The 57,671-nt window shown below is 69.7% G+C and carries 41 protein-coding genes and 4 pseudogenes (1 of these 45 only partly in view); 21 read left to right on the forward strand and 24 right to left on the reverse strand.

Translation table 11 applies throughout. From position 1 onward, the window contains the following. Positions 1–941, reverse strand: a pseudogene (locus ABZ898_RS11845) (IS701 family transposase); its annotated part reaches 102 nt to the left of the window's first position; the annotation flags it as partial. A gap of 604 nt (positions 942–1,545) precedes the next feature. Here ABZ898_RS11845 and ABZ898_RS11850 point away from each other — a divergent pair. The 6 genes and pseudogenes from ABZ898_RS11850 to ABZ898_RS11875 form a co-directional block, all read left to right on the forward strand. Beyond that, positions 1,546–2,340 (forward strand): nucleotidyltransferase, encoded by a 795-nt coding sequence (locus ABZ898_RS11850; RefSeq protein ID WP_361656085.1) that lies wholly within the window; start codon positions 1,546–1,548, stop codon positions 2,338–2,340. 54 nt (positions 2,341–2,394) lie between these two features. After that, on the forward strand, positions 2,395–2,562 hold the full coding sequence (locus tag ABZ898_RS11855; protein ID WP_361656088.1) for a hypothetical protein: 168 nt from the start codon (positions 2,395–2,397) through the stop codon (positions 2,560–2,562). Further along, entirely contained in the window at positions 2,559–4,124 is a 1,566-nt protein-coding gene (locus ABZ898_RS11860) for a ThiF family adenylyltransferase (protein WP_361656091.1), read from the forward strand. Before ABZ898_RS11855 ends, ABZ898_RS11860 begins: the two co-directional genes overlap by 4 nt. Continuing rightward, positions 4,121–4,576 (forward strand): Mov34/MPN/PAD-1 family protein, encoded by a 456-nt coding sequence (locus ABZ898_RS11865; protein ID WP_361656094.1) that lies wholly within the window; start codon positions 4,121–4,123, stop codon positions 4,574–4,576. Before ABZ898_RS11860 ends, ABZ898_RS11865 begins: the two co-directional genes overlap by 4 nt. Positions 4,577–4,772: 196 nt before the next feature. After that, entirely contained in the window at positions 4,773–5,807 is a 1,035-nt protein-coding gene (locus ABZ898_RS11870; protein ID WP_361656097.1) for a hypothetical protein, read from the forward strand. A 147-nt stretch (positions 5,808–5,954) separates the two neighbouring features. Further along, positions 5,955–6,536, forward strand: a pseudogene (locus ABZ898_RS11875) (transcriptional regulator); the annotation flags it as partial. A 74-nt stretch (positions 6,537–6,610) separates the two neighbouring features. Here ABZ898_RS11875 and cutA read toward each other — a convergent pair. From cutA to ABZ898_RS11920, 9 genes are all read right to left on the reverse strand, one after another. Beyond that, positions 6,611–6,931 carry a divalent-cation tolerance protein CutA gene (gene cutA, locus ABZ898_RS11880; RefSeq protein ID WP_361656100.1) on the reverse strand — a complete coding sequence of 107 codons (321 nt, stop codon included), beginning with the start codon at positions 6,929–6,931 and terminating at the stop codon, positions 6,611–6,613. 422 nt (positions 6,932–7,353) lie between these two features. Beyond that, the gene (locus ABZ898_RS11885) at positions 7,354–8,040 is read right to left on the reverse strand and encodes a hypothetical protein (RefSeq protein ID WP_361656103.1); all 687 of its coding nucleotides are present in this window, start codon (positions 8,038–8,040) and stop codon (positions 7,354–7,356) included. Further along, a complete protein-coding gene (locus ABZ898_RS11890; protein ID WP_361656106.1) occupies positions 8,037–8,612 on the reverse strand; it encodes a hypothetical protein in 576 nt (191 codons plus the stop codon). Before ABZ898_RS11890 ends, ABZ898_RS11885 begins: the two co-directional genes overlap by 4 nt. Before the next feature lie 954 nt (positions 8,613–9,566). Then, on the reverse strand, positions 9,567–11,873 hold the full coding sequence (locus ABZ898_RS11895; protein ID WP_361656109.1) for a UvrD-helicase domain-containing protein: 2,307 nt from the start codon (positions 11,871–11,873) through the stop codon (positions 9,567–9,569). 4 nt (positions 11,874–11,877) lie between these two features. Beyond that, a complete protein-coding gene (locus ABZ898_RS11900; RefSeq protein ID WP_361656112.1) occupies positions 11,878–18,732 on the reverse strand; it encodes a DEAD/DEAH box helicase in 6,855 nt (2,284 codons plus the stop codon). Further along, positions 18,729–24,281 (reverse strand): hypothetical protein, encoded by a 5,553-nt coding sequence (locus ABZ898_RS11905; protein WP_361656115.1) that lies wholly within the window; start codon positions 24,279–24,281, stop codon positions 18,729–18,731. The genes ABZ898_RS11900 and ABZ898_RS11905 overlap by 4 nt, the downstream gene beginning before the upstream one ends. Beyond that, entirely contained in the window at positions 24,278–27,433 is a 3,156-nt protein-coding gene (locus tag ABZ898_RS11910) for a DEAD/DEAH box helicase (RefSeq protein WP_361656117.1), read from the reverse strand. Before ABZ898_RS11910 ends, ABZ898_RS11905 begins: the two co-directional genes overlap by 4 nt. A gap of 115 nt (positions 27,434–27,548) precedes the next feature. After that, complete coding sequence (locus ABZ898_RS11915) at positions 27,549–28,775, reverse strand: protein kinase (RefSeq protein ID WP_361656119.1); 1,227 nt, start codon at positions 28,773–28,775, stop codon at positions 27,549–27,551. A gap of 472 nt (positions 28,776–29,247) precedes the next feature. Continuing rightward, positions 29,248–31,827, reverse strand: coding sequence for a DUF262 domain-containing protein (locus tag ABZ898_RS11920; protein ID WP_361656122.1), 2,580 nt, complete (start codon positions 31,825–31,827; stop codon positions 29,248–29,250). Between the two features lie 215 nt (positions 31,828–32,042). Between ABZ898_RS11920 and ABZ898_RS11925 the strand changes: the two genes are divergently transcribed. After that, positions 32,043–32,330: a hypothetical protein gene (locus tag ABZ898_RS11925; RefSeq protein ID WP_361656125.1), complete on the forward strand. Its 288-nt coding sequence runs from the start codon at positions 32,043–32,045 to the stop codon at positions 32,328–32,330. Between the two features lie 114 nt (positions 32,331–32,444). After that, a complete protein-coding gene (locus tag ABZ898_RS11930) occupies positions 32,445–32,819 on the forward strand; it encodes a hypothetical protein (RefSeq protein WP_361656127.1) in 375 nt (124 codons plus the stop codon). A gap of 5 nt (positions 32,820–32,824) precedes the next feature. Here ABZ898_RS11930 and ABZ898_RS11935 read toward each other — a convergent pair. Further along, positions 32,825–33,633 (reverse strand): IS5 family transposase gene (locus ABZ898_RS11935; protein WP_361656130.1). Its coding sequence is split into 2 segments (ribosomal slippage): positions 32,825–33,294 and positions 33,294–33,633, totalling 810 coding nucleotides; the frame shifts between segments, so codons are not numbered across the junction. A gap of 895 nt (positions 33,634–34,528) precedes the next feature. Between ABZ898_RS11935 and ABZ898_RS11940 the strand changes: the two are divergent. Next, positions 34,529–35,278 (forward strand): annotated as a pseudogene (locus tag ABZ898_RS11940) (transposase family protein). 101 nt (positions 35,279–35,379) lie between these two features. Continuing rightward, positions 35,380–36,561, forward strand: a complete 1,182-nt coding sequence (locus ABZ898_RS11945; RefSeq protein ID WP_361656133.1) for a Shedu anti-phage system protein SduA domain-containing protein — start codon at positions 35,380–35,382, stop codon at positions 36,559–36,561. A 26-nt stretch (positions 36,562–36,587) separates the two neighbouring features. Here the strand turns inward: ABZ898_RS11945 and ABZ898_RS11950 are convergent. The 8 genes and pseudogenes from ABZ898_RS11950 to ABZ898_RS11985 form a co-directional block, all read right to left on the reverse strand. Then, positions 36,588–37,009, reverse strand: a pseudogene (locus ABZ898_RS11950) (KUP/HAK/KT family potassium transporter). Positions 37,010–37,593: 584 nt separating this feature from the next. Then, positions 37,594–39,072: a glutamate-cysteine ligase family protein gene (locus tag ABZ898_RS11955; protein WP_361656136.1), complete on the reverse strand. Its 1,479-nt coding sequence runs from the start codon at positions 39,070–39,072 to the stop codon at positions 37,594–37,596. A gap of 78 nt (positions 39,073–39,150) precedes the next feature. Further along, entirely contained in the window at positions 39,151–41,223 is a 2,073-nt protein-coding gene (locus ABZ898_RS11960; protein WP_361656139.1) for a SpoIIE family protein phosphatase, read from the reverse strand. A 101-nt stretch (positions 41,224–41,324) separates the two neighbouring features. Beyond that, a complete protein-coding gene (locus tag ABZ898_RS11965) occupies positions 41,325–42,131 on the reverse strand; it encodes a ribonuclease BN (RefSeq protein WP_361656142.1) in 807 nt (268 codons plus the stop codon). Next, positions 42,128–42,667 (reverse strand): DUF488 domain-containing protein, encoded by a 540-nt coding sequence (locus tag ABZ898_RS11970; protein WP_361656145.1) that lies wholly within the window; start codon positions 42,665–42,667, stop codon positions 42,128–42,130. The genes ABZ898_RS11965 and ABZ898_RS11970 overlap by 4 nt, the downstream gene beginning before the upstream one ends. Before the next feature lie 38 nt (positions 42,668–42,705). Then, positions 42,706–43,566 (reverse strand): Rieske 2Fe-2S domain-containing protein, encoded by an 861-nt coding sequence (locus ABZ898_RS11975; protein WP_361656148.1) that lies wholly within the window; start codon positions 43,564–43,566, stop codon positions 42,706–42,708. 149 nt (positions 43,567–43,715) lie between these two features. Next, positions 43,716–43,940, reverse strand: coding sequence for a hypothetical protein (locus tag ABZ898_RS11980; protein ID WP_361656151.1), 225 nt, complete (start codon positions 43,938–43,940; stop codon positions 43,716–43,718). Positions 43,941–44,005: 65 nt separating this feature from the next. Continuing rightward, positions 44,006–44,248 carry a hypothetical protein gene (locus tag ABZ898_RS11985; protein WP_361656154.1) on the reverse strand — a complete coding sequence of 81 codons (243 nt, stop codon included), beginning with the start codon at positions 44,246–44,248 and terminating at the stop codon, positions 44,006–44,008. 415 nt (positions 44,249–44,663) lie between these two features. Here ABZ898_RS11985 and ABZ898_RS11990 point away from each other — a divergent pair, with 415 nt between their 5' ends. From ABZ898_RS11990 to ABZ898_RS12015, 6 genes are all read left to right on the forward strand, one after another. Then, the gene (locus tag ABZ898_RS11990; protein ID WP_361656157.1) at positions 44,664–45,311 is read left to right on the forward strand and encodes a fasciclin domain-containing protein; all 648 of its coding nucleotides are present in this window, start codon (positions 44,664–44,666) and stop codon (positions 45,309–45,311) included. Between the two features lie 122 nt (positions 45,312–45,433). Continuing rightward, on the forward strand, positions 45,434–46,690 hold the full coding sequence (locus ABZ898_RS11995) for an FAD-dependent oxidoreductase (protein WP_361656159.1): 1,257 nt from the start codon (positions 45,434–45,436) through the stop codon (positions 46,688–46,690). Then, complete coding sequence (locus ABZ898_RS12000) at positions 46,687–47,418, forward strand: DUF1365 domain-containing protein (protein ID WP_361656162.1); 732 nt, start codon at positions 46,687–46,689, stop codon at positions 47,416–47,418. Before ABZ898_RS11995 ends, ABZ898_RS12000 begins: the two co-directional genes overlap by 4 nt. Further along, positions 47,415–48,695, forward strand: coding sequence for a cyclopropane-fatty-acyl-phospholipid synthase family protein (locus ABZ898_RS12005; RefSeq protein ID WP_361656164.1), 1,281 nt, complete (start codon positions 47,415–47,417; stop codon positions 48,693–48,695). The genes ABZ898_RS12000 and ABZ898_RS12005 overlap by 4 nt, the downstream gene beginning before the upstream one ends. After that, positions 48,692–50,011: a cyclopropane-fatty-acyl-phospholipid synthase family protein gene (locus ABZ898_RS12010; RefSeq protein WP_361656167.1), complete on the forward strand. Its 1,320-nt coding sequence runs from the start codon at positions 48,692–48,694 to the stop codon at positions 50,009–50,011. The genes ABZ898_RS12005 and ABZ898_RS12010 overlap by 4 nt, the downstream gene beginning before the upstream one ends. Beyond that, the gene (locus ABZ898_RS12015) at positions 50,008–50,811 is read left to right on the forward strand and encodes a DUF1295 domain-containing protein (protein ID WP_361656169.1); all 804 of its coding nucleotides are present in this window, start codon (positions 50,008–50,010) and stop codon (positions 50,809–50,811) included. Before ABZ898_RS12010 ends, ABZ898_RS12015 begins: the two co-directional genes overlap by 4 nt. A 96-nt stretch (positions 50,812–50,907) precedes the next feature. Here ABZ898_RS12015 and ABZ898_RS12020 read toward each other — a convergent pair whose 3' ends face one another. The 5 genes from ABZ898_RS12020 to ABZ898_RS12040 all read right to left on the reverse strand — a co-directional run bounded on the left by ABZ898_RS12020 (position 50,908) and on the right by ABZ898_RS12040 (position 53,848). Beyond that, positions 50,908–51,657, reverse strand: coding sequence for an anti-sigma factor (locus ABZ898_RS12020; RefSeq protein ID WP_361656172.1), 750 nt, complete (start codon positions 51,655–51,657; stop codon positions 50,908–50,910). Then, positions 51,654–52,238 (reverse strand): sigma-70 family RNA polymerase sigma factor, encoded by a 585-nt coding sequence (locus ABZ898_RS12025; RefSeq protein WP_361656174.1) that lies wholly within the window; start codon positions 52,236–52,238, stop codon positions 51,654–51,656. Before ABZ898_RS12025 ends, ABZ898_RS12020 begins: the two co-directional genes overlap by 4 nt. Before the next feature lie 122 nt (positions 52,239–52,360). Then, positions 52,361–52,708 (reverse strand): hypothetical protein, encoded by a 348-nt coding sequence (locus ABZ898_RS12030; protein WP_361656177.1) that lies wholly within the window; start codon positions 52,706–52,708, stop codon positions 52,361–52,363. Further along, complete coding sequence (locus tag ABZ898_RS12035; protein ID WP_361656180.1) at positions 52,701–53,330, reverse strand: Asp23/Gls24 family envelope stress response protein; 630 nt, start codon at positions 53,328–53,330, stop codon at positions 52,701–52,703. The genes ABZ898_RS12030 and ABZ898_RS12035 overlap by 8 nt, the downstream gene beginning before the upstream one ends. Then, complete coding sequence (locus ABZ898_RS12040) at positions 53,327–53,848, reverse strand: sigma-70 family RNA polymerase sigma factor (RefSeq protein ID WP_361656308.1); 522 nt, start codon at positions 53,846–53,848, stop codon at positions 53,327–53,329. The genes ABZ898_RS12035 and ABZ898_RS12040 overlap by 4 nt, the downstream gene beginning before the upstream one ends. 361 nt (positions 53,849–54,209) lie before the next feature. On the opposite strand from ABZ898_RS12040, the gene ABZ898_RS12045 reads away from it, so the two are divergent. Genes ABZ898_RS12045 through ABZ898_RS12065 form a run of 5 tightly spaced genes read left to right on the forward strand, consistent with a single transcriptional unit; the run spans position 54,210 to position 57,364 of the window. Continuing rightward, positions 54,210–54,713 carry an Asp23/Gls24 family envelope stress response protein gene (locus ABZ898_RS12045; RefSeq protein WP_361656183.1) on the forward strand — a complete coding sequence of 168 codons (504 nt, stop codon included), beginning with the start codon at positions 54,210–54,212 and terminating at the stop codon, positions 54,711–54,713. A 57-nt stretch (positions 54,714–54,770) separates the two neighbouring features. Continuing rightward, positions 54,771–54,956 (forward strand): hypothetical protein, encoded by a 186-nt coding sequence (locus tag ABZ898_RS12050; protein ID WP_361656186.1) that lies wholly within the window; start codon positions 54,771–54,773, stop codon positions 54,954–54,956. Beyond that, positions 54,953–55,903, forward strand: coding sequence for a DUF6286 domain-containing protein (locus tag ABZ898_RS12055; RefSeq protein ID WP_361656189.1), 951 nt, complete (start codon positions 54,953–54,955; stop codon positions 55,901–55,903). Before ABZ898_RS12050 ends, ABZ898_RS12055 begins: the two co-directional genes overlap by 4 nt. After that, entirely contained in the window at positions 55,903–56,484 is a 582-nt protein-coding gene (locus tag ABZ898_RS12060) for a hypothetical protein (protein WP_361656191.1), read from the forward strand. The genes ABZ898_RS12055 and ABZ898_RS12060 overlap by 1 nt, the downstream gene beginning before the upstream one ends. Further along, positions 56,474–57,364, forward strand: a complete 891-nt coding sequence (locus tag ABZ898_RS12065; RefSeq protein WP_361656194.1) for a YihY/virulence factor BrkB family protein — start codon at positions 56,474–56,476, stop codon at positions 57,362–57,364. Before ABZ898_RS12060 ends, ABZ898_RS12065 begins: the two co-directional genes overlap by 11 nt. The last annotated feature ends 307 nt before the right edge of the window (positions 57,365–57,671 follow it).

Genomic DNA, 57,671 nt, shown 5'->3' on the forward strand with positions numbered 1-57,671 from the left:
CTCGATGCCGACGGGTGCGTAGGCGAGGTAATAGGCCAGGTCAGCAGGGTCGGACAGGCTGCGGCGGGCCATCACCCAGCGGTGATGGGTCGGCGGATCGGGGTCGAAGATCAGGTTGGCGGGTAGCTTGGCTGCGGCCCAGTCGTAGACCCGTGGACCCTTGGCACCGTCACCGCAGGACAGCCGCTGCCAGGCCTCACCGGGTGCCTCGCCGATCAGCTGGTCGATGCGCCAGATGCCGGCCAGGGACTTGATCTGCTGCGACTTGGGCACCGCCACCACATAGCCGATGTCGAGCTGCTCGAGCAGGCGGCGAAAGTGCCGGTCCTGCCCATATGCCTCGTCGGCGGTGACCCCCTTGGCGGGCAGGCCAGCGGCCCGGCAGCGGCGGACGATGCCCCGGGCCAGCTCTCCCTTGGTAGCGAAGCCACGTTCGTCGGGGATCTTCGCCGCCCGGCAGCGGTCACGATCGGACGTCCAGGCTTTGGGCAGATAGAGCTCCCGGTCCACCAGAGCCCGGCCCGAGCCGGTGGCATAGGCGGCGAACACCCCGATCTGGCAGTTGTCGATCTTTCCGGAGTTCCGGTGTACTGCCGGCCCACTCCGGCCGACGTGGTGCCCTTCTTGATGAACCCGGTGTCGTCGATGATCAGTACTCCGTCCGGCCCGAGCCGTTCGGCGATATAGGCGCGAACGTCGTCACGCAGCGCATCCGCGTCCCAGACACTGCTGTTCAGTAGCCTCTGAAAGCCGTCGGGGGTGCGGTGACCTGCCCATTCCGCGAGCTGCCAGCCGTTCTTGCGTGTCGCCCGCCACAGCAGACCGCGGACGTAGTCGCGCATTCGCCACCGCAGATCCGCCCGAGCAAACCGGCCCGCCACCCAGGCGAACGCCGACTCTAACTCACCCGCCCAGTGCGCGACTTCAGTCATCCCCTCCATACCTAGGACAACGACAACCACCAGCCCAGGACACGAACCGCTGCTGGAGTACTAAGCAGCCGATATGGCGGCCACGGAGAGGGCGGGAAGGAGGCCGGCACCCACATACGTCGGCGCGAAGGATTGGGCGCCGATGGGCGATCCATGGCTGGGGCTCGGTTGGATAGTCGCATCCTGCAGTGGCGGGTTGGCTGCCGGAACGGTCACGTTCCCCAGCGATCTCAACCGGAGTGTAAAGGTGGCCGGCGGACGATGTGGCTCGCATCGCGGTGGAAGCGGTGCGGTCCGCTGCGACGAGCGTCGCATAGGGGGAAGTCCCTTCGACGACCGAGCTTACGAGGTGTCCATCATGCAACTCGGCTGCCGACGCACGCATCTTTAGCCTGTTGCGTCCTCCAACCTAGAGGGGCGCTTCCGAAGGCGGGAGGACGGGCCAAGGGTGGGCTGGTGACCGTCACGGGGTGGCGTTGTCAGTGGTGAGTCGTAGCCTCTGGGGCAAGATGTGGTGTGTGTTCGGCGTGAAGCTGAGTGAGAGGCACAGCGGACGGGATCGCGGCTGATCCGTCTTCCGAGAACGGCGCATCGCTGGAAGAGAGGATCAGGCATGGCCACGCTTCCCACCCAGTTCGACAAGGCTCTTAGCGCGGTGGAGCCAGATCACGACGCCACGCACGCGCGAGACGTACACGCGCAGGTATCGGACGTGCTGGAGGGCGACGAGCGCCTCCGTGGCCTTGGGGTCGTTCCCCTGCTCATCGGGTCGTACAAGCGGCACGTCTCCATCAAGCGGGTCAAGGACGTTGACGTCTTCGCCCGGTTGACGAAGGCCGACGGGTCTCTCAGACCAGGGGCCATTCTTGATCACGTTGCGGAGACTCTTGACACCGCGTTCCCGGGCAACGTGGAGCGCCAGCATCGCTCGGTCAAGGTCGACTTCCCCGACTACGACCTGTCGGTGGATGTGGTGATCGCACGTCCGTGCGGCAACCACTGGGAAATTCCTCAACGGATCGAGGAAGACGGTCGCGCGCGGTGGATAGAGACCAACCCGACCAGGATGACGGAGTTGACGACCGAAGCGAACAAGTCGTTCCTTCTGTATGACGACGATGAGGAGAGTGGTGTCTATGTACCGATCGTGAAGCTCGTCCGGCAGGTGCGTCGTACGTGGGTCGATGACCTACCGGGTGGCTACTACTTCGAAGTCTTGACCTACCACGCTTTTCAGATGCTGCAGCCGGCCGAGAGGACGGTCGCCGCATATCTCACCTGCATCTTGCGATGGATCGCCGACACGTTGCCCGAGTATGTCTATGAAGGGCCGGTCGATCCAACGCTGCCCACCAAGACGATCAAGACGAAGGCCACGGCCGAGCAGATCGAGGCGGCCGCGGAGTAGATGGCGAGGGCCGCGGACCTTGCTCAGGAGGCACTTGGTGAAGAAGATCGGTGCGTGGCAGCTGTGAAGTGGCGCCGGCTACTGGGCACAACCCAGAACACGGAGATCGCGGAGGATGTCTTCCCGCTACCCGACTACTGCAACTGGGACGGCACGACGAAGAACAGGAGCGTCATCAAGGGCGCGCCAACAGTCCCGGCAGGGCAGGACCGCTACGCGTGAGCAGTAACGATGGCTGGGAAGCTGACCGGCTGCGCGAGGACTTGGTGGTGCGTGGTTTCACCGACGACGGGGTACGCCTGCGCGGCCCCGTCCTCTGGTGCCCTCCGGCTCATGCCGAGGTTCTAGCGCGCGTGGAGATCAAAGTCGACGAGCGTTTCCCCTTCCATCCACCGCAGGTCCGGCTCCTTGACCCTGGTGCACTGGTGGAGGTCACCTTTCATGTCGACCGTTCAGCACGTCGCGGCGTCTCCGGCAACTTGTGTCTGTGGGACGACATATGGCCGGCCGACAGAGCACCGTGGACGGAGGCCGACGAGCTGCTCTCCCGAATCGCCGGCTGGCTCGAGCTCACAGCAGCCGGATGGCCAGGTGACAGCGTTTGCGATCTAGAGCGCTACCTAGAACCAGACCCGACGACGTTCGTGCTGTACAATGCCGAGCAGTTGGCTGGACTCGAAGGTCACGCCGTTCACATCCGCGCAGGCTCCACGACCGGGACTAAGGAGATCGGGGAAACCCCGCACCGGTTGAAGAGGCGTTCAGGGCGCCCTGGTTTCCGCCGGGCGGACAGACAGCTGGCGTGGGTGGAGAACCTTGGACAAATCCACAGACCTGTCCGACGCTGGTGTGATATTCACGAGGTACTTGGAGAACGTGCGACGCCAGTAGAACGACTCGTTGCGGCAGGTGTGGTGAATCTGGTGTTGCTTCGCTACCAACGCGGCAACCAGCAATCCGTCCTTGCCCTGACGGTGAAGTACACCACCGCTGGCATCGAGGTCCAGGCGTGTGAGAGCGCCGACACAAGCAGTTACACACGCCAGATGCGGGCTGGCGCGACGGCGGCGCTCCTGGCAGACGTACCTATCGCCATCGTTGGATGCGGCGCCATCGGATCACTCACGGCCGACTTGCTCTACCGTGCGGGAGCCCGGCGCCTCACCCTTATTGATCACGAACGCTTGCGCCCGGGAAACGTGGTCAGACACCTCGCTGGTCTCGAACAGGTCGGCGCCTGGAAGTCTGTCGCCGTTCGAAACTGCCTCTCGACTATCGACCCGGCGGTGGACGCAGTGCAGGCCATGCCAACGGCGATCTCTTCGCCTGACCAGGCCATACGGCTACTTGAAGATCACCGCATCGTGGTGGACGCCACCGGCAGTGCTCGCGCTACGAGCATGCTTGCGTTCGCCGCGAACACCACCGGCGCCGACGCGGGTAAAGCGGTCTTCACTGTGTGCTCTCAGCGTGACGGAGATGTCGTACGAGTCGATCGACTTCCGGCGCGGAGCGCAGAAACTTACCTCCCTCCACTGCCTGGTCGCGATAAACCTAACGAGTTGCGAGAGCAGGGCTGTGGGAGTGCTGTGTCGCGTACCTCGCCGATAGCTGTCGCAGGTGCCGCCGGCTTGGCTTGCCGGGTGGTGCTGGACGAGTTGTCGGAGGCCTCCATGCTCCCTGACTCCGTCGCGTTCGTGGGCCACCCGCAGCCGGAGGAGCCGTTTACCCACGTTGGGCTGGTGACTCCGAAATGCGCGTCGCGGAACGCGGTGGGGAAATGAGACATCGTCATCTGAATGCTGTCCTCCACCCCAACGTGCTTGACGTCATCCGAGCAGCCGCAGTTGCTTCTGGACGCACCGAGACAGGAGGTTTGTTGCTCGGTTGGTGGGAGCGCGACGCCCTCGTGGCCCGGTACGCTATCGAGGTACCAGACCCCGATGCGACGACGTCCTCTTGGACGCGGGCGCGTCACCGAGCCCAGAACGCCTTGGACCGAGCGCTCGCGGACTTGGACCATCCTTGGCTCGGCTATGTCGGTGACTGGCACACCCATCCTGCGCTGTGCGGCCCAAGTAGCCAGGATGAGCAATCGATTTGCAACGCCTCCCTTGGCTACAGCCAGCCACTGTTGCTGCTGGTGCACTGCGCCGACGAAGCGATCAAAGCACGTTCTGCGGCCCGGGGGCAGCTCTGCCCGCTTACAATCCACTGTCGGCCTGACAGCTTCTGAAGCGGCAACGTTCTCGCATCGGATTGGCACCGCGCATCTGGGCGTACGCCTCTCCAAGCCTCCAGGCCGGGTAGAAGGCGTACGCAGGGGCCTTGTTCCCTCCAGTGCGCATCAGGGGATCGGGGAGTTTGTGGCGTCTCAGAGAGTTACTTGGTTGCTGCGGTTCTTGTCTTCCGCGCAGGGACTGTTGACGGTCGTGGCATCCGCAGCAGCCGGTCTCGCGGTGGGATTGCTGCCCAATCTCGTACAAGCTGTGCCAGGGGTGGGAGGAAAGCTGTGGTGGCTCGCGGCTGTTGCCGTTGCCTCCGTGTTGCTCTTCGCGGTGTGTGCCACCTTGCTTCATGGAAAAGAGGGGGTGGGCATCGTCGTCGTCGTGAGCGAGCGAGGGTGGGACGTCACGCGGCTGCGCGCACTGCGGTCCGACGCCCTGGAGCGGCACCCCAGCTGTTTTACCGTTAATGTCTCCGAGCTGCTCGGCCGCGACAACGGAAGCGAACAACAGGATTCCGGCCACTCCCACGACCGTGTTCGCTTCGCGCACCGGGTCATCCAGGCCCGGATTCTGGAGGCTGAGCAGCCATACGAAAACGTCTCTCTGTACGTGACGGCGCGCCATCACGATGCCTACCGGCTGGGTGACCTCCTCCGAGACCAGCGGCACACCTCGCTCCGCCTGATCAGGCAGTCGCATGAGGACGGTGTTGGCATCTTCGAGGCTCTCCGCCTACACAGTGGTCTGACACGCCAGCCCGATGCCAAGGACATGCAGACCCTGCGCGACGTGCTCGTACGAGATCCGGAGACCGAAGGACCGGAATGGCATGCGTTTGCGAGACCAGACGGAGATGCAGTGCGGCGGATGGCTCTCATCCTGCCGATGGCCGGACATCTGGCCGGTACGCGGGAGAAGGCGTTGGCCGCGGCACGTGACGGTCGGCATGACGAGTATCTTCTGCCGCAAGCTTCGGGTGTCCGAGAACACTGCGCGGGCGCACTGATCTTTGCCACTCGATCGGGGAACGTTCCCGATCGGCGGGACGTGTACGAGTCTCTTATTCGATATGTCCATCACCACTGGAATCTCAAGATGACCGAGATGCTCGCAGCGCAAGGCACCCCGTTGCGTGGCTGGGCCTTCACCGACGGCCCTACCGAGATCGCCCTCGCTCTTGGTCACCTACTGGGACGTCAAGCTGATCTTGTTCCGTGGCGGAGACCCACCGGAGGATAGAAAGACAAGCGCGGGTCCGTATGGGCGCGGCTCTGTGCACCGAGGAACGAAGCGCTAACCAGGCGGGGGAGTCGACGACGATCGTGCCGTTCGAGATTGGTCGACCCGGCTCTGGAGGAGAAGGCGGTGCAGCGGCGGCTGCGTGACCCTCCGCTCCGAGCCCTGGCCCTGGCCTACAGCAGCTACGGCACCTCGACGCCGAAGACGAAGTTGGAGTTACTTTCCCAAGCGGCCAGCGACGTGCGAGGCCACGGCAACGCTACTGCTGCCGCCTGGGTCCTCGGCAGGCACGCGGAGGAGGCTGCGGCGGCCGGCGACGCCATGGGGGCGCTCCGAGCCTTGGACCGAGCGCGCTTCGCCTACGACTTCGCGGATCACACCAGCGAGCAGGCGTGGGTCCGGTTCGTGACCCCCTACCGCATGGACTCGCTGGCCCTCTCGGTGTACGGGCAGTTGGGGCGTCCCGAACTCACCGCTACAGCGGAGACCGCAGTCGACCGCCTCGGAGACGAACTCCCGGACGGAGGCGTCGTGGTCCTCGGTGATCTCGCTTTGGCTCTGCTGCGTGGAGGTGATGTCGACCAAGCGGTCTACGTGTCAGGCCAGTTCGCCGCAGCGGCACAGACGAAGCCCAACACGATGGGCAAGGAGCGTGCATTGACAATCGCAGCGTTGCTTCCCGACAGCGAGCAGGAACTCAGCCGCCATCTCCGGCAGTTCGCAGTCTAAGTCCCCACGCGCGGTAAGCGGGTAAGCCCAGGACGCGAACGCTGTCGTACGGTCGGCCCGGCGCTCCGCAGAACCTATGCCGTCTCCTCGGCAACCCAGGACAGGTACGCCTCCGACCCACCGGTCACGGGTAGCGTGATCCACTGGGGGACGTCGTACGGGTGCTTCTCGTGGACCCATGCCTCCAGTGCTGGGAGACGGTCGGTTGTAGTCATATACGGGATCCGCCACTCCTGCGCCGTCTCGACCTTCCCCTTCCACCAGTAGAAGGCTGTGATCGGCGCATCAATGTGAACACTCGCTGACAGCTTGCTCTCAACCGCACCACGGGCCAGCGCCTTCGCCTGATCCTCGTTGTCGCTGGTCGTCTGCGCGATCACAATCTCGTTGACCATGCAACTACCTCTCCAGCTTGGGTACCGCGACCCTACCTAGCCGCTGGAGGGCCGACATCAATACGATCTGGGCGGCAGTCCGGACGTTGCTTACGCGGAAGGGATAGCCGGTCGGCCGTCGCCCGTCAGTCGAGTAGGCGCAAGAAGCGCGACGGGCACAGGTCAACGCTCGCAGTATCCCCTCGGCTGGTTTCTCGACAAGGACGACGAGGCCCTCGTCGTCCTTGTCGAACGCCTCTGGGCTTGGTATCGCGCACAGTTCAGACTCGCCTCCCCGGCCTACTCGGCGATCGACCCGATGACCTGACCCCCGCCAGGCTCCTGACAGGCAGCCTGACAATGCCTACGGTTGGAGTACTAGCCTCCATTCCTCCCCCTGTACTGGCCTGGGCACCGTTCAGAGGGTCAGGTGCACCGCCGAATCAAATCATCACTGATGGCGCGTGCTTGCTGAAGTAGTCCTTGAACGCGCCCCGTATCTGGGCCTGCACGTACCCCACTCGTGCGGTGTCCGCAGGGACGACTCCTGGCTCGAACTTCCTTCGCGAGCCGAAGTATTTCACCACGCTGGATGCCGTTGTGCCGATGTTCGAGACGAACAGCTCGGCGAGTGTGCTGACGTCCACGCGCAGACCCTCGAAGTTCCGTGCCTGCGCAAGCCGGAGGCCCGAGGTGTAGTACTTGCACTCGATGACCAGGACGCACTGACTGCCCCGCGGTGCGTATCGGAGTGCTCGGCTGGTTGCGGCCTCCTCGGCCGGAAGTACGAGAACGTCACATTCATGCAGGACGCCTGACTTGCCCATCACCTTTACCCCTACGTGTACCTCGAGTGCGGGAGCGCCGGCGAACTCGACAAGGGCGTAGGTGTAGCGGGCGGCTCTGCTGTAGATGTCTCCCGGACTGGTCCGGAACACCAGATCGCTAACAAGGTTGTTGTCGATGTCTCGATAGGTGACAGTGGCCCCGTGGCGGCTTGCCGTCGCGACTACGAGGGAGAAGAGGTAACCCTCGTAGACATCCCATGGGTCGGAGGCCGCATGGTAGGAAACCTTGCTCGTCGACAGTAGCCGCCGCAACTCGACCAGCAGTTCGTCGGCCGCCTTCATGAACGGGTCTCTTCCAGCGCTTGATCGATCAAAGATACAAGCCGTTCTCGTTCGGCGGTCGCCAGTCGGTGACTGGTCATCTCCTTCACCCGTTCACCGCGCCGCCGTGTCTCGTCGTCGGGCACGAAGCGAACCGTGTTCACAGGTCGCCTTTGTCCCTCGTCACCGCTCTGGGGTGGAGCCAACAGCGCTTTAAGCGCGGTTTGTTCAATCTCTGGCACTTCGAGGAGTGCTCGGCGAAGGGCTGAGTAGAAGAGCTGAACTCTCTCTGCGGCAGTCATGGGACGCGTGGTGATGACGAGGGAACCGGTCCTGCGCCATGACTCACGCTGGCCCGTTTCGAGCGAGTGAATGGAAACGGTTTCGTAGGGGACCCCCGTTTCGCGTACCACTGCTCCGTGGCCGAGCCCGTGGGTCCCAGCGGCCCCACGCGTTCGTCGTCTGAGCAGACGTTCCTCCGGGACTCCCGCCGAGATGGCCTCGTCTACTTCATCGACTATCCACTGCAACGGGCTGTTGGTGAGTAGCTCCCTGATCGCATTCTCCACTGCTTGGAGTTCGTCCTCGGTCATTCTTCTCCAGGTGCTCGGCTCATGACTGCGTTAGGAGATGGGGCGGTGGATTACCACACACGTGAGGGTCTTCGCCGTGGGACGGGACCGGGGGTGTCACGCATAGATGAGGCGGTACCGCTCGGGAGCAGAGTGCGATGAGTCTACGACGGCGTACCTGTGCGGCGCACCGCGCGCTTCGGCCGCTTCTACGGCAAGCAAGTCCCAAGACCAAGAGCGCCGAACCGTGTTGATGGCCGACAGCGGTACGCACCCCTGTTGCTGTGCCGACTGCCGGGACGACCGACTCGAGTGATGCAGGCGGGCAAGAGGGGAAGGCCCCCACGACCTGGGGGCATCCGACGGCTCTGTCATTTGCCGCGTTGGCAGAGGCCCTGGAGAACCGCGCTACGCCGCGACCGCGGCGGCTTTTGAATGCGCGAGCCCCCCAGTACCGAGGCGCGGGTCCCAGCGCAGTCGTCCTCGTTGTGCGGCGCGTTGAAAACCAAGCCTCGCCATCCGTCGCGCGTGGCCGTGAAACTGACGAGGATTCACCCAAACGAGTGAGCCGAGGCCACACGCTCGTCCGTGATGCCGTGGATCTGCGAGGCGCCCTCAGGGATCGACCGCCCGGCTTCACAAGGACGTCCCCCGAGCCGGAAACGTTCCGCGAGTTCCACCACGCATGCCTCCGAGTGGAGCCCTGTCGTGTCCGCGTCGAGCACCATCAGGGCCTCGTCCCCGAGCGCCGCCGCCCACTCCTTAATTCGAGCAAGCCGACGTCGGGTCTTCTGCGCCGCCTCCGCCCGGTCCCCGCTCGGGCTGTTCGACCTCTGCGGGTGGAGGAAGACCCGAAGGCCGCCGGGGCTGAGGGGAGCGGGCGTCGACGAAGCCGGCTGACACCGTCCCAGATCGTGGGCCGCGTTCGTTCGCTGCGCCGTCGAACGCGGACCCCTAGCGAGGCCGTGACCCGGCTCAGATCGGCAGGTACGGGCTCGGCTTGTCGTGCCAGCTGATGCGGAGGGCGTCGCGGGCGCGGGTCGCGGCCACGAAGAGCATTGAGCGGGCCCTGAGTTCTTCGCGGGCGCAGCGCTGGCGGTCGGTGGCGCGGTAGCGCTCGATGACCGCCGTTCGGGGGATGACACCGTCACGGGCTCCGACGATGGCCAGCTTCTGGTACTCGAGGCCCTTGAAGCGGTGCATCGTGCCGACGTGTACCTCCCCGTCTCCCTTGGGGCCGTCCTTGGTGAGTTCGGCGACGGTGATTCCCGCCTTGGTGGCTAGGTGGAACATCACCTGGCTGACCATGTCCCGTTCCGCGACGCACACGGCGATGCTGCCGCGTGGGTCGCGGCGCGGGCCGGTGCCGCCGTTGCCCGTGGTGATCTCCTCGCGCCAGGCGGTCAGTGTGGCGGCGAGTTGGGCGAGTTCGTCGTCCCAGGAGGTGCAGGGCACCAGGTCGGGCACGGGGCCGCGGAGGACGGAGCGGTATCCGTCGAGGGTGTCGGTGCTGTCGTCGAGGTCGTCGTAGGCGAGGTTCTGGCCGGTGAGGTTCACCACCTGCATGGCCCGGGAGAGGATCTCCTTGGTGGTGCGGTAGCTGAGGGTGAGTCTGGACGAGCGGCCCCGGATGTTGACGCCTACGGTGCCGAGGGTGACCTGCTGGTCGTAGATGCGCTGATGGGTGTCGCCGGCGATGAACAGGTCGTCGGGGCCGGGAGCGACCATGGCGCGCAGCATCTTCCAGTGGGCTGCACGCAGGTCCTGGGCCTCGTCGACGACGATGTGGCGGTAGCGGTGGTGGAGGAAGCGCATGCCGGAGCCGTCGTCGCGGTGGATGAGGTCCTTGCCGCCGACGGCTTCCTTGTGCTCCTGCCGGGCCCTGATCTTGGCGTCGCGCTCTGTTTCGAGGCGGGCCGCGCGCTCAGCGGCCTGTCCCCAGGTCTCCAGCCCGTCCTTGTCCAGGCGGGCGGTGAACTGCTCCAGGATCTTCCAGATCTGGGCGCGCTCCGGGCGGGTGACGGAACGGCCGCGGCCGGCGCGGCGGGCGTCGAAGTACGCCTTACGGTTGCCGATGGACTGGCCGAGGATCACCTGGTCCCACTCCTCGTAGAGGAACTCGGCGTCCCAGCGGCGCTCGTCGAGTTCGAGCAGGAGCTGACGCAACACGTTGAGCGCGACGCTGTCGTAGACGCGCTGTTTGGCCGCGCCCTTGACGGCGTTCTCGCTGAGGACGCGTGCGGCGAGCTGGTCGATGTGGGCGATCTCGACGCGGGCCAGCAGTTCGGGCTCGAGCAGTGAGGCGAGCCGGGCGCGCAGGTCGGTGGTGAGGTTCTTGGTGAACGTCGTCAGCAAGATGGGCTTGTTGTGTCCGGGCGGCAGCTGCTGTGCGAGGTGCTTGACCCGGTGCAGGGCGACGATCGTCTTGCCGGTGCCGGGACCGCCCGAGACGCGGGCCGGACCGTTGTAGGTGCGGGTGACGAGCTTGGCCTGGGTGGGGTGCAGGAAGACTTTCCAGGCGCGGAAGTCGCCCTCTTCCAGGACCGCCTGGATGTCGGCGTCGACGGTGGTGACGGTGGTGCGGGCGAGTGCGGCGCCGAGGTCCTGCTCGTAGTCGTGGCCGAGGTCGACCTTGACCGGGGCGGTGATCTCCTTGCGGACCTCGTCGACGGACATGCCGGCGGCGAGCCCGTACAGGATGTCCTTGGACAGCAGGGGCGCGCCGGCGACCAGCTGGTCGAGCTCGTCGCTGTCGGTGACGGCGAGCGCGAGGTCGATGAGCTGGTCGGTGACACCCAGATCACGCAGGTCGTCGGCGGTGACGCCGGTGAGCAGGGGCTCGGCGGCGGCCGGGGCGGGCTCGGGCGCGGGCTCCTGGGCGGGCCGGGGTTCGGGTTCGGTGGGGGTGAGGGTGACGCCCGCGCGCTGCAGCACGCTCTCGCCCACAACGGAGAGGTCCACGAACTCGATCTCCCCGGTGATCCGGTTGATCGCGACCGAGAGTTCCTCGTAGACGTGCTTGCGGTGCCGTACCGCGATGACGAGCCAGTTCTCCTGGCCCTTATCGTCGACGCCGGCCTTGGCCAGCAGCGCGCGGTACGACGGGTCGATCTTCGCGCGGAAGACCCGGCCGTCGCCCTTGAGGGGTTTGAGATCCAGGCTGGGATGGTCCGGGTCTTCCCGGAAGCGGTGGCAGAAGTCGTAGAACTTGCCCTTGACCGAGCGGTCGAGCTTGTACAGCTCCTGTTCGGCCTTCTGGTACAGGCTGAGCCGGGCGGTCATGTGATCAGTGCTTCCTTCCGTCGCCGTGGGACTCGCAGGAGTCATGGGATTCGTGAGAGTCGTTCATGCCGCAGGCTTCCAAGGCGTCGGGCAGCCTCTCGGCGAGCGAGTCGAGGTGGTCGAGCCAGTCGACCGCTGTACGGACCGCCCACCCCGCGTCGGCGTAGGCCTTGTCGCGTCGGTGGGCTTCCTCGTCGTCCTCGCCATGCGGTGCGGCGACAACGGCGATGCGGACGCCGGAGTCCTGCCAGGCGAAGTCGGCTGGCCAGCGGCGTTCACCGAGCTCGAAGCCGAAGACGGGGGACCGCTTGCCGAGTTCGGCGAGTGCGTGGGCGAGCCGGGTGAGCGCCGAGTCCGGCTCGTCTTCTTCGAGCAGGGGAAGGATGTCCTCGTCCCAGGCGGCGTCGCGCAGCAGCCGGGCAACGGCCTGCTCGGCCACGGAGCCGCTGGCTTCCACCCCGGGGGTGGTGTCGGACTTGTCCTGCGCCAGCGCCGTCGGCGCCTGCTGCGGCCGGTGCGCGGCGATGAGAGAGTCGAGCTCGCCGATGCCGCCGGTGACGGCCAGTACGTCGACCGGGAAGGCGGACGCACGGCTGCCGGCCAGCTGGACGCCGTCGCCTCCGGCGAACGCGAGGAACTGCAGCAGGTTCGACCAGTAGAGCCAGGCCCGCCAGCACCGCTTGTGCTCGTCGGTGCCCAGGACCTCGTCGCGGTCGTCCAGTAGGGCCAGAGCGCTCCACCGCACCGCCTGCGCGTCCTCGCCGTCACTCGTGTCGACGGTGAAGACCAGGGGCAGGCCGCAGCTGTCGGTCGCCTGGAGCACCACGACGGGCCCCTCGCCCGTGACCGGCTCCGCGGCCGGCTCGCGGCCGGCGCCGTACGCGTCGAGCGCGGACCTCAGCACCTGACGTGCCTGGCCACGGTCCACCTGCATCGCTAGCGCGGTTGGCTCGGACATGAGGCCGCCCACCAGGGCCCTCGCGCGGCGCGCCCACCGCTCCTTGACCGGCTCGCGCAGGTACGCGAGGAGCGTGTCGACGGGGTTGGCGAACACGGCCCCAGCGAGGTCGGCACGCTCGCCGTCCATCTCCTCGTACCAGTCCCTCGCCGTGTCCTGCGCGCTGGGCGGGTACGGCGGCCAAACCGGCCGCGCCTTCGCGGCCTCGCCCTTCTCAAACAGCTCCAGGTCGTCCCAGGTGATCTGGAAGACGACATGGTTCCTGTCCCGCAGCAGGTTGCGCTTGTCACAGTCCGAGGCGATCCGGTTATGCGCGCGGGTGGCGTGGAATCGGTGGCCGTCGAGGTAGACGGTGACGTACTCCTTGGGGCCGTCGGTGGACTCGAAGGTGAAGTCGGTACGGGTGAACTCCATGTCCCGCTGCGCCGTGAGCCGCCAGTTGGTGCCCTGGCTGAAGCGCAGATAGCCGCTGGCCGTGCTGCTCTCCTCCAGCACGGCGTCCTGCTCTCCGCCAGTCCAGGTCCGCAGGGCGGCCAGGAACCGGGCCTCCAGATCGGACTCGACCTGCTTGTCCAGGCCGATCAGGTCCGTGCTGGGCAGCTGAGCGACCTTCCACAAATCGACGGGCCCGTCCTCGCCGAGCACCGGCTCGCCGTCCTGGTCGACCGGGCCCAGTAGGTCGTTGATGATCTGCAGGGCCTCGAGGCGCGAGACGGTGTCTTGGTGCCGCTCCTCGGTGTAGCGGTGCAGGCAGCGGTGGCATGCCAGCCGCCCCTCGTCGCGGCAGGGGCACTTCAGCAGCCCCCTCCGTGCGTCGGCGAGGGCCGCTCGGAAGTGAGCGGGGTCGGTGAGCCGGTGCAGGTAGCCGGTGCCGCCCGGCAGGCGGTCGAAGAGCACCAGGAAGTGCCGCGTCTCGCCGGTGGCCTGGTCGGGCATGCGCGCCAGGGTCGAGTCCAGGTGCTGCGGGTCACCGCCGAAGTGGTGGTCCACGCCCAGCCGCAGAGCCGCCCGGAAGGAGTGGATCTTCTCGTCGACCAGGACCGTGGCGGCCGGCAGCAGTACCCGCAGCGCCTCGGTGCGCAGCTGGTGGGCCAACAGCACGGCTTCCTGCGGTACGACCTGCGGCTTCTTCCCGCGACGCAGCGGGCACCACGGCTGGTGATGCTTGAGCTTGGGATTGCGTGCCGCCGCGGAGTCCAGGGCGTCGGTGTCGTGGTCGAAGACGGGCCGCCCGTCGGCGGTCGCCGCGCCGCATCCCGTGCACACGTGGAACGGCGCCATCCGCACGCTATGCCCGGCGAAGTCGTCCTCCGCCCTGGCGTCGAACCGCATCGGGCCGACGTTGATCCGCCGGATGACCGCCTTGCGGCAGAAGTCGACGCCGAACGTCTGCGTCTCGTGCCGCCACGAGGTCTTCGCCTCGATGTCCTGCGACGCGATGTCGACCGCGTCGATCACTGTGTAGTGGCGCTGCTCCCGGTCGTCCTTGTCGTCGCTGATCCGGGCGTCCTCACGCTTGTCCCGGGAGGTGACGACGGCGGGCTCGACGACCTTGTGCAGGCAGGAGCCGTCGTCCGCGATCCGGGCGCTGCCGCAGCGCGCGCACGGCGATCGGTCCTCCTGAGCATTGTGGGTGCGCACGTATCCGCACTCCTGACAGAACCGCCACAGCCTCCAGTCGGGATCGGTGGCGGTCCCGATCTCCAGACCGGTGACCTGGTGCTTGTAGCCGTTGACGTAGAACGTGTTGCCGGGCGCGAACTCGGACAGGGCGTAGCGGCGGGGCCGCTCGTAGGCCCGTGGCTTGGACTTGTACCGTTCTCTGCCGGTCTCCTCGTCGGTGCCCTCCGGCCAGTACAGCGTGGCGTTCAGCGTGGTCACCGCGTCGATGAGCGCGTAGTTGGGCAGCAGCCCCAGGTCGCACAGGGCCTGCTGGGCCGTGGTGAGTCCGAGTGACAGCAGCCGCTTGCCGACCGACCGGTGCTCGGCGTCCAGCTCGGCCTTCTGCCGCGCCTGCTCCTCGTCACTGTCGTGCAGTTCGTCGCGCGCCTCGCCGATCATCCTCAGCCGACGACGCAGCACCTCCTCACCGCGCCGCCACTGCCGCTCAGCCTCCTCCACCGTGCTGCGCAACCCGTGGGTGGCGTAGGCGCGGAGGTCCTCCTGGGCCTGGTCGCTCACGCCGGTGGGGAACAGCTCCAGGAACCCGTCGACCAGCTGGCCGCCACGGGCGAGGGCGGCGTCGACCAGGTCGGCGAGGTAGCCCGAGGGCCCGAACAGTTCCGGCGCCCGGGGCGGGACAGCTGGCAGGGGCTTGCCGTCGGGGCGCGGCAGGCGCCCGCGCGCGGCCAGGTCCAACAGATGGGCCAGATACTGGCGCCGCAGGATCTCGATCGCCGACAGGTGGCTACCCGGCGGCACGATCCGGCCGGCGATCATCTCGCGCGGCTGGTCCAGGAAGTACAGGTCGCGGCGGCTGCGGTCTGGGATGGTCAGCAGGAACGCGTTGCCCGTGCGTCGTCCGGCCCGGCCCACCTGCTGGGCGTAGTTCGCGGGCCGGCGCGGCAGCGCGGCCAGCACGACGGCAGACAGGTCGCCGATGTCGATGCCCATCTCCAGCGTGGGCGTGCACGACAGCACGTTGGGGTCCTTGAACCCGGTTCCGTGCTTGAACGCCGCCTCGACCCGCTCGCGCTCCGGACGGGTGAGCATGCCGGTGTGCTCGGCGGTGACCACCTGATAGGTGCCCGCCTTGCGGTACAACCGCCGGTAGTAGTCCTCCTGATAGTTCCGGTCCCGATGGTGCACACCCAGCCCCTCGGAGCGGCTCCCGGCGACCAGCCGGCCACGACGGCAGCGGTACGACGGGCACGGCTGCCCGTGCCACTGCTCCAACAGGTCCGGGTGGACCGTCTGCTCCCAGAAGCAGACCGGGCAGCGCACGAACGCCTCGTTGACCACATCGTCGGCCAGGAGCCGCACGTCGATCGCACCCGGCAGTAAACCGTAGATCCGCACGCTGCTGTCGGCCGGAGTACGCACCGACAGCAGCCCGGCCGCGACCAGCTCCGGCAGCAGCCGACTCCAAAACCCGGCCGCCTGCTCACGGGGCAGGTCCAGGCAGCGCTGCGCCCAGCGCTCGTACCAGGACAACCGTCCCGTCGCGAAGTCGAACTCGCTCTTGGCCTTCGGCTGGTCGAGCAGGAACACCGGGGCCGCGATCCCCTTGGGGAAGGCGCGCATGCCGACCGGCCGCTTGCCCCAGATGAAGTAGCGGCTGGTCCCGGCCTCCTTCAGATAGCCGTCCAGCCACTTGTGGCCGATAGCGCCCCTGGTGCGCAGCCGCTCGAGGAAGATCCGCAGGAAGGCGAGGTAACGGGCGTCGTCCTGTTCGACGGGCGGCAGCCCGCCGCGTCGGCCCTCCTCGGCCAGGTGCGCCGCCTTCACGACCGCGACCGCCGCCGCCACGTCCGGGATGCGCACCTGGGCCGCCGCCGTACGGGTCAGCTCCAGGGTGCGGCCGTTGCGGGAACGGAACCCGAACTCCATCAAGGCTTCGAACGCGAACCGCTCACCGATCAGGTTCCACGTCTTCCAGTCACCGCCCCGCCCCTTGCCGGACAGCAGCCGCTGGACGCCCTGGATGTCGTGCAGGTCGGCCGGCACCACGGCAGCGAGCGTCGTGCGATCGGTGGTGGCCGCGACGACGTCGGCGATCAGGTCGTTGAGCGCGGTCGGCCGGTCCTCCGACAGGTGCTTCTTGAACAGGGCGCGCAAGGAGAAGGTGTACGAACGGGAGGCGACGAACCCGGCCCGGTGCGCGGCGTCCTGCACCGAGTCGTTGAACATCAGGGTCTTGTCCTCGCCCTGCGTCTGGTCGAGCTCGCCCCCCGTGAACAACTGGGTGATCGAGGCCGCCGCGAGCGCGGCCGAGCCGGTGCCGAGGAAGCGGATCGCATTGCGCGACCCGCACGCCGGGCACCAGTCCTCCTCGGCCGCCGTGTTCGCGGTCTCGCCCAGGTTCACCAGGACAAACGCCGAGTCGCCGGCGGCCGGGCGCGGCTCCCCGGTCGCGGGGTCATAGTCCCGGACCGGATCGGGCAGGCGCAGCGTCCGGTTCGGCCCGTCCAGCACGCGCAGCTGTCCGCTGCGGCCGGCGGCGAGAGCGGACGTGGCCCGTCCGCCGTCCACCCCGCGGCCGGCCGACGACATCGGCGCCGCGCCAGAGCCTTCCCGGGCCTCGGCGTGGGTCGCCGCGATCAGGTTGCGCACCCGCATCTTGTCCTGACTGACCGAGGCCCGCCGGATCTTGTGCGAGTCGACCTGGACATGGGCGTCGTCCGTCTCCGGGGAGAACACCGACCAGCCCGAACGCCCACAGTCACGGCAGTAGACGGCGGGCAGGAACAGGTTCGCGGCCTGGCCCGCCGTCGCCGTGGTGACCGGCGCCGTCCGGGCGTGCTGGTCGCCCTGCCGGTCCGTCGAACCGGCCGCGTCCCACTGGAACTCCGCCTTCGGCCACGGCAGCACTCCGCGTACGAGGCGGGAGACCGAGCGGGCCCACTGGTGCACCTCTATCTGCACCAGGGGCCGTGGGCGCTCCGGCGTCGAGTCCGGGTCACGCGCGACGGCCAGCAGCGCGACGAAGCGGGCGAGGGCGGAGGCGGCGACCTCCGGCCGCTCGGTGACGGTCTTGCCCCAGGACCGCGCGCCCCTGCGCCACATTAGGTCGAGCACTTCGCCGGTGGTGCGGACCTCACCGTCGAGCGCCAGCATGACCGCGGAGGTCAGCGTCTGCCGCTTCAGGTTCCGGCCCAACAGAAACGGGTCCCGATCGCGGGTACCCGTCACCGCTTCGACGAGATCGGCGAACGCCTCCTCCCCAAGGGACGGATCGGGCAGCAGCGCCAGCTCGTCGGGGGAGGGATACGGCAGCGTCGGGTCGAAGTCGTCGGGCGAAAGGAACTCATCGACGCTCTGCCGGTCCTCACCGATGATCGCGTCCTCGGTGAACTCGGTCCCGAAGACCTGGGTGGCGACGGTGAGGAGCTGCCGCACACCGTCCCCGCCCGTGCCGGACGCGAGCGTCGCGGACGTGGCGACCGGGCAGATCCGGCCCAGCGGCCTCCCCGGCTCCGAGGCCCCGACTGAGGCGGCCAGCCGCCGCAGCAGCATCGCCACATCGGTGCCCTGGGCGCCGTCATAGGTGTGGAACTCATCGACGACGACGTACCGGATGTCCGCGCCGTTCCACAGCGCGGAGTCCTGAGAGCGCTGCAGGAGCAGGTCCAGCATCTTGTAGTTCGTGATCAGGATGTCCGGCGGCGACAGCCACATGTCCGAACGGCGGGTGTAGACCCGGTCGTACTTCGTCTCCGCCCGGTCGCCGATGTACAGGCCGGCGCGGAGCTTGCCGAGGTCGGCGTCGTACTCGCACAGCAGATCGTTGATGCGCTGCGCCTGGTCGGTGGCGAGCGCGTTCATCGGGTACAGGAACACGGCCTTGACGCCGTTGTTCCCCGCGTCACGCTCGCGCGCGCAGTGGTCCAGGACCGGGTAGAGGAACGACTCGGTCTTGCCGGAGCCCGTACCGGTGGTGACCAGCGTCGGCCGTGGACTCCGCCCGCCGGCGGACGACAGCCGCTCGAACGCCCGCGCCTGGTGGGCGTACGGGGTCCAGTCGTCCGTCCTCCGCCAGTCCAGCGACTCCTTCCAGGAGTCGTCGGCCTGCGTGAACGGCGTCCGTATGCGCAAGAACGGCCCCCGGAACATCCCGGACGTCTCATCCCCCAGGAACCGGTGCAGCGACTCCCGCGCGCCCTCGTCGGTCAGCGCGTACGTCGTCGAAAGGTACTGGAGCAGGCTCTCCTTGAGCCCCTGCGCCTCGAGCGTCGGCCTCACGGCTTGGGCACCTCCTGCTTCACCGGGTCCCACTCGCCCCCCTCGACGGCCTCGTCCAGCCGCTTCTTGAAGTAGGCGTGCGCCTCGCGCATCTCCTTCTCCCGGTCGGCCTTGTAGAAGGGGGCGGTGTAGCCGTCGGGGACGGGGACGTTCTCGGGGTCCTTCTGGTACTCCTCGAACTGGCTCCAGGTCTCCCTGGCCTGCCGCTGACCGACGGTGCGGGCGTTGCCGGCGAGCTTCCAGCCCTCGGCGTCGAACCAGGTCACGGCCTCGTACTTCTGCAACACGGGGAACCGGCCGCGGTACGCGGCGATGAGCGCGTCGGCGTCCATGCCGAGCCAGACGGCTACGAGGGCGTCGATCTCGACGAGGGCAGCGCGACGGGCGCGCTCGGTACGGAGGGGAGTGTCCCGGTGCCAGTTGGGAGTGACGTCGTGGAGCAGTTGCAGGCCGGGCCACTGCAGCGCCCAGGGTTCGTAAGCGGGCCAGGTCGGGTCGTACAGCTCCCGCCAGAGGTCGGCGTAGGCCGTGGTAAGGCAGTTCAGACGGAGGGTTCGCAACAGCAGCGCCGAAGCCAGCGGATGCGCGCCGTCGCATGGAGCGGGAGTTGCTTTGGCGCTCCGGCCAAGCAGGTCGCTGCGGCCAGTAACTCGCAAGAAGTAATCGAGGGGGAGTGAGGCCCAGAATCCCGCCACGAGCACGGTATGGCGGTTATCAGACATCGCCAGACTGTTCATGGCGTGAATATGAGTAGTGCCCGGAGGGATTATAGCTGCGTACAGTGCGCGCTCGGTGTCAGGTGCGATTTGACGACGCCAAGCCAAGCGGTAGAAAGTTGCATATCGCCGTTTTGCTCGCTTGGTTAGTAGTGCATCAACCTTGGCGGGGTCAGCGTTTTCGAGAGTGGTGCCTTCTCTTCGAGCAACCTCTTCGCGGGCGCGCGCTACCGCCTTGTCGTCTACGCGAAGACGCTTAAGGGTCCGACGGTTTATCCAGCGGTCCTGGTCCGCCAGGAACTGCTGATTTCTACCTCTTGTTCGTACATATTGGGTGTCGGGGACGAAGTCTGATGCAACGCGGACGAGATCCACCCCGTATGGATCGTTACTGTTTGCGTCGTGCCGTTTAAAGAGTGGAGTCGCTACACTGATCTGAGTGCCTTTCAGAATTACTCTATTCCATCGGTTCGGCTGGTACTCTTCGCCGGTCGAGGGGTCTTTTCGGTTGTAGTCGATCAGGCCGTTCTTTCTTGCCTGCGTTTCGTGATATCCGGGAGAGATTGGTGGATTGAGCTCGCTCAATCGTGGTGGGTAGTCGGCCAAAGCTTCAATTGCTGACGCCTCTGCAATGCTCGCGGGGAAAAGTAGTCGTGCTCCATCAACCGGTTGGTCGTACTCACCTAGGAGGCGCTGCCAGACGGCCAGCAGGTCTGCATCAACGTGAATTACCCGCGCCCGGTGTGGCCGCTCATCGAATCCGCCGTTTCGATGACGGATGCCGGGAACCTCGCCGCTTCCGTCGTGGTGGATGGAAAAACGCAGAGTGTCAGTTGAAACCAGCCATGAAAGGTGATCGAAGCCGATTTCCTTCGCTCTTCCGTAGATGTGAACTCCAAAGTGGCTGGACTCGCCTACTGGCTTTTGGAAGAAACGATGCCCTGGGTTGAAGAAATCGCCGTGAATGCGAAGTTGTCGGTAGGCGGCTTCTCTCAGCGCACGTTCCTTTTCGCCGGTGAAGTGACTGTCGGGATGAACCAGGCCTGCCGTTCCCCGCGCGGACGCGTGATGCCACACCTGGCACATAAAGGCGCGATACAGGTCCGGTTGCGTACCGGTAAGCAGAGGGTAGACCTGCGATGCGCCGAAGACGGCGACCTGCCCGCTGACGTTGGTCAGTTCTTGCAGCACGTACTGACGTGCCTTCGGCAGCCGTACAAGCTCGGCCCGCCGATTCTCTTTCTCCGCAGATGAAGCCCGCTCCGTGAGCTCGAACCACGGCTCGTGCTCGGCCAGCACCGAGCCCTCGTTCCATCGGGGTCGCACCCACGGCGGGTTACCCACCTGTAGGTCGAACCCACCGCCCTGTGCGAAGATGAGCGCGAAGTCCAGCTCCCAGTGCAGGAAGCCCTGCTCTTCCGCGATGTTGGTGACCGTGTGCATCCAGGGGAAGCGAGTCTCCGGGTCCGCCAGGTCCATCCCCATCAGGTGAGGGAGATTCCTCTCGAAGTCCTTGAGCGCGTCCAGGTTGTCGAATTCGGTGACCAGGTTCTGCTCGTCGGGGTCGACGGTGCCCAGGAGGGCTTCGAGGAAGTCCAGCCAGTCGTCCAGCTCGACCAGGGGGATGTTGTTCCGCCACGTCCGTCGCTTGGACTGCCTCGGCGCCCTGCGCCTGGACTGACCTGGCACAGACTCCACCGTGTGCAGGGCGATGAGCGGCTCGTCCCCCGCCAAGGCGGACTCCAGGGTGTCCTGCGTCGGTCCGGACGCGAACAGCATGGTCTGCTCAGTGAAGCGCTGACCGGGGAGCTGCACGGACATGTCCTTGGTCGGCGTGGTTTGGTCGGCACGACGCTGACCGGGGATCGTCGCCGCGTCCCCTCCGACCAGCGGCACACCCAGGAGGTCACCGAGCGCGTCGGCGGAGGCCACCGCCGACGGCGTGTCGTCGTACACGCCGTCCGTGCCGTCGAGCAGGGACGCCTTCTCGACCGGCCAGAACCACAGGGCGCACCAGGCGTCCATGACCTTCTTCAAGCGCCAGTACGGCGTCTCGGTCGCTAGGAACAGGTCGGCCATGACCTGCTCCTTCGGCGCCGCGCCCGCCACCCTGCGCAGGAAGTCGTACTCGGGGTCGTCCGGCTTGGCTCCCCACACGTCGATCTTCCGCGCGATCGCCCCCTCGGAGAGCCGCATGCGCTTGATGACGAGCGACCACAGGAACTCCGCGCGCTTGGCCGCGTCCCGCAACCGGGTGAACTGGGAGGGTGCTTCCTTCCTCGGCCTCCCCGTCTTGTCGAGCTTGGGCGTGCCGTCCTTGTTGAGGTGCGCGGTGCTGCGCTTGGGCCGCTGGAGGATGCCTTTTTTCCAGGCGGCCAGCTGCGCCACCTGGTCCTTGGCTAGTTCCTTGGCCTCCTTCGAGCCGGTCACCGCCGCCCACCCGGGGCTCGGCAGTAGGAACTGGTGAACCCCATCCTCGGGCAACGGCTGCGGCTCGTCATCCTTGAGGAACGGCAGCGGTGTCGGCGCCAGGGTGTTGCTCGCCGTGAGCCAGGCCTTCGCCGGGGAGACGATGTCCTCGCCCGCGTACACCGCCCGCCGCCCCCCGATCAGCGAGTTGCCCCGCCGCAGGTGCAGCCCGAACCACGGCGCCCGCATACCCGGGTGCATGGTGTTGAGCCACAGGGAGACCTCGGCCAGCTCCACACCCGTGGCGTTCAGGTCGACGCCGTAGGCGTTGTGCAGAGCGACGTACGCCTTGACCTTCTGCTTCTCGGTCAACGCGTCCGCGGCCGGGATGGAGACGCCCAGCTCCTTCTGTCGACGGCGCAAGTACTCCTCGGCGACCTGGTTGATCGCCTCGTTGAGGAACGCGCCGGAGCCCAGTGCCGGCTCGCAGATCTTGTACTGCAGCAGCTTCGCGGCCGGCGTCTCGATGACCTTGCCGTTCTCGTCGCGCTCCTGATCGAGGAGGTGCTTGAGGGCCAGTTCGACGGTGACCTTGGTCAGTGACTCGGGGGTGTAGTACGAGGCGGACGTCTCGCGGTCACGGCCCGCCAGCCGGTAGACGAACTCGCCCACCTGGTACTTCTTCGGCCCACGCAGGCCCTTGACCGCGTCATGCTCGTCGTACAGGACCCAGGTGTTCTCCGGGTACTCCTTCCGGCGATGCGCGGGCACCAGCCAGGAGCCCTTCTCCGGGTCACCGCCCTTGGCGACCTCGCACAGCTCCTCCTCAGCGATGATGCCGGTGTACGACATCAGGCCCTCGTACACGGCGCCGAGCTGGTTGATGCCGAGGTTGCGGTAGGAGATGAAGCCGCCGCGCTCCCCGCGCCGCTTGGCCTTCTTCATCGTCAGCAGCCGCAGCACCTCGTGCAGGGCGCTGTTGCGCAGCCGCAGGTCCAGCCACTTCGGCTCGGTGTCCTCGTCGCTGCGCGGGTCGAGGACACCGCGGCCTATGAGACGGATGGACTTGGGCTCGAAGAGTTCGCTGCGCAGCGGCTCGAAGCGCAGGCCGCGGTCCTCGCTGCGGCGCTTGGCCTTGAGCTTGCGGGTCTCTTCATCGTCGTCCGGCAGCTCGTCGTCGGGTTCGGTGCCGTAGGGGCGGTGACCGTGGTTGACCTTGTTGAACAGCACGTCGAGGGAGGAGAAGAGGTGGAAGCCCCGGCGGGCCTCCTCCTCGACGAGCTGCTCGTCGCGCTCGACCAGCTCGCGCAGGCGCGCCACCGAGTAGCCGACCTCGTAGGTGCCGTCGTCGGCGGGCAGGATGCCCAGTTCAGGGCGGGCCTCGGCATACAGCAGGAACAGGATGCGGTAGAGGTAGCGCAGCGACTCGCGGGTGAGTTCCTTGGCGAACGGCAGCCTCGGGTCCTCGATCTGGCGCGGTTCGACGCCGGCCTCCTCCAGCCGGGCCAGGACCTCGTTGGCGATGATCTCGACCGAGCGCTGCAGTCCCTCGCGCAGTTCCCCGGACACGCCGACCGCGTTGTCGCGGGAGGCCTTGATCAGGGCGTCGATGCCCGGACCCTTGCCGTCCTCGTCGGGGGCGAGCATCTCGTGGCTGAACAGGGCGGCGATGCTGGCCAGCTCGCCGGTCTGCTTGCGGTCGTTGCGTTCCAGCGCGGCGTCGAGGTTGACGGCCAGGAAGCGGCCCTCGCCCCACACCTGACGGTCGGCCAGGACGACGACTCCGCCGCACAGCAGCAGCACGAAACGGGGCGGCTCCCCGCCGGGCTGACCCAGTTCGCTCTGGAACAGCCAGGTGGCGAGTGCCTGGCCGCTCTCGTAGCTCTCGCTGCCGCCCACTCGCAGCGGGTGTAGCAGCCGGCCGGGGCCGTCCGCGTCCAGGGCCGTGTCGTTTCCGGCGGCCCAGCCGCACTCGACGACCACGATGCCGTCGCCGTGCCAGGCGGTGGGCACGGTGTGCTCGCGCCCGGCGCGGTGGACGGTCAGCTGACGCCGCTCGGGGGCGCCCGGAAAGCCGAGGGCCGTCAGCACCCTGTCGTGCCACGCACTGAGCTGCTCGCGCCAGTCGCTGTCGTTGTAGGTGTTGAGGCGGCCTCCGGCGGCGACGCCGTTTTCGTCGGCGTCGTCCTCGGCGTCCAGCTTGGCGCGCTCGGCGAAGAAGTTGCGGAACTCCTCCGACAGATATGTGCCGCGCAGGGCGCGCAGCGTCTCCCTCGGGGTGGGCCGCGGGTCATTCTCGTCGGTCTCCCGGCCGGTCCAGGCGGCGAGGAGGCCCTTCTTCAGGTCCTGGCCCAGCTGTTCGGCGAAGTAGTGCGCCGACAGGTACTCGCCGCGGTTGGAGAAGGAGTCAAAGTCGGTGCTCATCGGTTGGTTTCTCCAGCGGCAGCGGCCAGGGCGTCGGTCGAAGCGGGGCCAGTGGACAGGGGCTGCAGTACGCACAGCAGGCGCAGCATGGGCGCTCCGGAGGTCTTCAGCGACTTGATGAGCGTCTTGCGGCGGCTGGCCGTGAGGTTCACGTTGTTCCGGCTCCTCGCCGAGCGGGCGGAGGCGAACAGGGCGTCCTGCTGCCACTGCGTCACGCGCTTCGCGTACGGGGCGAGCATCTTCTCGATCTGCCGCGCGTACTCGGCTTCCTGCTCCCGCAGATATTGCGCCGCCTCGTCGACGGCCCGGGGGACCAGCCGCCCCAGCGCCTCGCACTCCTCCTGCGGGACGGCGCGGCCGGGCATCTTGGGGCCCACGCCGCACGCCTCGAGGAAGGCCGCGTCCACGCGCACGACGCGGGGTGCGTGGGGCAGCCCGACGACGGCCATCCACTCCACCACGGTGGGTCGGCCTAGCGCGTTTGAGTGGATGCCCTGCACCAGGTAGACCGGGCTGGCCAGCTCGGCCGGCAGGCAGGGGTCCAGCTTGGCCGCGGCGGCGAGGTCGGGACGGTGGGCCAGGACGAACGCCTCGTCGTGGCGAAGGGACGCCAGCGCCTTGTCGGTCACCCAGTCCAGCACGGGGTGTACGTCCGAGACGTAGCCGACGTTGGGCCACTGAGTCTTGGACGACTCACGGGCCGCCTTCAGCCGCTGCTCGCCGAGCCGCTTGTCGAAGGTGATACGCAGCCGGCCGGGAGCCTTACTGGTCGGCAGGATGTTCTGCTCGGTCAGGTACGACTTTGGCAGCGCCTTGAAGCGGTACTGGAGGTCGGCCGGCGGCTCGAAGGCTATGGTCCCGTCGTCCTCGTGGCGCAGCTTCAGCTCGTTCTCCGCCCCGGTAGGGCAGATCTGGCGCAGGGCTTCCTCGAAGTAGGCGGCGGTGGAGCGGAACACACTGGGGACGGCCGCGTACTCCACGTCGTCCTGGGTCGACTTGGCGCCGATGTTGCCCATCAGTTTCCGGAGCATCGACGGTGCGCCGCCGCTGGACCGCTTGATGGACTCCTCCACGGTGCGGCCGGCGAGCAGGTCGCGGGTGAGGCGGTTCTCCTCCTCCTGCGCCCGGTACAGGCCAGTGACCGCCTCGGCCGAGCCGTCGATCTGGTGCGCCTCCTCCTCACGCTTGAGGAGCTTCGCCCCGACCAGCCGGTCGTCGAGCGGCAGCGCCTCGCCGGTTGCCGGATCGCGGCGCCATTCCACGTCGCTGGTGAGAACCAATGCGCGGAACTGCGGCTTGTCCTGCTGGCCGTAGCGGTCGACACGGCCGTTGCGCTGCTCGATGCGTATCAGGGACCAAGGCAGGTCGTAGTGGATGAGCTGGTGACACTCCTGGTGAAGGTTGACGCCCTCGGAGGCGACGTCGCCCGTGAACAGGATGCGCACCGGGTCGTCGCGCAGCCCGAACTTCTCGACGATCCGCTTCTGCTCGTCCTCGTTGGTGGCATCACCGTGCATCACCTGCACCGCTCCGCCGTACGCCAGCCACGGCCGGTTCTTCTTCTCGCCCGCCTCGACAGTGCCGCTCCTGCCGAACCCGAGCCGCGCGGGGACGACCTCGGCCAGCCACGTCAGCGTGGGTATGCGCTCGGAGAAGACGACGACGCGGGAGTCCGAGCCCGGGCCCACGCCCATCTCCCGGAGCTGTTCGACCAGTGCGTCCAGCTTCGCGGAGTCCTCGTCCCCGATCTCGCCGACCAGCCGCTCCAGCTCCACGATCGCCTCGCGCTCGACCCGCAGCGCGGCTTCGCGGGCGGCCAGGTCCTCGTCCTTCTTCACCTTCGCGGGCTTGGCCAGGTAGCGGCGGCGTGCCTCCAGCGACTTTTGGAGCGCTTTGTGCGAGGAGAGGAAGGCCTTGAAGAAGTTGTAGGCGGCCAGCGGATCGGCACAGACAGAGGAAGCGGACGGATCGCGCGGTATCCAGCGGGCGGCCAGCTCCTCGAAGACCGCGCGCTCCTTTTCCGTGGCCTGCGCGGGGACCGGCTCGGACGGGCCGCGGTCGGCCCACACCCCCTTGAGGGAGTCCCGCACCTCCTTGTCCGTCTTGGTGCGCCGGATGTAAAGGTGGTCGAGGTCCTTCACCTCGTAGTCCGAGGGGTTCGCGATCGCGGCTTCGTCCAGCATCCTGATCAGCTCTGCGAATGACTCGGCTTCGCCGTTGTGCGGAGTCGCCGAGGCGAGGATCAGCGCGTCCGTACGGCGAGCCAACAGACGAGCGAGGTCGTTGTTCTTCGTGCCGCGGTTGATCAGATTGTGGGACTCGTCGATCACGACGGCGTCCCAATCCGTGGAGTCCAAGTGGTGGGCGTACACGTCGCTCTTGAGCGTGTCCACGGAGATGATCGCCCGCTTGAAGTACGCGAACGGATTGCGCCCCGCGGGGATGTCCTGCTGGATGCGCTGGATGCCCGTGGAGTCGAGCCGGACGAGCGGGATGGAGAACCGGGTCCACAGCTCACGCTGGAACTGCTCCAGGACGTGGGCCGGCGTGACCACGAGGATGCGCTCGCCGCGCCCGCGCCGGATCAGCTCGGCCAGCAGGATGCCGATCTCCAGCGTCTTACCGAGGCCCACGACGTCGGCGATGAGCACCCGTGGCTGCGGATTCTTCATCGAGAGGGCGAGTTCGGCCGGCCGCAGCTGGTGAGTCTGCCTGTCCATCAGGAAGCTGTCGGCCAGCGCGAGCCCGTGCTCGGTCTGGGGCAGCGCCGTCTTACGGATCACGGCCTCCAGATAGAGGCGCGCCTTGCGGTGGGTGGGGGAGTCGTCGGAAACCAGCTTGGTCTTCCGCGGGTCGAGGACCTGGATGTCGTCGAGCAGGCTGTAGAAGACGGCATCAGTGCCCCGCACGAACGGCGAGACGCCGGTGACCTCCACCATCCAGCCGTCCCGCGCCGTGGGCGCAACCTTCCGGACGAGCCACTGCTCGTCACGGACCCGGACCTGGGCCCCCGGCGCGTAGGCGACCACCCCGCCCCCAGGCCGCGCCACGTCACCCGACGCGTCAAGAACGATGCCGTCCTCGCTCACCACGTCGTCGAGCACGCTCTGGCTGGCACCGGCTTCCGCAACGGTGGCCACGTGCTGTTTCATTCCCCGCCCCTTGGTGTCCCTGAACTGCCGTCACGAACGGCTCGTCCATGTCCCTGCTATCTACACTTATCGCACGCCACTACACCGTCCCCCACAGCGCAGTCGAAGGCCAGACTCAGAGGCCGGCCTGTGCGGCGTAGCGGGCCCGCAACTCCTCCGCCACGCGCAGAGATGCGGGTGGCCGCCCCGGCTTCCGGGGCGCCGGCACCGGAACTTCACCCTCCGTCCGCTGGAGAGCCGGGCTTTGGGGCGACGCGCCGCTCACCGGCGAGCCGGGTGCGTCCGGTACGTCGGTGGTCTCGATGGCTCCGGTCGCCTTGGCAACCTCGGCCGTGTCTTCCTCGTCCGGCTCCGATGCGGCCGGTGGTGGGCTGTCCAGGGGGCTGACCGACTCGTCCTCGCCGAGTTCTGCCGCCTGCTCGATGAACCGCTCCCAGACAGCCGGCTTTGTGCTCGCTGGTGTTGGTGTTGCCTTGTCCGCTGCAGTGGCGTCGATCAGGGCGTGCCGGGCCGCCATGGGGGACAAGCCTGCAGCGGACAGCACGCGCGTGCAGCCGGTCATCACTGCATCAAGGGAGGGCCGGTCGGCCGGATCATGGGCCAGCATTGAGCTGATCAGCGGCACCAAGGCCTCGGAAAGACCGCTCAGATCTGGAGCGTGGTCGGGGTTGGCGACCTGTCCGACGATCGCCTCCCAGCGCGCCCCGTCGTACGGGTAGTGCCCGGTGGCCGCGTACAGGAGAACCGTGCCGAGTCCGTACACGTCGGCGGACTCCTTGACCTTCGTCCGCCCCAGAGCTTGCTCAGGCGGCATGCATCGCACGGTGCCGATGATCATCCCGCTGTGGGACAACGTGTCCTTGGCAGTGTTGAGGAAGGCTCCAAGCCCGAAGTCGATCAGGATGGGACCGTACACGCCCAGCATGACGTTCTGGGGTTTCAGGTCCCGGTGGAGCAACCCCACCGCGTGAACCGCCTGGAGTCCTTCCGCCAGCAGCGCGCCGAGGCTCGCCACCAAGGGGGCAGGCAGCGGGCCGTGCCCGTCCATGTGCGCCAACAGCGTCTGGCCCGGCACGTACTCCATGGCCAGCCACGGCCGCTCCGCATAGGGGTCGGCCTCGAGGAACCGGGCCACTCGGTTGGTTCCAACCACTGTCCTGGCGATGAGCGCTTCCTTCTCGAAGCGCGCACGGGTAACCGGGTCCAGCCGGTCTGGGCGGATCAGCTTCACTGCGACCGGATCGCCGGCGGGCGAGAAGGCCAGATAGACCTCGCCCATTCCCCCCGAGCCCAGCTCCCGCTCGACCACGTATCGGCCGATCTGCTCGGGCACCCCGTTCATGAACCGTGCGTATCCTCTCGTACGCCGCATGCCCCCCAGCGGCTTGCACAGCTTAATCCTATGAACCGACGATAGGGACCCCCCTCGTCGTCCTTCGACGTGCGAAAACGGGCTGAGGGGGGCGGAGATGGCCGCACCCGCAGTCGACCAGGCCGCGTGACTCATGGTCAGTAGCAAACGGTGCCGGTCCGGTACCGGGGGAGGGACCGCGCCACGAACCTGGTAGTCGTGACCTCGGGCGGGCAGGCGGCTCAAGTTTGGTCCCGCCCCAGGCGCGCGACGCAACCGGACCGTGTACTCCGCACGAAGGCGACCTGAGCACGATGCGTTGCTTGTTTCGCACGACGGAGCAGGACGCGCCCACCGCATGTCATGCCGCCGAGCGCACCGGTGCTGACGGCCAGTCCGGACGGTTCACTGCCGCCCGGACCTACCCAACCCCTCCCGCACAGCAGTTCGGCCGAGGCCTGTCTCAGGACGCGCCCCGCTCCTGCCAGCGGTCCCGGAACCAGGCCAGGGTCTGGGCGATCAGTTCGAGGTTGTGCTCCTTCTCCAGGACGGACAGCCGGAAGCTGGGGTGCAGTTCCAGCTTGCCGTCCGGGATGTCGACACCTTCGAGTTCGTTTAATCGCCCGAGGAGCTCGGCGCGCAGGGCGCGGTCGGTGAACGGCTCCCGCGCGGCGAGGTACTGGAACACCACCTGTGCCGTGCCGCCCCGCCCGCTGCCCGGGTAGAGCGTCAGCGGCCAGATGCCGCGGCCCGGCGCGCCCGCTTCACCAAGCATGAGGAACGCGCTGGTGATGACGCGTCCCGCGCCGTGGCCGACCCAGCCGCCGAGCTTCTCCCAGCGGGCGAAGAGCGCACGTACGACCTCGACCGTTTCACTGGAGTCGTCCGCGATGAGCTGACGGAAGAACCGTTCGGAGCGCGTCTCCTCACCCGGTGCTTCCGCGGTGCCCTGAGCGGTGTCCTCGCCGTCCATCCGGTCGTCGTCCGTGCCGGCGAGCAGAGCGGCGAGGTCGTCGGCGGTGAGCCGCTGGGCCGGGTCGGCGGCACCGGTGGTCGTGAAGCGGATGCCGTCGGCGGCGAGCCTGGCGCGGACGTCGTCGCTCCCAGTGTCCTGGGGTGCCGCCCACCGGAAGCCGTCGGAGACCTTGCCCTCGGAGGTGAGGACCCGGTACGCGAACGCCACGCCGGGCGTGTTGGCCAGGTGGTTGCCCACGGCCTGGGCGCCGGAACCGAGGAAGGCGGCCAGGTCGCCGTAGGAGGTCCAGGTGCCGTGGGGGAGGGCAGCGAGGACCTGGTGGGCGAGCTGCCAGTCCCGGCTGCGCTCCGCGCGGCCCACTCCGCGCAGCGGGGCCGGCCACAACGCGATCGCACGGTCGGCGAGCTCGTCGGCGCGGGCCAGAATTTCCCGTTCACTCCAGCGCTCGGTGGCGGCGATGCGGCGGTTCATCTCGAGGTGGCTGCCCTGCAGCAAGTCCTGCTTGCGCTCGAAGGGGTGATTGGAGAGCTCCGAGTTGACTCCGGTGAGCGTCAGGTTCCCGAGCGTGTGCTGCAACCGGGAGTGCAGATCCTCCGCGCTCTCTCCGTCGGCCACGTCCTCGCTTAGCATCCGGATCCACTCGCTGCCGGGCGACTGCGGCATCACATGCTCGATGGTGAGCTGCGCGGCGGCGAAGTCCACTGGCTCGGGGTGCTCGTAGCTCTCCTCCAGCCGCTGCAGTACCAGCTTGCGCTGGTGCCAGCGTCCGTACTGGTAGAAGGGGGCTGTTCGGATCTTCTCCCGGAGTTCCTCGTCGTCGGGCCAGAAACGGTTGTTGGCGGAGAGGAGCTGGTGCAGGCCGTCGGCCACCGGAACGTCGAGCGGGAGCTGCCCGGGCACCGCCTGGAAGATCCTGTTGAGGTTGTTCGTCGGCACACGGCAGATCATCCGACGCACCAGGAAGCTCTCGATGTACGACATCGCGCGGGCCGTGTCCGCTGAGTCGATTTCCCCGCGTTCGCGCCGCTCGAGCAGCAGCAGGAGCGCGGGATAGGTGACCTGGGCCTGCCAGGTGTCCAGACGACGCAGATGGGCGCGGACCGCCGCGTCCGGTTCCTCGTCGGGGTGGAGCAGCCGGCGGAAGAGAGCACCGCGACGGTGCAACTCCCTGATGTACGCCTCGATCTCCTCTTCGCGTACCTCTCCGCGCTCGAAGCGCTGCTGCTGAGCCGCGTACAGGTCCTGGCGGCGCACCCGGTCGTCCCCGTCGAGGACCAGTTGCAGCCACATGAGCTGTTCGAGCTCGTCGTTGCTCAGGCTGTCCTGCAGGGGCAGCCAGTAGGTCTCGTAGACGTGCTCACCGCGGGTGGGCAGCCGCATGAACAGGTAGTTGCGCAGCAGGTCGGCCTGGCTGAGCTTGAGGCCGGTGTTGTTGAGGGACTCGAAGATGCGGTGCACGTTGTCCCCGCGCTCGGCGGTCACCGCCACCAGGGTGAGCCGAGAGGTGATGGCCTGCTCGATGCGGAACACGTCCTGCGGGGCCGCCGGATCGGCCGCCTCGACTAGTTTGCGGCGGAAGAAGGCGTAGGCCGTGGCGACGCTTCCGCCAGCGGTCTGCTTCGCGCGCGGCCCTCGGACGTGCTCGGCGAACTGCGGCCGGTCGGCCTGTGTCGGCAGCAGCCGGAAGTAGTCGTTGCCGCTCTTGCGCTTGTTGATCAGGTATTCCTCGTCGATGCGCTCCGCTTCGTCGGGCTCGGCGTCCGCTATGTGATCGCGGATCGCGGCCAGGGCGATGGAGAGCGTGGTCAGCCTCTGCTGACCGTCGACGACGAGCCAGCGGGGGAACGTCGCCTCGTTCTGAGGGGACGGTGCGAGCACGACGGAACCCAGGAAGTGCGTGCTCGCCTTCTCCCTGGACTGCAGCAGTTCGGCCTGCTCCAGGATGTCCCCCCACAGCTGCCCGAGCTGTTTCTCCGTCCAGGAATACGTGCGCTGGTAGAGAGGCACCTGGAACTGCTGCGCCCTCCCCTGCACGAGATCGGCGAACAGCGTCTCCTTCGCCTGCATCGGGTCCCCCTCGGTGACTTGTTCACTTGTGTGTGGGGACGACCATAGGGCTTCCCACCGACAGCCACGGCCCCGTCGCCGTCGTACGACGCAGGAATGCCTGCTGAGGAACACCAGGGCTCCGATGTTCCTCAATCCCCGGCTTGGGCGAGCGTGTTTCCCCAGCCGTTCAGCAACGGCAGCAACTGAAGTGACGTTGTGAAGGGGAGGGTGCCATGCAGGACGACTTACTGGTGGTGGGCTTCGACCTGGAGACCCGCCAGGAGGTGCACGTCGTGGAGCGGCTGTCGGACTATTGGAAGCGGATCGGCTACGGCGGTACGGGCCAGTTGGTCTCCTTCTACTGCTTCCACGGCTTTGAGGCGCCGGCGGGTACCCGGATTTCGCTGGTGACGCGCGGGCGGCTGGGAGGGAAGGTGCGCCGGCACTTCGCGCACCCGCCAGGGCAGGCCCCCGTCGGTGGCCACAGTCCCGAGACGGTCTGGCACATCACGACTAACTGATCGTTTCAGAATGCCGCCCTGCGGAGACGCTTGCGGCCCATGGAACAATCCCCTTCAGCCACGGGCTCAGGGGGATGACGCCGTATGGAACGGGTTGGGGATGCACGGGGGCTCGTGCTTGGTTACGTCGACGCTCTGAACGCGGTTGACGAGGCCATGGGGGCGGCGATCCCCTCGCTTGAGCGACTCGCAGATGTCCTCGGCCTGGTCCGTTCGCACCGGATCATCAACCGGAGTGGGCAGGTCGGCACCTACTCCTACACGGTTCATGGAGCCGGGTGCCGCTTCGTCAGCGACAACGGCATCGAGGTCGATGTCGATTTCGCACCCGACGGGAGCGAAATCTTCGACCTCTGGCGGCTGCACCGGTACGGGCTGAGCTTGCCCGAGCCTCTTGACGTCACGGATCAGGACCTGCGGACCGCCGGGCGGTCCCTGCAACCGCTTCTGACCGAGGTGCGACCGGGGTGGTTCAGCGTCACCAGCTGATCGCTTCAGGATGAGGTGCGCAGGCGGCGCAGGCATATGAGGCTGCAGGCCAGTTCGAGCAGGCCCTGGTGGAGATCGGCGCGTCGCTCGTAGCGGGTGCGGAGCCGTCTGAACTGATGCAGCCCGGCAAAGGCACGCTCGACCACCCAGCGCACCTTGCCCAGTCCGGAGCCGTGAGCGACTCCGCGTCGGGCGATCAGCGGTTTGATGCCTCGTTTCCACAGCAGGCGGCGGTACTTGTCGAAGTCGTAGCCCCGGTCGGCATACAGACGCCGGGGCTTGTGGCGGGGACGCCCCCGCAGTCCCCGGATCAACGGAACGGCGTCGAGCAGAGGCAGGAGCTGGGTGACGTCGTGCCGGTTGCCACTGGTGAGCGTGACGGCGAGCGGGGTACCGTGACGGTCCACGATCAGGTGGTGCTTCGAGCAAGAGCGGGCCCGATCGACGGGCGAGGGTCCGACGTGGTCCCCCCTTTGAGCGCCCGGACGTGCGATCCGTCCACGGAGCAGTCGTCCAGGTCCAGCAGGTTGGCGCGACGAAGCTCGGTCAACAGGGCGGCGTGCAGGCGCGGCCAGACGCCGGTCTCGGTCCAGTCCCGCAGTCGGCGCCAGGCCGTCACCCCGGAACAGCCCACCGCCTCCGCGGGGACGTCACGCCACGCGATACCGGTCCGCAGTACGTACATGACGCCAGCGAGCGCCACTCGATCGGGAACACGCAGCCGCCCCGGGTGGCGATGGCGCCGTTCCGGGGCGGGCGGCAGCAGCGGGGCCACCCGCTCCCACAGCTCATCCGGAACAAGATCAGCACGCACGCCGAACACCCTGCTGACCAAGATCGTCGAGCGCAAGACCCACGGCTCAACTCATTCTGAAACGATCAGTAAGGGAGTCCTATTAGGTGATATCCTGATAGTGCTCAGTCCGGGACAGTTCCCCGGTAATCGGTGCGGGTTCTGACGGCCAGTCATCGAACTGTTAGCTCACTGAGTATTGAGATCCACTTCGAGTTTCGATCCGCGACGCGCCTTCATTGAAGGAAGACGTTGCACGTCAGGGGCGAACTCGGTTCGACGACATGCGTATTTGCATGGGTCGGATCGAGCGCCCGTGCCCGGTCCGACCCCTACAGAAGGGTTGAGGGACCGGATGGAAACCGTCAGGTGGGCTGCCGCGATCGTCGGCGTTCTCAGCGGGGCAACGTGGATCGCGGGGCACGCGCTAGATCAGGTGCCGGTCATTTGCCGCAAGGCGGCCAAGGCGGTGCGCTCGGTGCGCGCTCTCAAGCAGGAGCTTCGCAGTCCCAAACCAGAGTTGGACTCTACAGGCCGAGAGCCCGAATGACTGCGGACACATCCACGAGGATTGACGGAGCGTTACCATGTCGGCGCCCCGGCATCCGATGTATCGGCCGGTCCCGTAGATCTCCACGGCCGTACCGTCGGGGCGCCGGATCTTCCGTCCCTGCCGGACGTCAGCGCGGCCCCAGATACGCAAGCCGTCGCCGGACGCGGACACCTCTACGCAGGTGGCGCTCGCGTGGCGAACGATGGCCTGGCCCACGGGGCGAGACTCCTCCAGTAAGCGGGTTCAGGCAGTGAGCTTCTTCTAGTTGGCCACCGATCGAGGGATGGGCCGTGAAGCGCAACGAGCGAGGCCCCCGGGCTGTTGATCAAGATGCCTAACGGCTCACGCTGCTCAGGGTCCTCGTTGGTCATCCACCCTGCCGCACTCGACCTTCCGCATGCACTCGCGGAGTGGGCCACCATGCTCATCGTCACCCGTGAGGGCGACCGACGCTGCAAGCTCCGCCCATCCCAGCGCGCGATGGTGGCACTGGTGTACCTGCACGAACACACCACTCTCGCGAAGATCGCCGCTGGATTCGGGATCAGCTCGTCCACCGCCCACGCCTACACCAGCGCGGTCGTCGACCTGCTCGCCGAACGTGCACCGGGCCTGTTGAAGACGCTGCGCGAGCACGAACCCGACTTCGTCCTGCTCGACGGCATCCTCGCCGAGTGCGACCGGGTCGGCGACGGCCGGGCCGACTAATCCCACAAACACCCGCGCCACGGTGTGAACGTGCAGGTGGTCACCGATCCGGACGGCCGGTTGCTGTGGCTCTCACCCGCGCTGCCGGGCCGGTCTCATGACCTGACCGCCGCCGGCCCCCACCGGATTATCCACATCTGCGAGCGCCAGGGCGTCCCCACGCTGGCGGATCTTGCCTACCAGGGTGGTGGCCCCTGGCTGACCACGGGCATCAAACGCAGGCCCCTGCAGGAACTCACCTCCACCGAGAAGACCGTCAACCGGGCCCTGCCCGCGGCACGGGCACCGGTTGAACGCGGTGTCGCCCGCCTTAAGTCCTGGCGGATCTTCCGCAGAGCCCGCGGCAGCCCGAACCGCATGACGTCAATCGCCAAAGCTGTCCTCACCCTGGAGCGGCAACGCTGAAGAAGCTCACCGAAGAACCACCACACCACGTCGCCGCTTGCGGCTACGGTGGGCGCGTCGTTTCAGAAGGAGGGGAAGTGCCAGAGCTACGGTGGCAGGTCGTGGCCGAGAGCCTTGAACGTAAGTGCAAGGCGCCGACGGCCGAGCAGATTACCATCGCCCGCGCCTTGGCCTTGCCCCTAGGACAGGCCACACCCGCGCTGGTCGCTGCCGCCGAGCTGCGCGTCCTGCTTCGAATGCCTCTGGGGCTCACGCTCGCCGGTGACTTCGGCGACGACGAGTACGAGGTCCTCCTCGATCTCGCGAACCGCACGGACCTGGCGGTTCCCGACATGGACAAGCTCAGGTGCCGGGAGGTGCTTAACGCCTGGCTGCGCGTCGCCCGTGACCGCGAGTCCGCCGCCGCCCTGCGTCGGCTAGAGCCTGCGGTCGATGACGTTGTTACCGCTCGCGACCGGCGCAAGGGGCCGGATATGCACGGCGAGATCTCATCAATCGGCGCCAATGGCCGACTGCACTTCCGGGGCGGCCACGGGCTCGGCACTGCCCCGCATCGGGTCACCCGCATCACCCGCCCCGGTGAGGACGGCTACCTCGATCAGCTCCATCTGGCCCGCGAACACGCCGCTGCGGTTCAGAGCAACCCGGCTCGGATTACCCGAGCCCAGGAGACGCAGCTGGAACGCTGGCGGATCAACTTTCCAGCGACCCCGGCGGCGATCGAGGCACTGCGCAACGCACTGGAGACAGCGGACGACGAGGCCGCGATGCAGCGGCTCTTGGAGAAGCACCCGGCGTTGCTGGCCGGCACCGTAGTGGGCACCCACGACACCTGGATCCGGCCCCAGGTCCAGCTCGGCAACCACTACATGGCCGACTTCATGATCGCCGGTCAGACCTCACTCGGAGTTCGGTGGACGCTGGTCGAACTGGAGAGCCCGGTCAGTCGCCTGACCAACCCCGGCAATAGGCGGGCGACGGCCACCCTGCGGCACGCGGTCGACCAGATCGAGGACTGGCGCAGGTGGCTGTCCACCAATCTGCACTACGCCCGCTCCGCGCGCGACGCCGACGGACTGGGCCTGCCGGGTATCACGGCTGAAGTCCCAGGCTTGATCATCATGGCCCGCGAGACTTACGACGACGCAGCCGCCGAAATCCGGGAACTGCATGCCCGGCGCTCCCACATCCAGGTACGCACCTACGACTGGCTCATGCGCATCAACGAATCCCCCGACCCTCTCCGCCGAGACGCCCCCGACCAACGCCTTCGGCTCGCTTGAAACCAGATGTCCCTCTGCAAGCAGCGTCAGCCTGGAAGAACCGGGGCCCTGGTCGCGGACAGGACCGAGATCGCCGGGGTGATCAGGCTGTCGCCGAAGAACAGCGACGCGCCGGAGATGCCCAGCGCGGCCAGTACGGCGGCGGTTTTTTCGGCCGGCTGCGAGGTGTATCGCCGTAAGAGGGTGATCAGCGCCATGATGCCGGGCCGTCGTTGTCGGCGCGCATCGCCAAGAGCACGTAGGTGACCAGGACGATGACCACCACCGACCAGAACACCAGCGACACCACCCCGTACACGTTCTGCGTCGTGACGGGGACGCGGTGCGGATCGCTCGGGTTGAACACCGTCTGGAGGGTGTAGATCGGGCTGGTGCCGATGTCACCGAAGACCACACCGGGAGCACCGATCCCCAGAGCCAGGCCGTGCCGTGTCGTGCGCGTTCGCATGATGAGCCTCGGCTGTCCGCGATGGGAATCCGTCCTCGCCGAGGACGCCGACAGCAGCGAGCGAGCCGAACGCCGGTCAGGACCGCAAGATCAACTCGTTGCCCCTTTGGTGCGTACCTGGGGCACACTTCTTCCGGGTGCGGGGCGGAAGGCAGGTGCCGCGACACCCGTGTGAGGTGCGCGAGCGCTGGTCGGGCCGCTCAGAACCAGGGACTTTTCAGGGACTTTCAGCTCTGCCCCAGGGACTTTCCAGGGATTTTTCGCTGAGTAAGCGGGAAAAGGCCTGACAGCTTCGAAAGACACAAAGCCCCAGTTCAGGGTAGGTTTCCTGTCGGTAGATGGCGCTCGCAGGGCCGTGTCCCCGTGCAGTTCCACGTGGGCTGGGCGAGGACGCGCGGATGTGGGCCTGGCAGGCGCCGCGAGAGTCCCCTGACGACGGCGCCGCCGTGGGTGCTGGTCGGGGTGAACTCGCCCTTGAACACCGCCACTTGGCGGCGTCGCCGCATTCTCTAGTACGTCTCGAACTGTTGAGCGCAGACCGGGACGACTCCCCGGGTGAACACCGGCGGACGCGACGCCTCGCCTCAGTCCACCGGCCAGGTGTGCACCGGGGCGTTGAGGTGCATGTAGTCGATGTACAGCTCCGTCATCCGGCGCAGCGCCTCGTGGCGGCCGGCGTGCGTGGTGTCCTCCAGCTTCCGCACGGTCTCCTGCTGCCACACCGCGCCGTTGCGGGCGGTGACACACCGCTGCTCGATGATGCCGAGCAGCGGTTCCCGCCACGCCGCGTCCATGCCGGACAGTTCCAGCCCCCGGTGCGCCAGCGGCAGCAGCCGCCGCAGCACGAGTTCGGGCACCGGCACCTCGCCCATGCCCGGCCAGTACAGCAGCGCCTCGATGCCGTGCCGGGCCGCCGTGTGCAGGTTCTCCCGCGCCGCCGAGAACGACATTCGGGACCAGACCGGCCGGTCCTCCTCCACCAGGGCCCGCGTCAGGCCGTAGTAGAAGGCGCCGTTGGCCAGGGTGTCCGCGACGGTCGGGCCCGCCGGCAGCACCCGGTTCTCCACCCGGACGTGCGGCCGGCCCTCCGCCACCGCGTACACCGGGCGGTTCCAGCGGTAGATCGTGCCGTTGTGCAGGGTCAGCTCCGCCAGCTCCGGAACGTCCCCCCGGTCCAGGGTCTCCGCCGGGTCCTGCTCGTCGCACAGCGGCAGCAGGGCCGGGAAGTAGCGCAGGTTCTCCTCGAACAGGTCGAAGACGCTGTTGATCCACCGCTCCCCGAACCACACCCGGGGCCGCACCCCCTGCACCTTGATCTCCTCGGGCCGGGTGTCGGTCGCCTGCTCGAACAGCGGAATCCGCGTCTCGTGCCACAGCTCCTTGCCGAACAGGAACGGCGAGTTCGCCGCCAGCGCCACCTGCACCCCGGCGATGGCCTGCGCCGCGTTCCAGTAGGCCGCGAAGTCCTCGGGGGAGACCTGGAGATGGAACTGCGTGCTGGTGCAGGCGGCCTCCGGGGTGATGGTGTCCGCGTAGGTGCGCAGCCGGTCCACCCCGTCCACCTCGATACGCAGATCCTCGCCCCGGGCCGCGAAGACCTGGTCGTTGAGCAGCCGGTAGCGCGGGTTCTCCGACAGCGCGGCCACCCCGATGTCCGCCTGGCGCAGCGTCGGCAGGATGCCGACCATCACCAGTCGCGCGCCCACCGTGTTGGCCCGGTCCTCCGCGTGGTTGAGGGCCGCCCGGATCTCTTCCTCCCAGGCGTCCGGCCCGCCCGCCGTCAGCCGGCGCGGCGGCACGTTGATCTCCAGGTTGAACCGGCCCAGCTCGGTCGACCAGGACGGGTCCGCGATCGCCTCCAGCACGTCGCTGTTGCGCATCGCGGGCTCCGCGTCCGCGCCCACGAGGTTCAGCTCGATCTCCAGACCGACCCGCGGCCGGTCGACGTCGAACCGCGACTCGCGCAGCATCTGCGCGAACGCGTCGAGGCACTCCTGCATCTTGAAGCGGTACCGGCGGCGGTCCTCGCGGGTGAAGACGAGCGCCGGGACGTCACGCCCCATCGGCCCTCCTGAGTCCCTCGTCCGGCACCTGGCCAACCCAGCGTCGCACCACCCACGACACGCCACCACGCGACGGCATCAGCGCTGGTCCCCCACCCGTGCCAGCAGCAGGGCCACGTCGTCGTGGTCGTCGGGGTGGCGCAGGCCGTGCACCAGCCGGTCGCAGACCTCCTCCAGCGACGGGCCCGGCTCGCCCAGCAGGGACAGCAGGGTCTCCAGCCGCTCGTCGATGGCGTGCTGCCGGGTCTCCACCAGCCCGTCGGTGTACAGCACCAGCAGATCGCCGGGCTCCATCGGCACCGTGACCGCCTCGAACGGCACCCCGCCCACCCCGAGCGGCGCCGCGGGCGGCAGGTCGAGGAACCGCGGCGCGCTGCCCGGCCTGACCAGCGCGGGCGGCAGATGCCCGGCGTTGGCGACCGTGCACCGGTTGGTGGCGGGGTCGTACACCGCGTACAGACAGGTGACGATGTAGTGCTCCAGATCGCAGGTGATGCGGTCCAGGTGGCGCAGCACCGCCTCGGGGGCCAGGTCGAGGTCGGCGTAGGCGCAGGTCGCCGTGCGCAGCCGGCCCATGGTGGCGGCCGCGTCGATGCCGTTGCCCATCACGTCGCCCACCACCAGGGCCGTACGGTCGTCGGTCAGGGGGATGACGTCGTACCAGTCGCCGCCCACCTCGCTGGTGGCCTGCGCGGGCTCGTAGCGGGAGGCCACCTCCAGGCCGGTGTGCCTGGGGGAGTGGTCGGGCAGCAGGCTGCGCTGGAGGGTGAGCGCGGTGTTGCGCACGCTCTGGTACCAGCGCGCGTTGTCGATCGCCACCCCGGCCCGGCCCGCGATCTCGGCGGCCAGCACCACGTCGTCCTCGTCGAACGGCAGCGGATTGCGGGTCCGCTTCAGGTCCAGCGCGCCCAGCACCTCGCCGTGCGCGATCAGCGGCACCGCCAGGTACGAGTGCACGCCCGCCTCCGCCAGCAGCGCCTCCCCGTCCGCGTCCCGCGCGATCCGCGGCAGGTCGGCGGGCTGCACGTGCGGCACCAGCACCGGCCGCCCGGTGTGCACGCACAGCGTGACCAGCCGGTCCCCGGCGTAGGCGGCCAGGTCGCCCGGCGGGTCCGCGGCACGGGTCGCCACGGTGGGGTGGGCCGCCTTCAGGGCGAGCGCCCGGAACAGCTCCGGGCCGTCGTCCGGGCTGCTCATCCGCCGGCAGGCCAGCGCCGAGTCCAGCACGTCCACCGCGACCACGTCCGCCAGCACCGGCGCCGCCACCTCGGCCAGTTCCCGCGCGGTGCGCTCCACCTCCAGCGTGGTGCCGATCCGCGCCGAGGCGTCGGCGATGACCGCCAGCCGTCTGCGCGCCCGGTCCGCCTCCCCGGCCGCCTGGTGCCGCTCGGTGACGTCCACGACGGAGACTGCCGCGCCCAGCACCCGGCCGCTCGGGTCCTCCAGCCGGTAGAAGGACAGCGACCAGGCGTGCTGCCGTCCGGGATCGTCGCTCGGGCGCCCCACGTGATACTGGTCCAGCAGCGGGGTCCCGGTGGTGAGGACCTGGCGCAGCGCCGACTCCACGGTCTCCATGTCGGTCAGCGGCAGCGTCTCGCGCGGCGTGCGGCCGACGTGCTCGGCGGCCGGCATGCCGTCGATCCGCTCCAGCGCCGGGTTGACCAGCAGGTACTTGAGGTCCGGGTCGAGCAGGCCGAGACCGATGGGGGACTGGTAGACCAGCCGCTCGCACAGCGCGAGGTCGGTCTCCACGCGCTGGAGCAGGGCCCGGTCGGCGGCGATGCCGAGCGCGTACACCTCGCCCCGGTCGTCGAGCAGCCGCATGGTGCGGAACTCCGTCAGCCGGCTGGAGCCGTCCTTGTGCCGTACCGGGAAGGCGCCCGCCCAGCCCTGGCCGGTGGCCAGCACCTCGGAGAACAGCCGCACCGCGGACTCGATCCGGCCCGGCGAGACCAGCAGCCGCCCCGCCTCGGCGCCCAGCGCCTCCTGGGCCGTGTAACCGAACAGGTCCTCCGCCTGCGGGGTCCAGAACACGATGCGCCCGCGGGTGTCCAGGACCACCGCGGCCACGCTCAGCAGGTCCAGCAGCCCGGTCGGCCGGGGGTCCTCGGCCTCGTTCTCCTCGTCGGACCGGAAGGAGTCCACTGTCATCCCGCCACCTCCCACCACCGGCGCGGGCTTCGCCCGACAGCTCGGGACCGGTACCTCCATGCTGCGGCCCGTCGCCCGCTCACGCCCACCGCACGGCCCGCTCAGGGCTCCTCGTCCTCGTCGTCGCGCGCGGGCACCCAGTGGTGCTCGGTGAACCAGCGGCCGAGCAGGGCGCCGCCGTACACCACGAACCCCACCCCGATCAGCCAGGACGACACCACCAGCACGGTGCCGACCGCGCCGTAGCTCAGCGCGTTGGTCACGATCAGCGGGGTGAACACCAGCGTGGAGAACGCGCGCAGCCCCACCAGCCCGAGCAGGGACGCCACCGCGCCCGGCAGCAGGGCCCGCCAGCGGATCTGGCCGCCCAGCAGGAACCACGGGCCCCACCAGAAGAAGAACAGCGTGGTCAGCGTGGTCAGGAAGATCCGGGACAGCCCCCGCATCGTGGTCCCCGTCTGCACCTCCTGGTACAGGTACACCATCAGCACCAGCAGCCAGGTCGCCTGCCGCCACACCCGGTGCCAGCGCCCCGCGGGCAGCCCCCAGATGCGCTCGAAGCCGTTCTGCACGCTGCCCGCGAAGGACACCCCGAACACGGCCAGCATCAGGATGCTCCACGCGCTGGTGGTACCGATGACCTCGCGCGGCGGGCTGAACACCTCGTTGAGGACCTTCGCGGACCGCCCCGACAGTCCCATGCCGTCCGACAGCCAGGACGGGAAACCGCCGCGCACCAGCGGGTCGGCGGCGGCGACCACGATCAGCAGCGGGGCCAGCGTCACCAGCGCGAGGGTGGCGAAACCCATGGCCCGGTGCATCAGTTCCAGCTCGCGGCCGCGCCGGATCAGGACGTGCAGGGCGAGCCACTCCCAGGCACGGCCCGCGCCCCGCCGCCACCGGCTCACCGCTCCTCCCCACCGGGCGGCGGGTAGGTGAGACGGCCGCCCTCGACCCGCGCGTTCTCGTCCAGCGACGCCGGTCTCGTGCTCGTCGCCGACATGATGTGCTCCACCTCCGCGCCCGCCACCAGCAGCGCGTCCGTGATGAGCCTGCGGTGGCAGCGCCAGGGCACCGCCTCGCTGCACATGATGGCCGGGCTGCCGTCCTCGGCCAGCTCCAGCAGCTCGTCGAGCCCCTCGCGGAACTCGTCGGTGGCCATGTGGTCGGCGTAGTCCCGGAACGCCTTCACCCGCCAGGCCCCGTTGGGACTCGGCACGCCGCGGGGCGTGTGCCGGCGCCCGCCCAGCCCGGGAATCCAGCGGTACCCGATGTCCGGCGGCAGCGCCCGCTCGATGGCGGCCCGGTCCCACTGCGGGAACTTCCGCGACGAGGGGAAGGAGCGCACATCGACCAGATGGGTGATGCCGTTGGCGCGCAGCATCGCCACCAGCTCGTCGAAGTCACGCGTGGAGTGCCCCACCGTGCGGATGCGGTTCGTCATCCCGGTGCCGCCTCACCCGACCCGCCCATGCCGCCGGTTCAGGCGTTCGCGGCCCGCACCAGCACCCGGTCCTGGGAGATCTTCACGTCCCAGTCCGGCTGCGCCACCGACGCCGGACCCCGGGTGACCTCGCCGTCCGAGAGCCGGAACGCGCTGCCGTGCCAGGGGCAGTGGATGCAGCCGTCCGCGTCCACCTCGCCCTCGTCCAGCGGGCCCCCGGCGTGCGTGCAGGTGGCCGAGAGCGCCTTCACCGTCCCGTCGTGCCGCACCAGCACCACCGGCACACCGCCCGCGTCGACCCGCAGCGGCTTGTTCTCCTCCAGCGCGGTCAGCGCCGCCACGTCCGTCCACTTGCCCGTCGGCTCCTCGAACGCCGTGTGGCTGACCCCGACGCCGTTGACGTACGACAGGTGCCCGCCCAGGTAGGCGGAGGCGCCCATCAGGCCGAGGCCCACCCCGCTCAGCACCGCCCCCGCGCGCCGGCGTCCGGTCACCCGGACCACCCAGGACGCGGCCTGCAGCACGGTCGCCGCGCCGTTGAGCGCGCCGTGCACCAGGCCGACCCGCTGGGTGGGGCCGTAGGTGTCCGCCCAGTCCGAGGCGCCGCTCGCGGCCGTCGGCACCACGGCGAGCACGCCGAAACCGACGAGCGTGCGGGCCGCCCGGGCGCCGCGTTCGCCCGCCGTCACGTCCAGCAGGGTGGCCATCCCCCAGGCGCCGATGGGGACGTCGGTGAGCACCGGGTGCAGCGCATGGCCCAGCCAGCCGCCGGAGAGTGCGTTCTTCACGACGGTCGGCTTCGTGACCCGGTTGACCAGGGAGGCGGCCGGACCCGCGACGGCGTCGAGCGCGCTGCGGTCCTCGATGTCCCTGATGACGTGCTCGATCTGCTTGGGCATGACGGTCGCTCCTCGTAGCGTTCGGACCTGACGGCCGGTGCCCGCTGCCGCGCCGGCTCGCGCTCTCATCTGGACCGGGCTGCCTGCGCCCGGACATCCTGGGCCGCCGGTAGGGGGGTTCACCGCCCGCGGGGCCCGGTACTCCGTATTCAGCGGGGCCACTCCCGCGGCCCCACGCCCCGCCACTCGACCCACCGCGCGCTCACGACGTCCGACTCCTCCAGCGACGCCAGGACCTCCGGCCCGGCCCGGCGCAGGAACTCCACGACGTCCAGCACGGTGTAGGCCATGCCGACGAACCGCTCCCCGACGCGTACCCGCCTGCCGCCGTCGGGGGCGGGCGGGTAGATCACGACGGGTATGTCCGGGGTCATGTCCCGAGAGTGGCCCAGGAGTACGGCCGCCGCATGCCGGAGTACTCCGGGCCCCCGCGGCGCCGCTACTCCACGGCCGGGTCCTCCTGGGTGTGCCGCACCGCCTCCTGCACGGCCCGCTCCAGCGCGCAGCGGTCCTCGCCGGTCTCGGCCGAACGGTCGGCGATGGCCGCGCACACGGCGTCGTACGCCGTGCGCCAGCGGCGCCGCTGGGCGTCGTACTCGCTCCCGGTGAGACCGGCCAGCCGGGCGCGCTCCACCTCGGCGGACCGTTCCAGTGCGATGAGGCTGTCGGGAATGTCTGCCACGTGGGGATCGTAAGCGCGGATTCCGGAGGGCGCCCGTCGGAGGGCTTTTATCCGGTGCCGGGGGCCCCGCGGATTGGTTTCGCAATCTGTTTCGCCTGATCGGGGGAGTGACCAATCCGCTTGCCGAGCAGATCCGGATTCCCCGTGTGAGGGATGAAGAGAGGGACCACCGGCCGTCGCACGGCCTGGCGCGCACCGCACCGGAGACGTCCGGCGGAGCGCCCGCGGGGTGTGCCGCGCCGACGGCCCGGACCCGCGCGGCGGGGGCCGCCGGGCGTCCTCTCCTCGACGGAGCCGGGGCGCGGTCTGCCGCGAGGCGCCCCGGCTCCTGCCTTCTCACGAACCCCTTGACGAACGCCTTGACGAATCCCGGCGCGGCACCCGCCGCGCGCGACCCTCAGGAGATGACAGAGAAATGATGACCACCACCCGCACCCGCCGTGCCGCCGTCACCCTTGCCGCCGCCGCCGTGCTTCCGCTGGCCCTGAGCGCCTGCTCCTCCGGTACCGAGAAGGACAACGGCAAGTCGGAGTCCTCGGCGCCCGCCGCCTCCTCGCCCAAGGCCAGCGAGGGCATGAGCAGCATGGACGAGCCCTTCGGCCCGGCCTGTTCCTCGGTGCCGAAGAACGGCGCGGGCTCCTTCGACGGCATGGCCAAGGACCCGGTGGCCACCGCCGCCTCCAACAACCCGGCGCTGTCCACCCTGGTCTCGGCGGTGAAGAAGGCCGGCCTGGTCGACACCCTGAACAACGCCCAGAACATCACGGTGTTCGCGCCGACCAACGACGCCTTCAACAAGATCCCGAAGGCCACCCTGGACAAGGTCCTCAACGACAAGGCCCAGCTCACCAAGATCCTGACCTACCACGTCGTGGGCCAGAAGCTGGCTCCGAAGGACCTGGAGAACGGCTCCTTCGACACCCTGGAGAAGTCCAAGCTCATGACCTCCGGCTCCGGCGAGTCCTACAAGGTCAACGGCTCCGCGAACGTCGTCTGTGGCAACGTCAAGACCGCGAACGCCAACGTGTACATCATCGACTCGGTCCTGATGCCCAAGAGCTGACCCGCAAGCGCCGACCCCCAAGCGCCCAAGCAGCGCCCGTCCGCTCCGAAGACCCCTCGGAGCGGACGGGCGCCCAGCCCTTTCTCCAGCCCGACACCCCGATCCCTGGAAGGAACCGCTCGATGCGCCGAACCGCCGTCGTGGGCAGCGGAGTCGCCGGACTCACCGCCGCACATGTGCTGAGCCGGGCCCACCACGTCACCCTGTACGAGGCAGACGACCGCCTCGGCGGGCACGCCCACACGCACGACCTCATAGCCCCGGACGGCCGAATCCACCGGGTCGACTCCGGCTTCATCGTGCACAACCGGCGCACCTACCCGAACCTGCTCCGCCTCTTCCGCGAACTCGGCGTCGCCACGCAGGAGTCGGAGATGAGCATGTCCGTGCGCTGCGAGGGCTGCGGACTGGAGTACGCCGGCGCGCGCGGCGTCCGCGGACTGCTCGCCCAGCCCCGCAACCTCCTGCGCGGCCCCTACCTGCGCATGCTGGCCGAGGTCCCCGCCTTCCACCGGGCCGCCCGCGCCCTGCTGGAGCACGAGGGCGACTCCACCCTCACCCTGGGGCAGTTCCTGGACCGCGCGGGCTTCTCCCCGTACTTCCGGTCCCACTTCATGACCCCGCTGGTCTCCTGCGTCTGGTCCTGCGACGCCGAGACCGCGCAGCACTACCCGGCCGCCTACCTCTTCCGGTTCCTCGCCCACCACGGCATGCTCGCCGTCACCGGCTCACCCGTGTGGCGGACCGTGACCGGCGGCTCACGCAGCTACGTCGACAAGGTGGCCGCCGAGATCCAGGAGGTGCGCACCGGCACCCCGGTCCGCGGCGTCCTGCGCCACGCCGACGGCGTCGACATCACCGCGCACGACGGCACCACCGAGTCCTACGACCACGTCGTCGTCGCCGTCCACCCCGACCAGGCGCTCCGCCTGCTCGGCGACGCCACCGCGGAGGAGAAGGAGGTGCTCGGCGCCTTCCGCTACTCCCGCAACACCACTCTGCTGCACACCGACGCCGCCCTGCTGCCCAGGGCCGCGGGCGCCCGCGCCTCCTGGAACTACCTCATGCCGAACTGTTCGACGGGCTCCGACCGGGTACGCGTCACCTACGACATGAACAGGCTCCAGCGTCTCGACGCCTCCCAGCGCCACCTCGTCACCCTCGGCGGCGAGGACCGCGTCGACCCCGCGCGGGTCCTCGCCCGGATGAACTACGAACACCCCGTCTACACCCCCGAGTCCGTCGCCGCCCAGCGGCGGCTGCCGGAACTCGCCACCTCGGTCACCGCCTTCGCCGGCGCCTACCACGGCTGGGGGTTCCACGAGGACGGCTGCCGCAGCGGCGTGGCGGCCGCCGATGCCCTGGGGGTGACCTGGTGACCGGGGCACCCGCCCTCTACCCGTGCGTCATCCGGCACACGCGCCGCGCCCCCGTGCGCCACGCGCTGCGCCACCGCACGTACATGTGGCTGATCGACATCGACCACATACCGGAACTCCCCCTGCCCCTGAGGCCGTTGGCCCGCTTCCGGGCCCGCGACCACTTCACCGGCCGCGCCCCCTCTATCCGGGCCGCGCTCGACGGTTTCCTCGCCGAGCACGGCATCGACCTCGACGGGGGGCGCGTCGTCATGCTCACCCACGCCCGCGTCCTCGGCCACGTCTTCAACCCCCTCACTCTCTACTGGTGCCACGACGCCGACGGCCGCCCCCGCTGCGTGGTCGCCGAGGTCCACAACACCTACGGCGGCCGCCACGCCTACCTGCTCCACACCGACGCGGCCGGGAAGGCCGACGTGGACAAGGAGTTCTACGTCTCGCCCTTCTATCCCGTGGACGGCCGCTACCACATGCGGCTCCCGCTGCCCGGCGACCGCCTCCAGCTGTCCCTGCGCCTGGACCGGCCCGGCAGCCCGCCCTTCACCGCCGGCGTGCACGGCACCCGCCGCCCGGCCACACCGGGCGCGCTGCTGCGCCTGGCCCTGCGCCACCCCTGGTCGACCCTCGCGGTGTCGGCCGCCATCCGTTTCCACGGCATACGCCTGTTCCTCAGGGGCCTGCCGGTGCAGCCGCGCCAGGTCCGCCACGACCCGGAGAACGCCACATGACCACAGCCCACCCCCGCCCCACGACCAGGACCGAGGAAGCCGCGGTCCCGGCCCCGGTGGACGCCGGCCGCTGGCCCGACGTGGCCACCGTGCCCAAGGCGTCCCGGCCGGTGCGTACCGTCGCCGCCGCCGTCGTACGGCACGCCCTGGGCAGGCTGCCGCTGCGGGTCCGCTTTCCCGACGGCACCACCCTGGGCCTGGGCGGACCGCTCATAGAGGTGCGTGACCCGGACGCCTTCCACGCCCGCATCGGCACCACGGGCCTGATCGGCTTCGGCGAGTCGTACATGGCGGGGGAGTGGGACGCCCCCGACCTGGTCGGCGCGCTCACCGTGCTCGCCTCCCACGCCGCCGAACTCGTCCCCGCCCCCCTCCAGCGGCTGCGCCGGCTGTGGGCACTGCGGCAGCCCGCCGCCCAGCGCAACACCGCGAGCGGCGCCCGCGACAACATCAGCGCCCACTACGACCTGTCCAACGACCTCTTCGCCCTCTTCCTCGACGACACCCTCACCTACTCCTCCGCCGTCTTCCGGGGCTTCCCCGCCGAGTACTCCCTGCTCGCCGCCGCCCAGCACCGCAAGATCGACCGGCTGCTGGACCTCGCCGAGGTCGGCGAGGGCACCCGGCTGCTGGAGATCGGCACCGGCTGGGGCGAACTCGCCCTGCGCGCCGCCGCCCGCGGCGCCCACGTCACCTCGCTCACCCTCTCCCGCGAACAGCGCGACCTCGCCCGGCAGCGGGTGCGCGAGGCGGGCCTCGCCGACCGGGTCTCCATCGAGCTGTGCGACTACCGCGAGGCGCGGGGCACCTACGACGCCATCGTCAGCGTGGAGATGATCGAGGCGGTCGGCGCCGAGTTCTGGCCCGTCTACTTCCGCACCCTCGACGACCGGCTCGCCCCCGGCGGCCGCGTCGCCCTCCAGGCCATCACCATGCCGCACGACCGGATGCTCGCCTCCCGCGACACCCACACCTGGATCCAGAAGTACATCTTCCCCGGCGGCCTGCTGCCCTCCGTCGAGGCGGTCGACGAGACCGTCAGGGAGCACACCGGTCTCGCCGTCACCCGCCGCGACGCCTTCGGCGCCCACTACGCCGAGACCCTCCGGCTGTGGCGCGAACGGTTCACCGAGCGCGCCGAGGACGTCGCCGAACTCGGCTTCGACGCCGTCTTCCGCCGCCTGTGGACCTTCTACCTCGCCTACTCCGAGGCCGGATTCCGCTCCGGCTACCTCGATGTCCAGCAGTACCTGCTCACCAAGGAGTCCACGCGATGACCGACGCCCGCACCCCCGTCCGCGCAGGCGCCGCACACCGGCTGGCCGCGCTCGTCGAGGACGCGCTCGGCGCCCCGCTGCCGGTCCGGCTGCGCGCGTGGGACGGCAGCGAGACCGGCCCGGCCGGCGCCCCCGTCGTCGTACTGCGCTCCCGGCGGGCCCTGCGGCGGCTGCTCTGGCAGCCCGGGGAACTCGGCCTCGCCCAGGCCTACGTCACCGGCGAACTCGACGTCGAGGGCGACCTCGCCGAGGGGCTGCGCGCCGCCTGGCGCTCCGCGCGCGAGCGGGGCGCGCACGCCCCCGCGCTCGGCCTGACCGACCGCCTGCGCGCCGTCGCGGAGGCGACCCGGCTCGGCGTGGTCGGACCCCGCCCGCCCGCGCCCGCCTCCCAGGCCCGGCTGCGCGGCGGACGCCACACCAAGGCCCGCGACCGCGCCGCGATCAGCCACCACTACGACCTGTCCAACGACTTCTACCGCCTCCTGCTCGACGAGACCATGGCCTACTCCTGCGGCTACTGGACCGCCGAGGCCGGCGAGAACGCCGACCCCGCCGACACCCAGCGCGCCAAGCTGGAACTGATCTGCCGCAAGCTCGGCCTCACCCCCGGCGCCCGGCTGCTCGACATCGGCTGCGGCTGGGGATCGCTCACCCTGTACGCGGCCGAACAGCACAAGGTGAAGGTCACCGCCGTCACCCTGGCCCGCGAACAGGCCGCCCACGTCCGTGAGCAGGTGCGCGAACGCGGCCTGGAGGACCTGGTCGAGGTGGTGTGCCAGGACTACCGCGACATCACCGGCTCGGCCTACGACGCGGTCGCCACCGTCGAGATGGGCGAGCACGTCGGCGACGCCGAGTACCCCGCCTTCGCCGCCTCCCTGCACCGCATGGTCCGCCCCGGCGGCCGGGTGCTGGTGCAGCAGATGTCCCGGGGCACCGTCGCACCGGGCGGCGGCGCGTTCATCGAGGCGTACATCGCGCCCGACATGCACATGCGCCCCCTCGGCGACACGGTCTCCCTCCTGGAGGCGGCCGGCCTGGAGGTCCGCTCGACGGAATCCATGCGCGAGCACTACGTGCGCACCGTCGGCGCCTGGTACGAGACGCTGGAGAGCCGCTGGGACGACTTCGTCGCCCTGGTCGGCGAGGAGACGGCCCGCGTGTGGCGGCTGTACCTGGTCGGCGGCGCGCTCGCCTTCGAGGAGGGGCGCATGGGCGTCGACCAGATCCTCTCCGTGCGCCGCTCCGGCGCGGGCGAGAGCGGCCTGGACCTGTCCGAGGCCGCCGACTGGTACCGGAACCTGGGGGAGCGGTGAGCGGCTTCGCCTGGGGCTCCTTCGCCGCGAACCTCGGCTGGGCGGCGCTCACCGCGCTCGGCGTCATGGTGATCACCTTCGCCGTCGCCGTCCGCAAGCGCATGCACCGCATCGTCGACGTCGCCTGGGGCGCCGCCTTCGCCGCGGTCGCCCTGGCCACGTTCGGGGCGTCGGCGGGCGAGGGCGACCTCACCCGCCGGGCCCTCGTCACCGCCCTCACCGTGGTGTGGGGCCTGCGGCTGGCCGTCCACATCGGACGCCGGGGCCGGGGCCAGGGCGAGGACCCGCGCTACGAGGAGCTGCTCGGCAAAGCGCCGGGCAACCGCGACCTGTACGCCTTCCGCATGATCTACCTGCTCCAGGGCGCCCTGGTATGGCTGGTCTCCTTGCCGGTGCAGGCCGCCCAGTACGCGACCGGCCCCGTCTCCGTGCTCGCCTGGCTCGGGACGGCCCTGTGGGCGGTCGGCATCTTCTTCGAGGCCGTCGGCGACGCCCAGAAGGCCCGCTTCAAGGCCGACCCCGCCAACAAGGGCCGCCTCATGGACCAGGGGCTGTGGCGCTACACCCGCCACCCCAACTACTTCGGCGACTTCTGCGTGTGGTGGGGCCTGTTCCTCGTCGCCTGCGACGGCGGGGCCGCCCCCGCCCTCGTCTCCTTCGTCGCGCCGCTGGTGATGAGCTACCTGCTGATCAACGGCAGCGGCAAACGCCTGCTGGAGCGCCGTATGTCCGGCCGTCCCGGCTGGCAGGAGTACGCGTCCCGCACCAGCGGCTTCTTCCCGCTGCCCCCGCGCGGCTGACGCCGACGCACGACGAAGGAGGGGAGCCCCGGCGTGCCGGGGCTCCCCTCCTTCGCTCTTCGTCCGGCGCTCAGCGCGCTCCGTCCGGTGCCCCGCCTACGACGGCAGGCTCAGCACCGTCACCGGCGTGGTCGTCGGCCGGGCCGAACCGCCCGCCGGCTCCACCGTGACCCCGACGCCCGAGGCCCCGTCCACCGAGCCCCGCATCAGCACGCTCTGGCTGGCGCGCGCGGGGTCCATCAGACCGGCGTCACGCATCGTCCCGTCGTCGTCGAACCAGAGCTGGTACACCTTGCCCTTCGGCGGCTCGGGCATACGGGACGACACGAACACCGCCCGGTCCTTCGCGGCGGAGACGACCACCGTGCCGGTACCGCCCGCCACCTTCACCGTGCGGGACCGGGCGTCCGGCGCGGCCAGCACCCCGGCGAGCTCCGCCGACTGCCGCTCCGCCTGCGCCGCCCGCTGCTGGGCGTCCTGCGCGCGCTCCCACTGCCACACCGCCGTACCCCCGAACACGGCCGCCGCGGCCACGCACGCGGCCAGTGCCCAGCGGGCCGGGGCCGCACCCAGAGCCCTGCTCCGGCGCACCCGCTCCGCCGGGCCGGCGGCGGGCGTGAGCTGGCGCACCGAGCCGGCGCGGCGCAGCACCTGCTCGCGCATCGCCGGGCGGACCGGCACGGCCGCGGCCAGTGCCAGGCGGGCGGCGGCCGCCTCGAACTCCTCCACCTCGCGGGCGCAGGACGGGCAGCCGGACAGATGGCGCTCGAAGTCGGCGCGCTCGTCGTCGGGCAGCGCGTGCAGGGCGTAGGCCCCCGTCAGCGTGTGCGGATCGGCCATGGTCACGCGGTCACCCCCAGGCAGTCGCGCAGCCGGATGAGGCCGTCGCGCAGTCGTGTCTTCACGGTGCCGAGCGGCAGCGCGAGCGCCTCCGCCACCTCCCGGTAGGTCAGCCCCCGGTAGTAGGCGAGCGTCACCGACTGCCGCTGGAGGTCGGTCAGCGTGCGCAGACAGCGCCGCACCTGCTCCTGCTCCAGCCGGGACTCCACCTGCTCGGTCACCTCGTCGTACTCCGGCGTACGGTCCAGCAGCGCCGCCTTGGTGTCGCGGGCGGCCGCCGCCTCCACCGAGCGGACCCGGTCCACCGCGCGCCGGTGCGCGAGCGTGAGGATCCAGTTGATCGCCGTGCCCCGGTCGGGCCGGTAGCGCGGCGCCGTGCGCCACACCTCCACGAGCACGTCCTGCGCCACCTCCTCCGACTGCGCCTGGTCGCGCAGCACCGCCCGGACGACCCCGAGCACCGAACCGGACACCGTGTCGTAGACCGAGGCGAACGCCTCCTGGTCTCCGAGGGCCACCTCGTGCAGCAGTTGCTGCAGATCCGGTTCGGCTGCCGGGTTCCTGCCGATGTAGACGGCTTCCTTCACAACTGTCCTCTCCAATGTTGCGCCGGGGCCGGGTCCTCGCGTCGTACCGCGATACTCGTCCCCGCGTAATCCGGGGCCGGTCCGGCCCCGGATTGGTCGCCCCGGCACATTTGACCACGGGCTCAGACCAGCCCCGTGACGGTCACGGTGACCTTCGGCGGCTCCTGGCCGGGCAGCAGCCACGAGAGCCGGTCCTCGGCGGCCCGCACCACGGCGCGGGCCACGTCGAGGGTGCGGACGTGGCCGCGCGCCACGAGGTGGATGTCCACCCGCCACGGCCCGGCGTCGTCCGGACGGCTGACCCGCACTCCGGAGGGCACGGCCCGGCCCCCGTCCGCCGCGCTCCCGCCGTGCGGCAGCGAGCGCAGCAGCCCGCCGAAGCCCGGCCGCAGGAACGCCACTCCCGGCACGGCCTCCACGGCGGCGGCGATCTCCTCGGCGAGGGTGGTGCGCAGCGCGCGGTCAGTCATCGGTCCGCTCCTCCTCGGCTCCGGCCGGTACGTCCACCAGGTCGGTGATCCGGATGTCCACCGACGCGGGCCGCAGCCCCAGCCGCAGCCGGGCCGCCTCGGCCACCCGGTGCCGCACCCGCTCGGCCACCTCCTCCAGGGGGACGTCCACCGGTGCGTGCACCTCCAGGCGCACCGTCACCTCGCCGTGCGAGGGCGCCTGGCGCGGAGTGATCCGGCACGATCCCGCGCGCACCCCGGCGACCGTCTCCGCGGCGCCGCGCAGCGTGCGGGCGGCGACCGCCTCCGTCACCCACAGGTCCTCGTCGTCGTCCCCGAGCGGCACCGGGCGGCCGGGCCGCAGCTCCATCCGGACCACGTCCATCACACGCCGGGTCAGCGCCGAGGCGTCGTAACCGGTGCCGTCCGGGGCGGCCTCCTCGCGCAGCTCCCGCACGCTCGTCTCCAGCAGCGCCAGCTCGCGCACCGCGTCCGCGCAGTACGGGCAGTCGGCGCGGTGCGGGTCGGGCGCGCCCTGCTCCCAGGCGTCCCAGACCCCTGACAGCAGGCGCCCGCAGGCGAGCCGCTCGTCGTCGCCGTCGGGCCCGGTGTACCGGTCGGGCGGGTCGGTGTGCGTGGTCATCGCCAGGCCCCCAGTGCTCGTGTCAGACAGCGTCGTGCGCGGAAGACCCGGGCGCGCACCGCCTCCTGGCTGATGCCGACCGTGTCCGCGATGAACTCGTAGGAGTGTCCGTCCAGCTCGCGCAGGACCCAGCAGGCCCGCTGCTCCGCCGACAGCTGGTCCAGCGCCAGGCGCATCCCGCGCACCGCGTCCCGGGCCTCGGTGATCCGCTCCGGCGAGTCGTACTCCGGCGCCGCCACCTCGCCCGCTGCCTCCAGTGTCGTCACCGGGCGGCGGGCCCGCAGGACGTTGAGGCAGCGGTTGGTGACGATGCGGTAGACCCAGGTGCCGAACGACGAGCGCCGCTGGAACTCCGGCAGCCGGCGCCAGGCGCTGATGAAGGCGTCCTGCACCGCGTCCTCCGCCTCCGCGCGGTCCCCGAGCAGCCGGGTGGCGAGGCCCACCAGCGCCGGGGCGTGCTCGCGCACCAGCACGGCGAACGCCTCCTCGTCGCCCTCGGCCGCGCGCACCGTGAGCAGGTCGTCGTCCGGCCGCGCCGCCGTCGCCTCCCGTGCCGGAGTGTCGTCCGGCGCGCGGTCCGGCTCCGGATACGCGGTCTGTCTGCGGGCCCCCGGCACCGGGCGGCTCCTCTCCGTCGTCCTGCACCTTCGACACCTCGGAGGCTGCTTTGTGACGCGGTATCCGCCACGTCACCTTTCCGCCGTTCCCCTCATCCGCCACTTCAGGCGCGAAAACCCAGGTGGATGCAGGTCGCGGCGCGCGTCATCCGGGTGCGGACAGGCTTCGGCGGAGAAAATTCGGGAATCCGCGTCACAGTCGTGGACCGGCCGGGTCCAACGGAGCGAGAACAGCAGTACGGCCCATCGAGAGGACCTGGTCATGAGCGTCCAGAGCGCACCCGCCACCGGCACCGCCCCGGCGGCCGCCACCACGAAGCCCCAGGCGTCCACCACGGCCCTCACGGGCGGCGCCACCGGAGCCGACGAGCCCGCCGCCACCCGCGGCCGGACCTCCATCGCCGATGTCGTCGTCGTCAAGGTCGCCGGGGTCGCGGCCCGCGAGATCCCCGGCGTGCACGCCATGGGCGGCGGCCTGTCCCGCACCATCGGCGCGGTCCGCGACCGCGTCCCCGGCGGCCGCTCCAACGTCGGCCGGGGAGTCAAGGTCGAGGTGGGGGAGCGGCAGACCGCCATCGACCTCGACCTCGTTGTCGAGTACGGCGTACCCATCGCCGACCTCGCCCGCGACGTCCGGGAGAACGTCATCGACGCCGTGGAGCGGATCACCGGACTGGAGGTCGTCGAGGTCAACGTGACCATCAACGACGTCCACCTGCCCGACGACGAGGACGGCACGCCGGAGAGCACCGCCCGCGTGGCCTGACCCCGCCCGGGTCGGCACGGGGCAGCAGCGAAGAGAAGTCGAGAAGGGCACGGAGAGATGGACAGAGCGCTGACAGGGCTGATCGCCGGCATGGCGCTGGCGTTCGCGGGCTGGTTCGGCGGCTTCGGCGCGTTCCTGCTCGTGGCCGCGCTGGGCGCGGCCGGCTACGCGGTCGGGTACTTCTTCGACCGGGGCGGACGCGCCGAGGATCTGCGGCACGCCTTCGATCGGGGCCGCCGATGACCGCCCGCGAACACCGCGGCACCACCACGGTCTCCGCCCGCGCGGTCCGCCGTATCGCCGGCCGCGCCGTCACCGAGGCGCTGCCCGGCCGCGCCGCGCGGACGACCGGCGCCTCGGCCACCGTGCGCGGCGGGCGGGCCGAGATCGCCGTCGACGTCGCGCTGCCCTACCCGGCGCCCCTCACCCCCGCGGTGCGCCGCGTCCAGGACCACGTGACCGCCCGCACCGGCGAGCTGACCGGCCTCGACGTGCGCACCGCCCGGGTCGGCGTCACCGCGCTCGACCCGGACCGGACGGCCCCGCCCGAGGCGCCGCCCCGCGAGACGGCGCCCGGCGGCCGCGTCCCGCGCCGCTGGTGGGCCGAGCGCAGGCTCCCCCTCGGCGTGCTCACCCTGCTCGCCACCCTGACCTGCGGCGCCCTCGCCGCCGACCTGATCCTCGTGCACACCGGGCACCGCCCGGCCGCCGCCTGGCGCACCGGCACCCTGCACTGGCTCTACGCGCACGGACCCGGCGAACGGCCCGTCACCCTCGCCGCGCTCGGCTGCGCCCTGCTCGGTGTCTGGCTGATCGTCCTCGCCGTCACCCCCGGCCGGCGCGGCCTGCTCACCGCCCACGCCCCGGCACCGGCCACGCACGTCGCCGTGGACCGCGGGGCCGTGGCCGCCCTGCTGCGCGACACCGCCGCCGCGACCGAGGGCGTCGACACCGTCGCCGTACGGGTCCGGCGCCGCCGCGTCACCGTACGCGCCGCCCTCGCCTTCGGGGACCGCGCCGCCGCCCGCGAACAGATCACCGACGCCGCGGCCCGCGCCCTCGCCGGGTGCGGGCTGCGCCGCCCGCCGAGGCTGCGCGTCGCCGTCCGCCCCCTGCCGGTGTGGACCCCGCCCCCCGCCGGGACGGCACCCGCCCCCGCGGTGCTCGCTGCACCGGCCGGAGGCAGCTGATGCAGACCTTCCGCACCGTCCTCAACCGCGGCGTCCTCGCCGTCACCGGCCTCGCCCTGCTGGCCGCCGGGGTCTGGCTGGCCGCCGCCGACCCCGCCCTCGCGGCCCGGCTGCCCGCCCGGCTGCCGGCCCCCTCCGCCGACCGCACCTTCCTGAGCCCCGCCCGCCTCCTCGACCTGCGGACCAGCGCGTGGTGGACGCCCACCGCCATGGCCGCCTCCGCCGCCCTCACCGCGCTCGGCGCCCTGTGGTGCGCCCGCCAGTTCCACGGCGGCGGACGCCCGCTGCTCGCCCTGCCCGCCCCCGGAGCCGCCGTGCGGGCCCGCGCGCTGGAGGAGGCCCTCGCCCGGGACGCGGCCGCCCTCGACGGCGTCGACCGCTGCCGGGCCCGCGTGATCGCCGGACACGGCACAATCACCGTACGGCTGCACCTCTGGCTCCAGCCCGGCACCACCCCCGACGCCGTGCTTCCCGGCGTCGACCGCGTGCTCGGCCGGGCCGGAACGGCCGCGGCCCCCCACCGCGTCCGCAGCCGGGTCCGTCTGAGCGCCCGATCCCACCAGGTACCGCATGTCCGCTGAACCGCACGCCCCCGCCGCCACCCGCCCGCCGCGGCCCACCGACTGGGGCACCGCCCTGCGCCGCACGCCCCTGTCCATGTGGCACGACGACGTGTCCGACGACGCCGCCGCCCTCACCTACTACGCCATCCTCACCGTGCTGCCCGCCCTCCTCGTCACCGTGATCGCCTTCGCGCTGATCAGCCCCGGCACGGCGGAACGGTTCATCACCCAGGTCACCGCCTACGCCCCCGCGGAGTCCGGCGGTGAACTCCACGACGTGCTCGGCCGCATGCTGCGCCCCGACTCCGCCGTCTGGCCGCTGCTGGTCGCCGGGTCCGCCAGCGCCGTCTGGTCCGCCTCCAGCTACCTGGCCGTCTTCCGCCGCTCCCTGCACCGCATGCACCGCGTCGAGGACCACCGTTCGCCGCTGCGCAAGGCCCACCGGATCGTGCTGACCGCGCTCGGCCTGCTCGGCCTGCTCGTCGTCAGCGCCCTGGTGCTGCTGCTCACCGGGCCCGTCGCCGAGGCCGCCGGACGCTTCTTCGGCCTGGACGCCACGGTCGCCTGGGTCTGGCGCCTGCTGCGCTGGCCCCTCCTGCTCGGCCTCGCGGTCGTCCTGATCGTGGTCGTCTTCCGCACCGGCCCCGTCCAGGCCCGGCGGCGCAGCCACAGCCTGCCCGGAGGAGTGCTCGCCGCCGCGCTGTGGATTCTGGTGTCAGGCGGCTTCGCGCTCTACACCTCGGTGCTCGGCGGCTACAGCCGGCTCTACGGGTCCCTCGCGGGCTCGGTGGTCTTCCTGATCTGGCTCTGGCTGACCAACCTCGCCCTGCTCACCGGCGCCCAGTTCACCGCCGAACTGGGCCGCACCACGGCCGAGTCGTCGGCGCCGGCCGACTGAGCGGGCGCGGGGGCGGGCCGGCTCCAGTGCCTGCGCCGCGACCCCGCTGAGCACCAGCCCCACCGCGATCAGCAGCCCGTCCGGCAGCACGATCCCCGCCGCGAGCAGCACCCCGCCGAGCGCCAGCAGCCACCAGCACCGGCCACGGAAGGAGCGGTGGCCTGCGCGCGGCGGGGACGCGGGCCCCGGACGAGCCCCTGCGGACCGGCCGCTCCGGGCGAAGCGCCCCCGGACACCAGCCAGGTTCTCCTCGTCGTACACGTGCATCGGGCGCCTCCCTTCCGGTCCGCTCCCAGCATCCCGGCCG

Source organism: Streptomyces sp. NPDC046860 (assembly GCF_040645115.1).
Taxonomy (GTDB): Bacteria; Actinomycetota; Actinomycetes; order Streptomycetales; family Streptomycetaceae; genus Streptomyces.

What these genes read in the sequence shown, in the direction of transcription:
- ABZ898_RS11850 (WP_361656085.1), top strand. Translation starts at nt 1,546, where the DNA reads ATGGCCACGCTTCCCACCCAGTTCGACAAGGCTCTTAGCGCGGTGGAG.
- ABZ898_RS11865 (WP_361656094.1), top strand. Translation starts at nt 4,121, where the DNA reads ATGAGACATCGTCATCTGAATGCTGTCCTCCACCCCAACGTGCTTGAC.
- cutA (WP_361656100.1), bottom strand. Translation starts at nt 6,931, where the DNA reads ATGGTCAACGAGATTGTGATCGCGCAGACGACCAGCGACAACGAGGAT.
- ABZ898_RS11885 (WP_361656103.1), bottom strand. Translation starts at nt 8,040, where the DNA reads ATGAAGGCGGCCGACGAACTGCTGGTCGAGTTGCGGCGGCTACTGTCG.
- ABZ898_RS11890 (WP_361656106.1), bottom strand. Translation starts at nt 8,612, where the DNA reads ATGACCGAGGACGAACTCCAAGCAGTGGAGAATGCGATCAGGGAGCTA.
- ABZ898_RS11895 (WP_361656109.1), bottom strand. Translation starts at nt 11,873, where the DNA reads ATGACCGCCCGGCTCAGCCTGTACCAGAAGGCCGAACAGGAGCTGTAC.
- ABZ898_RS11905 (WP_361656115.1), bottom strand. Translation starts at nt 24,281, where the DNA reads ATGAGCACCGACTTTGACTCCTTCTCCAACCGCGGCGAGTACCTGTCG.
- ABZ898_RS11910 (WP_361656117.1), bottom strand. Translation starts at nt 27,433, where the DNA reads ATGAAACAGCACGTGGCCACCGTTGCGGAAGCCGGTGCCAGCCAGAGC.
- ABZ898_RS11915 (WP_361656119.1), bottom strand. Translation starts at nt 28,775, where the DNA reads ATGAACGGGGTGCCCGAGCAGATCGGCCGATACGTGGTCGAGCGGGAG.
- ABZ898_RS11920 (WP_361656122.1), bottom strand. Translation starts at nt 31,827, where the DNA reads ATGCAGGCGAAGGAGACGCTGTTCGCCGATCTCGTGCAGGGGAGGGCG.
- ABZ898_RS11925 (WP_361656125.1), top strand. Translation starts at nt 32,043, where the DNA reads ATGCAGGACGACTTACTGGTGGTGGGCTTCGACCTGGAGACCCGCCAG.
- ABZ898_RS11955 (WP_361656136.1), bottom strand. Translation starts at nt 39,072, where the DNA reads ATGGGGCGTGACGTCCCGGCGCTCGTCTTCACCCGCGAGGACCGCCGC.
- ABZ898_RS11960 (WP_361656139.1), bottom strand. Translation starts at nt 41,223, where the DNA reads ATGACAGTGGACTCCTTCCGGTCCGACGAGGAGAACGAGGCCGAGGAC.
- ABZ898_RS11970 (WP_361656145.1), bottom strand. Translation starts at nt 42,667, where the DNA reads ATGACGAACCGCATCCGCACGGTGGGGCACTCCACGCGTGACTTCGAC.
- ABZ898_RS11975 (WP_361656148.1), bottom strand. Translation starts at nt 43,566, where the DNA reads ATGCCCAAGCAGATCGAGCACGTCATCAGGGACATCGAGGACCGCAGC.
- ABZ898_RS11980 (WP_361656151.1), bottom strand. Translation starts at nt 43,940, where the DNA reads ATGACCCCGGACATACCCGTCGTGATCTACCCGCCCGCCCCCGACGGC.
- ABZ898_RS11990 (WP_361656157.1), top strand. Translation starts at nt 44,664, where the DNA reads ATGATGACCACCACCCGCACCCGCCGTGCCGCCGTCACCCTTGCCGCC.
- ABZ898_RS11995 (WP_361656159.1), top strand. Translation starts at nt 45,434, where the DNA reads ATGCGCCGAACCGCCGTCGTGGGCAGCGGAGTCGCCGGACTCACCGCC.
- ABZ898_RS12005 (WP_361656164.1), top strand. Translation starts at nt 47,415, where the DNA reads ATGACCACAGCCCACCCCCGCCCCACGACCAGGACCGAGGAAGCCGCG.
- ABZ898_RS12010 (WP_361656167.1), top strand. Translation starts at nt 48,692, where the DNA reads ATGACCGACGCCCGCACCCCCGTCCGCGCAGGCGCCGCACACCGGCTG.
- ABZ898_RS12030 (WP_361656177.1), bottom strand. Translation starts at nt 52,708, where the DNA reads ATGACTGACCGCGCGCTGCGCACCACCCTCGCCGAGGAGATCGCCGCC.
- ABZ898_RS12035 (WP_361656180.1), bottom strand. Translation starts at nt 53,330, where the DNA reads ATGACCACGCACACCGACCCGCCCGACCGGTACACCGGGCCCGACGGC.
- ABZ898_RS12045 (WP_361656183.1), top strand. Translation starts at nt 54,210, where the DNA reads ATGAGCGTCCAGAGCGCACCCGCCACCGGCACCGCCCCGGCGGCCGCC.
- ABZ898_RS12050 (WP_361656186.1), top strand. Translation starts at nt 54,771, where the DNA reads ATGGACAGAGCGCTGACAGGGCTGATCGCCGGCATGGCGCTGGCGTTC.
- ABZ898_RS12055 (WP_361656189.1), top strand. Translation starts at nt 54,953, where the DNA reads ATGACCGCCCGCGAACACCGCGGCACCACCACGGTCTCCGCCCGCGCG.
- ABZ898_RS12060 (WP_361656191.1), top strand. Translation starts at nt 55,903, where the DNA reads ATGCAGACCTTCCGCACCGTCCTCAACCGCGGCGTCCTCGCCGTCACC.
- ABZ898_RS12065 (WP_361656194.1), top strand. Translation starts at nt 56,474, where the DNA reads ATGTCCGCTGAACCGCACGCCCCCGCCGCCACCCGCCCGCCGCGGCCC.